The following is a 57,461-nucleotide window of genomic DNA, read 5'->3' as shown; positions in this document are numbered from 1 at the left end:
TTCGACAACATCCCCGACGAGGCCGACTTCCAGAACTTCCTGGTTACCTACCAGAGCCCCCGCCACCAGGCCCGCCTGGTGATGCCTCGCCTGGCCATTGAGGACGGCGACATTACCGGGCAGCTCACCGCCAACATCGACTCGGTGGAGAACCGCGTGGGGGTACAGGGCCACATCGACGCCGGTGACTACGAGGTGGACGCCAACATTTTCGGGCTGGACAAGCGCCCCGTGGTGCTGCCCTACGTGCAAAGCCGCTACGGGGCCCGGGTGCAGTTCGATTCGGTGCGCGTGAGTCTGTCGGATAAGGATTTTGGCGGCGACGACGATCTGACGGTGAAGGGCACGGCCGCGGCGGCCAACTTCATCGTGAATCACCCCAAGCTTTCCGACAGTGACGTGCGCTTCCCGCGCGGCGGCATTGATTTCGTGCTGAAGCTGGGGCAGGCCTCGTTTGCGCTGGAGAAGGGCACGCGGGTGCTGCTCAACAAGATGGAGCTGTTTCCGGAGCTGAGCGTGCGCCGCCTGCCGGTGCCGGAGCGCGTGATTGGCAAGGATATCAACGGCCTCACCAACCGCAACCAGCTGCTGGCCGGGCTGCAGGTAAAGCTGAACGTGGAATCCAGCGAAACCAAGGCCAACGACTTCTTCGCCTCCCTGCCCGAGGGCATGTTTGAGACGCTGGAAGGCACCCAGGCCGAGGGCACGGTGCAGTACCACCTCATGGCCGACCTCGACATGAACCAGCTCGACAGCCTGAAATTCGACTCGGGACTGCGGGCTACCAAGTTCCGCATCACCCGCTTCGGCCGCGAAAACCTGAACAAGCTGAACGAGGAGTTCCGGCATACGGCCTACAACGACAAGGGCGACACCGTGAAAACCTTTCTGGTGGGCCCCTCCAACCCTGAGTACACGCCTTACAATGAGGTGTCAGACTACCTGAAGTACGCCATCATGACGGCCGAGGACCCGCGCTTTATGACGCACCGGGGATTCATGGAAAAGGCTTTTGTGAAGTCGGCCATCCAGAACCTGAAAGAGCGGCGCTTCGCCCGGGGCGGTAGCACTATCAGTATGCAGCTGGTGAAGAACGTGTTCCTGACCCGCAAGAAAACCCTGGTGCGCAAGGCCGAGGAAGCCCTGATTGTGTGGATTATCGAAAATACCCGCCTGGCTACCAAGGAGCGGATGCTGGAGGTGTACCTGAACATTATTGAGTGGGGCCCGAAGATTTACGGGGTGCACGAGGCCGCCGAATTTTACTTTGCCAAGGAGCCGCGCAACCTGAATCTGTCGGAAAGTTTGTTTCTGGCCAGCATCATTCCCCGGCCCAAATACTACCGCAACGGCTTCAACCAGTACGGCGAGATGCGCGTGAGCGGGCGGTACTTTCACCGGCTCATTGCCCAGCTGATGGCCCGTAAAGGATATATTTCGCAAAGCGAGTACGAAAACGTGGGTACGTACGTGAATTTCCAAGGCCCAGCCAGGCAGTACATCGTGCGCGCTACCCGCGACACGGTGCGTACCATTATAGCGGCCGACTCCTCCCAGTACGAGCCCCTGAACCTGATTGACTTGCTCGGCGGCGACACTGCCCCCGACGCCGGCGTAAATACCAACCAGCAGGAGCCCCCCGCTACCCCGCCGCCGGGGAATTAGCCCGTCCTTGCGAGGAGGCACGACGAAGCAATCCTTCCTTTGCGCAGCGCGCACCCCTGATCTACTCAAAAGCCCCTGATGCCAGCACGGACGTCAGGGGCTTTTTGCTTATCTGGGTTTCGGGCGCTGACAAGGACGGATTGCTTCGTCGTGCCTCCTCGCAAGGACAACTCCTATTCGTGTCCTGTCACTTCCTCCTTCTTCGGAAACAGCAACGACAGCCCGATGGAGCCGGCCAGGATCAGGCCGACGATGCCCAGGGAGATGCCCATAGGAATGTGCAGCAGCTCGGTGGCCAATAGCTTACCGCCGATGAAGATGAGGATGAGCGAGAGGCCGTAGTGCAGGTAGTGAAAGAGGCGCATGAGGCTTTCCAGCGCGAAATACAACGCCCGCAGCCCCAGCAGGGCAAACACGTTACTAGTGTACACAATAAACGTGTCGCGGGAGACGGCCAGGATGGCGGGAATGGAGTCGGCTGCAAATACCACGTCGGTAGTTTCTACCATTACCAGCACCACCAGCAGGGGCGTGGCGAAGAGTGTCCCGTTCTGGCGCACAAAAAACTTGCCCTCGTGCAGGCGGTTGGTTATGGGCAGATGGCGGCTCAGAAACTTAACCACCGGATTACTGTCGGGGTCTATTTCCGGCTCGCCGCCGCTGGTGGCCATCTTCACGCCGGTATACACCAGAAATGCACCCAGCACGTACAGCAGAAAGTGAAACTTGGCCAGCAGGGCCGCGCCCGCCAGAATAAAGCCCGCCCGCAGCACCAGGGCCCCAATAATACCCCAAAACAGAATTTTGTGCTGGTATTGTGGTGGTACCTTGAAATAGCTGAAGATGAGCAGAAACACGAACAGATTGTCCACGCTCAACGACTTTTCGATGAGGTAGCCAGTGAGGAACTCCAGAGCCGCCTGCTTGCCCATCCAATGGTACACAGCGTAGTTGAAGCTTAAGGACAACGCAATCCAGAAAGCGCTCCAGCCCAGGGCTTCCCGCATACGCACCACGTGGGCCTTGCGGTTGAACACCAGCAGATCGAGCAGCAGCAGGGCCAGTACGCCCACATTAAAGCAGACCCAAAAAAGCGGAGATATAGCCATTGGCCGTAAGATACGTGCCTGGCTTCATTTTGGGCTATGCCCAGGGGCGGGAAAATACCAATGGATGGCCCGCACGAAATAGCCCGCGGCTCCTGGGGACAGAAGGCACGGGCTATTTGGGTAGGGGCACACCATCAGTGCGCTTCAGGCGCGGGCAGGGCTGGTATTGCCGTATCGGTGGCGGCCGGGCTCCGGCGCTCAAACCGCCGGAACCAACTGTCAATCTTCATTTGCAGCACCCCAAAAAAGGCTTCCTGCACAATGCCCTTGCTCATTTTGGAGGCACCCCGGGTACGGTCGGTGAAGATGATGGGTACCTCCTTGATGCGGAAGCCATACTTGTACGCCAGCCATTTCATCTCAATCTGGAAAGCGTAGCCCACGAACCGGATGCGGTTTTGCAGAATGGTGCGCAGTACCCGGGCCGTGTAGCATTTAAAGCCCGCTGTAGCATCCCGAATGGGCATACCCGTTACAATGCGCACGTAAGCCGAGGCGAAATACGACATCAGTACCCGGTCCATGGGCCAGTTCACCACGTTTACGCCCTGGATGTAGCGCGAGCCAATGGCCAGATCATAGCTCTGGTGGGCGCAGGCATCGTAGAGACGAATCAGGTCGTCGGGGTTGTGGGAAAAGTCGGCATCCATTTCAAACACGTACTCGTAGCCCCGGTCCAGGGCCCAGTGGAAACCGTGAATGTAGGCAGTGCCGAGGCCGAGCTTGCCGGCGCGCTCTTCCAGAAACAATTGGTTGGGAAATTCCTGCATCAGGCCGCGCACAATGTCGGCGGTGCCATCCGGTGAGCCATCATCAATGATGAGTACATCGAACGGCTGAGGCAATGAGAAGACCTTGCGGATGATAAGCTCCGCATTTTCCTTCTCGTTGTAGGTCGGTATCAGGACAAGCCCGTCAGTCATTGCCGCAAAGGTAGAAGTTTGTTCGGTGTGCCGAAGCATGGGGCCACGCCGACATGGCTACCCTTACGCTGGTTAACAGATGCACAAAGTGCCCGCGGGGTTGCCGGTTACGGGCCGGGTCAGAATAACACCCTTGGGCAGGAATAGAGTTTACGAAAGTAACGTAAATAACGAGGCAGCTCTATATACTCCACGGCCTAGCGGCCGGCCAGGGTGGTAGCTAATTTTCGGGCCTGCCGTACGCAGTCGGGTACACCTACTCCTGCCCGCCAGTTGGCCGCCACGTGCAGGCCTTGCTCCGCCAGGGCATCAATAGCCCGGTGAGCCGCCGCTATGTGGGCATCGAACTGCGGGATGGATTTATCCCAGTAAAAGCGGTACTGCCATACCGGCGCGGCCCCTGCCCGAATGCCGTAGAGGCGACTTAGCTCAGCGTGCACCGCGGCTTTCTGGGCCGTTTCGGGCTGGCGGGCCTGTTCGGTATACTGGATACCGCCCACAAAGCTGGTAAACAGCACCTGCCCGGCCGGCGCCCGATCCGGAAAGATGGAACTGGTCCAAATGGTACCGGCTGCATAGGGAGCTTCGGCCTTCGGGTGTAGCGCCCCAAAGCCATTGAGCGGGTGCTGCACATCGGCACGGTGATACGCCGTGTAAATAGCGGCCATGGGAGGGTGTTGCACCTGGTGAAGGGCCGCCGCTACGGCCGGAAACTGACTCTGCAGCAGCGAGGCCGCCGCATAGGCCGGTAAGGCTACTACCACTTGGTGATACAAGCGGGGCGCCGGACCGCCCGAGGTTTCCAACTCCCAAAGACCATCAGCGGGGCGGCAGTGCAGGTGAGTAGCTGCCTGCCCGGTATGCGCCCGCCGCAATTGGGCCGCCAGCGTGTCGGTAAGCGTCTGCAGGCCCCCGGCCAGGGAAATAATCCGGCGGCGGCCGGCTGGGTTCTTGGTGTTCATCAGGCCACGGACTACCGAGCCATATTGCTGCTCCAGGGCGGCTAGCTGCGGAAACGTTTTGTGCAGCAGCAGTTGGGCCGGGTCGCCGGCGTAGATGCCCGAAATGAATGGGTTCAAGGCATAATCTACCACTTCCGGGCCAAAGCGCCGGTGGAAGAAGTGCGCCAGCGTTTCCTGCTCGTTTACCGGCTGGGCCGGCTTAAACAGCTCCCGTACCAGGTTCAGGCGTGTTTTCAGGCTGAAAAAAGAACTGGTGAGTAATGCCGGGGGCGAAGATGGCAGTTGCTGGTAGCGGCCCTGGCGCAGTACGTAGCGGTTCTGGCTGATGGCTGCGGCCTCCTGAATCTGGCTGGTAAGCCCCAGCCCATCCAGCAGTTCCCGCAGCTCCTCCGAAAGCTGCAGCGAGTTGGGGCCGGTTTCCACCAGGTACCCGTCGCGCTGCTCGGAGCGGATGTTGCCGCCGGGGCGGGGGCTGGCTTCGTACAGGTCGTAATCGACGCCGGCGCGCTGCAGGTACCAGGCCAGCGTGAGGCCCGAAATACCGCCGCCCAGGATAGCAATGGCCATGTGGTGAATAGATGACAGGTGAATGGGTGACAGGTGACAATGCTGAAGGACCCCACGCGCAAAAGTACACACGCCTGCCATAGCCTGCCGAACTACTTACTTTTGCCACCTGTCACCTGCCATTCTTCATCATGAACAAAGCCGTATTTCTGGACCGCGACGGAGTATTGAACAACGAGATAGGGGAGTACGTGTGGGAGCTGGACAAATTTGTGGTATCGGAGGGCGTGCCCGAAAGTCTGGCCCGGCTAAAGGCCGCCGGATTTTACCTGGTGGTGGTTACCAACCAGGCCGGTATAGCGAAAGGCCTGTACACTCCTGCCCACGTGCAGGCCTGCCACCAGAAGCTGCAAACGGCGGTAGGAGGCCTGATTGATGCGTTTTACTTTGCCCCGGGCCACCCAAACGTTTCCGAATCCTTGGCGCGCAAGCCCGGCTCCCTGATGCTGGAGAAGGCACTGGCCCGCTTCCGGCTGGATGCCAGCCGGTGCTGGATGGTGGGCGACCGGCTGCGGGATATGGAAGCGGGCCAGCGCGTTGGTATCCGGGGTATTTTGGTAGGACCGGAGCAGCAGAGCGACTATCAGCCCCACGTAGCCGATTTACGCGCCGCCACCACCCTGATTCTGGCTACGGAAACAGCTGGCTACCAGTAACGCAACAGGCGCCGCCTCTGCCAGAGAAGCCGCGCCTGTTTGCTGGCAATAAAGAAAGTGGCTACTGCTGCTGCCCGCCGGGAGCAATACTGGCCATAACCGGAGCGGCCATTCGGTTGGCTGGCTTGGAGGAAGAATACGCCGGACATTGATTACGGCAGGAAGAAGCTCCCCCTATCAGAAGGCACCCCCACAAGAAAATTTTTTTCATGGCAAAAGACAAAAAGAAGGGCTGGTTCGCGCATGTAAGTGCTTCAGAAACAACCACATTTTTTGTCTAACGATTCCAAGGTATTAAAATTGTTGTATTGAATAGGTAATTTATTATTGGATAAATGCAAACCGCCATTCCGGTAGCAGGAATGGCGGTTTGTAGAATCGGCCACAGCCGGTTTAGGTTGTGCTGCTACTGACGCTCAGCGGCTGTGCCATGCTGGGCCACAATGGTAGATGACACCCGGGCGGCATCTTTCGTGCTTGAATAAGCAGGGCACTGAGATTTTTTGTTGCAAGAGCTCAGCCCAAGGCCGGCCACACACGCCAGAAGTAGTACTTTTTTCATACAGAGTAAAATGTGAACGGGTCGGGCCCGGCTGTTTGGGGGTACGTGGGTAAAGGTACAGGAACTCCGGCCCACCTGCAACAGCCCACCGCCGCCTACTCATTCGGCACTTACAGCAGCAGGTGTACCCTGGAGCACAATTCCGGGGTACAAATTTTAGCGGTTACTGCCTTCTATGACTGATACCCCAGAATCCGCATCATGGAGTCGGCGGTTTGCTCTTCGGCAAATACCCGGTCGGTAAGGGTGCCATCTTCGGCGCGGTCCAGAATGACCATTTTGGGGGCCGGAATCAGGCAGTGCTTCACGCCGCCGTAGCCCGAAAGGCTTTCCTGGTAAGCGCCGGTGTGGAAGAAGCCCACGTACAGCGGCTTGGCATCGGTGGCGGGCTTGCGCTCCGGCAGAAACACCTGGTAAATGTGCTTCTCGGCGTTGTAGTAGTCCTGGGAGTCGCAGGTGAGGCCACCCAGCTGGATTTTCTTATAGCTGCGGTTCCAGTTGTTGAGGGCCAGCATAATAAAGCGCTGGTTCAGGGCCCAGGTATCGGGCAGGTTGGTGATGAAGGAGCCATCAATCATATACCACAGCTCCTTATCGTTCTGCAGCTTCTCATCCAGAATCGAGTAGATGGTTGCGCCCGACTCGCCCACCGTGAAAATGCCAAACTCGGTGAAAATGTCCGGCTCCGGCACACCTTCTTCCTCACAAATGCGCTTAATGGTGCGCAATACCTCGGCAATCATGTAGGGGTAGTCGTACTCCTTCTGAATGCTGGTCTGGATGGGCAGGCCGCCCCCGATATCAATGGTGGTGAGGGTGGGGCACACCTTGCGCAGCTCGCAGTACTTGTGCACAAACCGGCTCAGCTCCGACCAGTAGTAGCTGGTGTCCTTGATGCCGGTGTTGATGAAGTAGTGCAGCATCGTGAGCTCAAAGCGCGGGTCGTGCTTGATTTTCTGCTCGTAAAGCGGCATGGCATCGGTGTAGCGGATGCCGAGGCGGGAGGTATAGAACTGGAAGCGGGGCTCCTCGTCGGAGGCCAGGCGCATGCCCACGTTGCACTTTTCGCGCACGTTGTCGTGGTAGTAGTCCACCTCGTTCGGTGAGTCAAGGATAGGCATGCAATTCACGAACCCGTCGTTGATAAGGCGCGTGATTTCGTACTTGTACTCCTCGGTTTTAAAGCCGTTGCAGATGATGTAGGTGTCTTTCTGCACCCGGCCCTTAGCGTGCATGGCCCGGATGATGTTGGTATCAAACCACGACGAGGTTTCGATGTGGACGCCGTTTTTCAGCGCCTCCTCCACCACAAAGCTGAAGTGCGAGGCCTTAGTGCAGTAAGCGTAGGAGTACTTGCCCTGGTAGCCCGTTTGCTCAATGCCCACCCGGAACCACTCCTGTGCCCGCTGAATCTGGGAACTAATTTTGGGCAGGTAGGTGAGGCGCAGCGGGGTGCCATGCTTTTCCACCAGCGCCATCAGGTCGATGCCGTGGAAGCGCAGCTCATCATTCTCCACGTGAAACTCGTCGGTGGGGAAGTCAAACGTCTGGGAAATCAGGGAGTGGTAGGTATCCATTGAGTGGGGAGTTGTCAGTTGCCAGTTGTCAGGTATCAGTTGTCGGTTATTAGCAGAACAGTACTAACAACTGACAACTAGCAACTGACAACTTACTTTCCGAACTTAGTGCCCGCAAAGATACCCCCTCGCGGGGGTTTTGGTTGTGCTTTGTTCGTTGGTTGCGCCGGAAGGTCCGCGCGCGTCAAGCCTGAGAGGAATCCCACCCGCTCAATCGGCAAGCATCTAAACCACTTAACCCTTTTTCTGCCAATGTAATATGCGACGCATTAAGCTTCTGGAGGTCCGCTCCGAACTCGGAGCCGGCACCCGTGGCGCCAGCCTGGGCATTGATGCCCTCAAAGTAGCCTGCCTCAACAAGGGCTCCGACTACTTCCGCCGGTTCAACTCCGTGGCCATTCCGGACCTGAACCACGTGCTCTTCGAGAAAAATCATTTTCCGAAAGCCAAGCACATCGATTCTATTTACACGGTGCAAAAGGGCATTGCCAGCACCGTGGAGCAAACCCTGCGCTTCGGGGAGTTTCCGCTGGTACTGGCCGGCGACCATAGCAACGCCTCCGGTACCATTGCGGGCATCAAGGCGGCCTACCCGCACAAAACGCTGGGCGTGGTGTGGGTAGATGCCCACGCCGACATTCACTCGCCCTACACCACGCCCTCGGGCAACATGCACGGTATGCCGCTGGCCATCAGCCTGGGCGACGATAACCGCCCCTGCCAGCGCAACCACCCCGAGCCCGAAACCGAGTTTTTCTGGCAGAAGCTCAAAAACCTGGGCGAGCCGGGCCCCAAAGTGGCTCCTGAGCACCTGGTGTACGTGGTGGTGCGCGACACTGAGCACGAGGAAGATGCTATTATGGAGCGGCTGGGCATCAAAAACTACAAGCTGGACGAGGTGAAGGCCAAGGGCACCCGGCAGGTAGCCCGCGAGATATACGAGCGGCTCCGCTTCTGCGACCTGGTGTACGTGAGCTTCGACGTGGATTCCCTGGATTCGCGCTTCAGCAAAGGCACCGGCACCCCCGTGGAGGAGGGCCTGAACGTGGAGGAAGCCATCAGCCTGTGCCGCGCCCTGCTGGATAACGACCGGGTAGTATGCTTCGAGATGGTGGAAATTAACCCGACTCTCGACAACATGAATACCATGGCCACCAACGCCTTTGATATTCTGGAGGCCGCCACCGATGCCATCCAGAACCGCCTGCGGCTGGAGGAAGTGGTGAGCCGGTAAATGCTACTCCGGCCGGAATGAAGGCGTAATACCCGTTTATTGCGCCTTCGTTCTTGTTTCCTTCGCCATGAAATTGCTGCACTATCTGGCCCTGGCCCTGCCCGTTCTGCTGGCCGCCTGCACCGCCTCGCCTTCCTTTACCACTGCTCCGGCAGCCGGAAGCAAGGCCCCAGCCGCCGCTACCGCCCGTGATTCCGTAACGGGCACCGTTACCTGCCGCAACCGCATGGCCCTGCCGCCCACGGCTGTGGTGCGCGTGGTGCTGCAGGATGTGGCTTTGCAGGATGTGGCCGCCACAGTCATTGATTCAGTTACCATCCGACCCAACGGGCGGCAGGTACCGTTTGCCTTTGTGCTGCACTACAACCCGGCCGGTATTGGGGCGGGCAGTATGTACACTGTGCAGGCCCGCATTACCGACGGGGGCCGCTTGCTCTACCTGCACGATGAGGCCTACCCTGTAGTTACCGGCAACCACCCCAACCGGGTAGATATAGTAGTGCGGCCGGTACAATAGCCAGCTGCCACGCCAACTCTTCCACAAACAGCCTCCCAACGCACGTTGGTGAGGCTGTTTTCTATTATTCCTGGGCCGGCAGCACCAGCACCGGCACCGGGCTACGGCGGATGATGTCGGCCGTGACGCTGTGGTGAAACAGCTGCCCCAGAAAACTGCGGCGGCGCGCAATGAGCACCAGTAGATCATACTTTTCGGCTACCTCCAGAATACCCTCGGTAGCTGTGGCGGCGGCTACCGTGCGGGTGTGCACTGTGGTCAGGTCGGCAGTGAGGCCGGTACGCGCTACGGAATCCAGCGCGCCAGTGTCGTCGGTGGCTTCGGAGGTTACGTGCAGCAGCGTCAGCTCGGCGTGCAGGGCGTTGAGCAGGTGGCGGGCGGTGCCGGCAAACTGCCCCAGGGTAAACTCCCCGGCATCGGTGGCCAGCAGCACGCGGCGGGGCAGGGCCGGGTTGTGCACCGTGTGCGGCACTACCAGCATGGGGTAGGGGGCGGTGCGCAGAATATCCAGGGCAGTAATGGTAACCAGCTCATCGGGCGTACCCTGCGTATCGGAGCGGCCCAGGATAACCAGCGCGGGGTGGTGGCGGCTCACGGCATCGGCCACGGCAAAGGCCACGCGCCCGTGCCCCACCTCCGCCACCACCGGCACCGACAGGTCGCGGGCCAGGCTGCTCAGGGCCAGGTGAATAGCTTCGCGGCTGAGGTTGGAGAGCTGCCCGGTAAACATTTCGGGGTCCAGCACCGAGTCGCGGCGCACGTGCAGCAGCACTAGGCGGGCATCCAGCGGAGCGGCCAGGTTGGTGGCGTAGTTCAGCGCCGCGTTGGCCGCCTGAAAAAAATCGGTGAGGATGAGCAGGGAGGTAGCCATGGCCAAGCGGTAGGTGAAGTGGCCAAGGTCGGAAATAGCCGGCCGCGGGGCAAGGCACTGAGGCCGAAGCAAAACGGATAACTAGGCACCCGGCACCCCGCCCCAACGCGGCCTGCCAGCCACAGGGGCCGGTAGGCGGGCCGCCGCACTTTTTCGGGCGGCTTCCGGCGCAGGTTTTTACCTTTGCAGCCCCGGCCGCCGCTCAGGCATACCGGGCAAGTTTCTATGGTACCGGTTTTTGAACTTCGGCAACGACGACTTCTGGCGTAAGTAGCGGCCCCGGCCCGGGGGGCTGCTTACGCCCGTTGGCCTACCCGATAGTTTCTCTACATCCTGCCTGGGAGCCGGCGCGTCCGGTTGCCTTCCAGCCCTTCGCTTTTCTCGTGCAACAACTCGAACAAACCCTCAAGGCGGCTCTCGGAGCCGCTATTCAACAGGTATTCGGCACTGAGGTGCCCGCCGCCCAACTCGCCCTGCAGCCCACGCGCAAGGAGTTTGCCGGCCAGTTTACGCTCGTTACGTTCCCCTTCACCAAAACCCTGGGCAAGGGCCCCGAGCAAATTGGCCAGGCCGTAGGGGAGTGGCTGGTGGCCAACTCCCCGCTGGTAGCCGGCTACAACGTGGTGAAGGGCTTCCTGAACCTGGAAATTGCCGATGCCGAGTGGCTAAAGGCGTTTGAGCAGCTCCGCCAGCAGCCAGCCGGCACGCCCGTCACTACAGAAGGTCCGCGCAATGTGGTGGTGGAGTATTCCTCACCCAACACCAACAAGCCCCTGCACCTGGGCCACCTGCGCAACAACTTCCTTGGCTACTCGGTGGCCGAGATTCTGCAGGCCACCGGCGCCACCGTTACCAAGGCCAACCTGGTCAACGACCGGGGCATCCACATCTGCAAATCCATGCTGGCCTACCAGCAGTACGGCCAGGGCGAAACCCCGCAGAGCGCCGGCATCAAAGGCGACCACCTGGCGGGCAAATACTACGTGCTGTTTGAGAAGCACTACCGCGAGCAGGTGCGTCAGCTGGAAGCCGAAGGTGTACTGCCCGACGTGGCCAAGCGCCAGGCCCCTCTGATGCTGGAAGCCCAGGACATGCTACGGGCCTGGGAAGCCGGCGACGAGCAGGTAGTAAGCCTCTGGAAGCAGATGAACGGCTGGGTGTACGAGGGTTTCGACGCTACCTACCAGAACATAGGCGTCGATTTCAACAAGTATTACTACGAGTCGGGTACCTACCTGCTGGGCAAGGAGCGGGTGGAGGAAGGCCTGCAGAAGGGCGTGTTCTTCCGGAAAGAAGACGGCTCGGTGTGGGTGGACCTGAAGGAAGAAGGCCTCGACGAGAAGCTGCTGCTGCGCGCCGATGGTACCAGTGTATACATTACCCAGGACCTGGGCACGGCCGAGCTGAAGTATCAGGATTTCGGCTACGATTTGAGCGTGTACGTCATTGCCGACGAGCAAAACTACCACATGCAGGTGCTGCGGGCGGTGCTCCAGAAGCTGGGCAAGCCTTATGCCGACGCCATCTACCACCTCAGCTACGGCATGGTGGATTTGCCCTCGGGCAAGATGAAAAGCCGGGAGGGTACCGTGGTAGACGCCGATGAGCTGGTGCGCGAAGTGGTGGAAGCCGCCCAGGCCGCCACCCTCGAAAAAGGTAAAACCGAAGGCCTCACCGAGCAGGAGCTGCAGCAGCTCTACCACATGCTGGGCCTGGGGGCGCTCAAGTACTACCTGCTGAAAGTGGACCCCAAGAAGCGGATGCTTTTCAACCCTGAGGAATCGGTGAAGCTGGAAGGCGACACGGGGCCATTCATTCAGTACTCCCACGCCCGTATTGCCACCATTCTGCGCAAGGCCGCTGAAATGGGCATCAGCCAGGAGGCCGACCTGAGCACGTTGACGGAACTACCCGCTGCCGCCCGCGAAATGGTGCAGGAGCTTGGCCGCTACGCCAGCGTGGTACAGGAAGCCGCCCGCACGTTTTCGCCCGCCGTGGTGGCCCAGTACGCCTACGACGTGGCCCGCGCCTACAACCGCTTCTACACCGACATCAAAATCTTTACCGAGCCCAACGAAACCAGCCGCTCATTCTACGTGGCGCTGTCGGCCCAAACCGGCCGCACCATTAAGGCCAGCATGGGCCTGCTGGGCATTCAGGTGCCCGAGCGGATGTAGTGTAAACCGCGTGGGGTGCGCGCGTCCCCTCAGACCGTCATGCTGAGCGCAGGCGGAGCCGCAGCCGAAGTATCTCTACCGCTTCGTTGTGGTAGTACTCCAAGTAAAGCGGTAGAGATGCTGCGGCTGCGCTCAGCAGGACGCGCACAAGTTTGTTTGTAGTGCAGCAGCAGCGTCGGCAATTGGCGTTGCTGCTGTTTTTTTCTTTTGTCACTTATGACGGATGAGGCCCGGCCGAGTCCAATTTGCGTATGAAGAGCGTAGCCGTATACTGCGGTGCCAACAGCGGCACCAACGAATCATTTACCCTACAAGCCCGGGTCATGGGCCAGACTCTGGCTGAGCGGGGCATCACGCTGGTGTACGGCGGGGGGCGGGTAGGCCTGATGGGCGCCATAGCCGACAGTGCGCTGGCCCACGGCGGTCAGGTTATCGGGGTCATTCCCGATTTTCTGGTGGCTAAGGAAGTGGAGCACCGGGGCGTTACGGAGCTGCACATTGTGAAGAGTATGCACGAGCGGAAGCTGATGATGGCCGACCTTGCCGAGGGCTTCGTGGCCATGCCCGGGGGCTACGGCACCCTGGAGGAGCTGTTCGAAGTACTCACCTGGGGGCAGTTAGGCCTGCACCAAAAGCCCATTGGCGTACTCAACGTGGCCGGCTACTACGACCATCTGCTCCGCGCCCTCGACCACATGGCCGACGAAGCGCTGCTCCGCCGCGAAAACCGCAACCAGCTCCTCAGCCACCCCACCCCCCACGGCCTCCTTGATGCTATGCTGGCTTACCAGCCCATTGCCCTGGAAAAATGGCTTACCCCACGCACCACGTAAAGGTGAAATTGTGAAGTGGTGAAATTGTGAAAGGACGTTCTACTTGCACCTTACGGGCAGTTAGAACGTCCTTTCACAATTTCACCACTTCACAATTTCACCATCTCACATCTGATACACTACGGCATTGCAGTTCATGCCGGCGCCTACCGAGGCAAACACAATGATGTCGCCGGGCTGCAGGTCGTTGTCGGGCAGCTGGCCTTTCAGCAGCAGGTCCAGCAGAGTGGGGAGGGTGGCTACCGAGGAGTTGCCCAGCCAGGAAATGGTCATGGGCATTACGTTGGCCGGTACCGCATCGAGGTTGTACAGGGCGTACAGGCGCTTTAGAATGGCCTCATCCATTTTGCCGTTGGCCTGATGGATGAGCAGCTTGCGCATGGCCGTAATGGGCAGCCCTGCTTTATCAAGCGTATCCTTGATGGCCTGGGGCACAGTTTTCAGCGCGTACTCGTACAGCTTGCGGCCTTCCATCTTCAGAAACAGCTCCGTGCCCGTGTATGCCGGGTTAAACGACTTAGCCATGCGCAGCAAGTGGGCCGCCTGAAGGGTATCGGAGCGGGTGCCGTGGGCCAGAATGCCCACCGGAGCATCGGTTTCCCGGGCTTCGAGCAGCATAGCGCCGGCCCCGTCGGCGTAAATCATGCTGTCCCGGTCGTGGGGGTCGCACACGCGCGAGAGGGTTTCGGCCCCGATAACCAGCACGCGCCGGGCATCACCGGAGCGCAGGTAGTAGTCGGCCTGAATAACACCCTGCAGCCAGCCGGGGCAGCCAAAAGGCAGGTCGTAGGCAACACAGTGTGGGTTTTCGATGCCGAGCTTGTGCTTGACGCGGGCAGCCAGCGTGGGCACGAAGTCGGAGCGGCGGTTTTCAAAGGATACGTCGCCGAAGTTGTGGGCCACCAGAATGCAGTCCAGCGTTTCGGGGTCGGTTTGGCTGGACTGCAGCGCATCCTGGGCGGCCAGAAAAGCCAGGTCGGAGGCTACTTGATTATCGGCGGCGTAGCGCCGTTCCTGGATATCGGTAATGCTGGCAAACTGCTGCACAATATCGGCCCCTAGCTTGGTAAGCGGGTTGCCGGCAGCGTCATAAAACGACGAAGTAATGAAAGCGTCGTTTTTGATTACTTGTGAGGGGAGGTAACTGCCCGTTCCGGTAATGACCGAATGGAGAGTCTTACGCATGAGCAGAGTAAACGTGGAATGCGGACACGGTTAAGGTCAAATGTACAGATTTTTGGCATTGGCGGCCGCTCCAAACCCGCTGGCAGTGCGTATGGTCCTGCCTTTCCTCCTGCAGCCAGGGTACCAAACATTGCGCAGGGTTACTGGTTCTCAACTGATTTTTTCCCTCATTCCACTCCCATGAAAGCCTTTGTTGCATTGGGCGCGCTGGTTGCTACCGGCTTTGCTACCTTCCCGTCTCACCTTATTACCCCGGATATGTCCACCACTACAGAAACCACCGCTGCTACCGGCACCGTGTACGATTTCACCGTACAAAGTATTGATGGGAAGGCAGTAAAGCTCAGCCAGTATAAAGGCAAAAAGCTCCTTATTGTGAATACGGCCTCCGAATGCGGCTACACCCCGCAGTACAAAGAGCTGGAGGAGCTGTACAAAAAACACGGCGACAAAGTGACGGTGCTGGGCTTCCCGGCCAACAACTTCGGGGGGCAGGAGCCGGGTACCAACGAACAGATATCCTTGTTCTGCGAAAAGAACTATGGCGTCACGTTCCCGCTGTTTGGCAAAGTTTCCGTGAAAGGCGACGATGCCGTCCCGCTTTACAAGTACCTATCGGACAAGGCGAAAAACGGCCGGGTAGGTGAAGCGCCCAACTGGAATTTCTGCAAGTATCTGGTAGATGAAACCGGCCATGTGGTGGCGTTTTATCCCTCAAAGGTGAAGCCGATGAGTGAGGAGCTGGTGGCGGCCATCCTGAAGTAAGTGTTGAGCCCCTTGAACGGGTACCCTGGCGCTGCCCGAAGGTTGTCGTAACCCTGGTACCCCCGAAGCACCGCTTTGGGGTACCCCTTCGGCTAGCCGGCATTACCTTCGTGCTTCTACCAACTCCCTCCCCGCATGGTTCGCACCGTTATTTTCGACATGGATGGCGTTATCGTTGACACGGAACCCGTGCACCGTTACGCCTACTACCGGCATTTCGAGGAGCTGGGCATAGAGGTGCCGGATGCGGAGTATGCCACTTTTACGGGGCGCTCCACCAAAAACGTATACCAGCACCTGAAGGACAAGCACGGGCTGGAGCCTGCCGTGGATGAGCTGGTGCTGATGAAGCGGGAGTTCTTTAACCGGGCCTTCGATGAAAAGCCGGACCTGGAGCTGCTCGACGGGGTGCGTACCCTGATTGAGGACCTGCACCGCCACCACCTGCAGCTCATTCTGGCATCCTCGGCCTCCAGGTCTACCATCGACCGGGTAATGCGGCGGTTTGCGCTGGGTTCTTACTTCTCTCATTTGGTGAGCGGGGAGGATTTTCCGCGCTCCAAGCCCGATCCAGCCATTTTTGAGCACGCGGCCAGCTTATCGGAAGCTCCCAAAAGTCAGTGCGTGGTTATTGAAGATTCCAGCAACGGGGTATCGGCGGCTAAGGCGGCCGGCATCTATTGCATCGGCTATAACAGTGAGCATTCCCCCCTGCAGGACCTGAGCCACGCCGATCTGGTGGTGGCACATTTCCGGGAGCTGACGGCCGAGCGCATAGCTACCCTGGAAATGGGACCAGCGCGAACTGTATAATACCGGGCCCGGCCCCGGTGGTAGCAGGAAAGTAGCGCGAACTTTGTAGCTCCCGTCTCTGCGCCACTTCCACAAGATAGGGGCCGAAGCACACCGTTCGCCCCACTGCTCCGGGCGTCGCCTTAACGGCATAATTTTACTTGTATGGCACCTACTTCTCCCACCGCTCCCGCGTCCGTCAGCCCCGCCAACGCCTGGATTTCGGCTTTCCGGCCGCGCACCTTGCCCCTGGCCCTGGCCAGTATCATGGCCGGGGGCTTTCTGGCGGCCAGCAACGGGCAGTTTCGGGGCAGTGTGGTGGGGCTGGCGGCCCTTACCACCATTCTGCTGCAAATCCTGAGTAACCTGGCCAATGACTACGGCGACTCCCAGAACGGGGCGGACAGCGTGCACCGGGAAGGGCCGCAGCGGGCCGTGCAGAGCGGCGCCATCAGCCCGGCCCAGATGAAGCGGGGTATGCTGGTGTTCGGAGTGCTTGCGTTGCTAAGCGGCTTGTTGCTGCTGTGGGTGGCCTTGGGCACGGCCGGCGCCTGGATTTTCGGGGCCTTCTTCGTGCTGGGCTTGTCGGCTATTTGGGCGGCCGTCAACTACACGGCCGGCTCCCGGCCCTACGGCTACGCCGGCCTCGGCGACGTGTCGGTGTTTCTTTTTTTCGGGCTGGTGGGCGTATGCGGTACGTATTTCCTGCAGGCCGGCACGCTGCCGCTGCCGGTACTGCTGCCCGCCGCGGCCCTGGGCTGCTTTGCCACGGCCGTGCTCAACGTGAACAACATCCGCGACATCCGCTCTGATGCGCTGGCCGGCAAAATTACCATTCCGGTGCGCCTGGGTCCGCAGCGGGCCCGCGTGTACCACGGAGTGCTGCTGGCCGCCGGACTGGTGTGCGCCGTGCTCTACGTGCTGCTCACTTACCGCTCGCCCTGGCAGTGGCTGTTTCTGCTGAGTGCCCCGCTGCTGGTGCGCAATGCTTTGGCCGTGTGGCAGCGTCAGGGAAGTATGCAGCTCGACCCGCTGCTCAAGCACATGGCCCTCACCACGCTGGTGTTCACGCTGCTGTTCGGGCTGGGGCAGGTGCTGTAGCCGTTGACGGTATCCGGTAAATTTTCCGGGCGCCGCCGTGTGCAATACCGGCTAATCGGGCATCGTTGAAAGTGTTCAACCTTAGCCCGGTAGCGGCCCGGTAGTGCGCCGCCATATGGTATGAAAATCGGTATACTTGTTTCCTGTGCGTGGCTGGGGCTGCAAGCTTGTCAGGCCCAGCCCACGGCTCCAGCGGCCCAGGTCGGAGAGTTTGGTACATTGCCTACCAGTGGCCTGCTGTATTCGCCGCGCACAATGAGCCGGCTGCACCGTATTGTCGACTCTTTGAACCTTCGTTACAAAGTGTGCGAGATGCGGCGGGCATACCGGAGCCAGTGGCAGGGCCAGGCCAGCTACCTGCGGCTGGAAAAAGGCAATCTGGATGCAGCGGCGCAGCTACTGAAAACCGGCGTTACGCCCGAGCAATTCCGCAAGAGTTTTCCGGCCGCCACCGTGGAGGCAGACCTGCTGGTAGTGGCCGCTGAGGAGCAGCAGGAGCACAACGGCCGTAAGCTGACTTCCACCGAATTCAGCAACCTGCCTTTACGTAACCAGGGCGAATACTCCCTTACCATTGATGGGCCCGTAGCGGCGGATAAGCTTGCGGCAGGCAAATGGATGGTACACCAGGAGAAAAAGGGCTATGGGGGGCCTTACCTGGAGGCTTTCTACTTCCCTCAGGGGCTCAGCCAAGCCCCTTTGCCCCGCGCCTACGCCACACTGGTACAGTACGCCGACTGCCTGGTAGACACTACGGCGCAGATTTACCTGGAAACGGCCCGGCGCACTGGCGTCCGGCTCCCGACCAAGGAGAGCAACAGCCAGGTTCAGTTGCTGCGCTACGTGCACGAGCAAACCCGCCGCCCAGACGATGCCTACCACGATAACCTGTCGGAGGAAGAGCAGCAAGCCCGGTGGCAGGCGTTTCGGCAGTGGGATTCCCTGCGCCTGCAGAAAGTTGATGCCTTGGCAGGTACTCCCCGTTTTCGGGCGCTGCTGCAACAGGCGGCTACTGATGATGCCAGCCTGGGTAACTCCACTGATGAGCTGGAGGAATACGTGGCCCGGTACTATTCACCGGCCCGGGCGTTGCAGCTCAAACGCAGCCGCCGCGTAATAGGCGGCTGCAGTCAGGACAACAGCCCCCGTCTGCACGCCCTGGGCATTGCCCAACTCTCGGCCGAGGCCGTGCACTGGGAAACATTCCTGCGGGCTCACCTCGATATCATGAACGACCGGTTTGAGCGCATGTCGGACGGGAGCTATGCCTGGGAAAAGCGGCAAACCTACCTGCGGGAGCTGGAGGAGCTGGATATCAACGTAACGGACCTGCTGGTCGGAATCAGCCTGCGGATGCAGAACCCCAGCCAGAATCATTACTACGGCAGCATTTCCCGGGTGGGGCGGGCGCTGGCCGAAACCAAACAGCCCCGGCAGCTGGAGCAGCGTCTGCTGGCCCTGGTCGCCGACCCAGATCTGGATACCTACAACCGCTTGCTGGCGTACTATCTCTTTCTGAATTACAATAGGCATCTCCCCGACGCCGCCCAGCAGGCCCGCAACATAACCGACCTGAATACTACTGTTCAGAAGTTACCGGCCTACCTGGTGGCTCGCGCAACCATATCCCCTCAAAAGTAGCGGCCGCCTAGGCAATAGCCCCGCAAAGGGTATAGAAGCTATTTAGAAGGTCGAAAGCACGTCATGCTGAGCTTGCCGAAGCATCTCTACTGCAATGGTAATTCAACGAAGCGGTAGAGATGCTTCGGCAAGCTCAGCATGACGTGCTTTCGACTTCCTGAACAGCTTCATAGACAAAAAAGCCCCCACTACACTACGTAGCGGGGGCTTCTTGCTTAATAAGTGCTACTTACTCGGCGCTTGGGGCGGCAGGAGCAGCGGCCGGGGTCGGTTCCGTGGTGCTGCCTTCGGGCCGGGGCCCCCGACCCGAGCGGTTGCGGCCACCCCGCTTGCGGCGGCGCTGGCCCTCTGGCTTATCGCCTTCGGCCCGAGGCCCGGCGGCTTCACCCTCCGGACGCGGAGCGCGGGGCTCCCGGGGCGGACGGGCTTCGCCTTCGGGGCGCGGGGCGCGGGGCTCCCGGCGGGGGCGGTTTTCGCTACCCTCGGGACGGTCTTCGCGCGGGGGGCGCTGGTAAGGCTGGGCTGGGGCCTGGCCGGCATCCAGGGCGGCCAGGGCAGCGGCGGCACGGGCAATGCGGGCCTGCTGGTCGGCGTCGGGTTTGCCGTCGCCGCGGTTAGGCCGTGGGCCGCGGCCACCTTCCGGGCGGGCCCCACCTTCGGGGCGCGGGCCCCGGTCACGACCTGCACCGGAGCCGCCGGAACGGCCGCCGCGCTCGGGGCGGCCGCCAATTTTGCCGCGCAAGCCACTGAAGCGCTTAGGGTCGAACTCGGGTGCCTCGCCCAGGCCCAGCGCTTCGGTGATGTTCTGCTTGTCAATCTCCCGCTCAATCAGCTTCTCAATCTTCACTACCCGGTCCTGGTCCTGGTCGGAAATAAAGGTGATGGCCGTGCCTTTGGTAGCAGCCCGGGCCGTGCGCCCAATGCGGTGCACGTAGTCCTCGGCGGCGCGCGGAATGTCGTAGTTCACCACGTGGCTCAGGGAGTCGATATCAATACCCCGGCTGAGCACGTCGGTGGCCACCAGAATGGGGAACTGTTTGTTCTTGAAGGCCCGCATGATTTCCTCGCGCTCCTCCTGGGTACGGTCCGACGAAATGCCCCGGGCCTCAATACCCAGCTTGTTGATGGCCCGCACAATGCCGCCCACGGCTGCTTTCTGGCTGGTAAACAGGACCATGCTTTGCACATCCTGGGTTTTGATGATATGCTCCAACAGGTAAATCTTCTGGCGGTCAAACGCCATGTAGAACTGCTGGTCGATGCCGGCGGCGGGTTTGGAAACAGCCAGGCGGATTTCCTCGGGCTGGTTCAGAATCTGCTTTGAAAAGTCGCGGATTTTGTTGGGCATGGTGGCCGAGAACAGCAGCGTCTGGCGTTGCTTGGGTAGCTGCCGCACAATGTTGAGGATGTCATCGGAGAAGCCCATGTCCATCATCTTATCGGCCTCATCCAGCACCAGGTACTTCAGGTCCTCAAATTTCACGTAGCCCATCTGCATGTGGGCAATGAGGCGGCCGGGGGTGGCAATAATAATGTCGGCCCCGGAAGTGAGGGCGCGCTTCTGCTGCTCCCAGCCCTCCGACTTGCCGCCCCCGTAGATGGCAATGGAACTGGCTTCCACGAAGTAACCGAAGCCGGTTACCTGCTCGTCAATCTGGGTGGCCAGCTCGCGGGTGGGCACCAGAACGAGGGTGGAGGTGGTACCGTGCTTGGCGTGGGAAATCTTGTCGATGAGAGGCAGCAGGTACGCCGCCGTTTTGCCCGTACCGGTCTGGGCGCAGGCAATCAAATCTTTGCCTTCCAGAATGCGCGGAATAGCTTGTTCCTGAATAGGGGTGGCATTCAGGTAATTCATGGCATCGATGCCCGCCAGCAGGTCATCGTGCAGGTTAAACTCGTGAAACGTCAAGGTACAGCTTACTTTTTAGGATGATGAATGGCTGACCCTGCTTTTCGGTCAGCAAACCGCTGGTTTGAATAGCAACAAAGATAGACGGATTTATGTGCCGGGGAGGTCGGGTGGCCGTTGCGGGTTGTTCATTGACCGTTTGCAGTTGCGGGCACTGTACTGACAACCAGCAACCAGCAACGAGCAACTAACAACGAGCTTCCAGAATTTCCAGCTGCCAGCGTAGCTCTTCGGCCCGGACGGGGTAGGGCTGGCCGTGGCGCAGCGTCTGGTACACGGCCTCAAACAGGCCCAGGTAACTGCCGGCAGGGGCAGGCCAGCGGGTAACCAGGGTCTGGCCAAGCTCCGGAACCAGCGTGAGCGTGCCGGCCTCGGTTGCCGGCTCCCGGCCAAATTCGGGGGCAGTAGGTGGCAGGCCCTGGTCGAGCTGGGTTTCCTGCACATCGGCGCGGCTTTTCTGAAAGGAGCCCCGCGTGCCGTGCAGCACATACGCCGGTACCGGCGCGGCCGTAAGCAAACTGCTCGTCACGAATACGTTGAGGCCGCTACCGTACTGCAAGTGAACGTGAAAGTAGTCGTCTACGCGGGAGCCGGGGCGGTGGCTGGCCCGCGTGACGCGGCTGTGCTCCGGCCGCCCGAACAGGCTCAGGGCTTGGTCCAGCACGTGAGGGCCTAGGTCGAAGCTCAGGCCGCTGCCGGGCACGGCGGGGTCCTCCTTAAAGGTTTTGGTATTGAGGGCGGCCTTATACCGGTCGAAACGGAACTGCACCTCCGTAAGCTGCCCGAGCTGTCCGCTTTCCACTACCTGTCGTACCAGCTGGAAATCGGAGTCCCAGCGCCGGTTCTGGTAGGCCAGCACCTGCCGGTTCTGGGCGGCAGCCAGGGCCAGCAGCTCGTCCAGCTCAGCTACCGTGGTGGCTACGGGCTTTTCGATAAGCACATGCTTGCCGGCCTGCAACGCCTGCCGGGCCAGGGCAACGTGCGTATCATTGGGCGTATTGATAACCACCAGCTCCAGCTGCGGGTCGGCCAGCAGCCCGGCCACGCTGTCGTAACTGCTGATTGCGGGGTACTGCCCGGCGGCTTGTTTGCGGCTGCGTTCCACCACCGCGTTCAGCCGGAATCCGGAGTGAGCATGCAGAAAAGGCGCGTGAAAAAGGCGGCCCGACATGCCATATGCCAGCAGGCCGGTTTGGATAGGAGATGACATGAGCGGTTTTCGTTTATCGTTGTGCGTTTTCCGTTACCTGTGTGCGGGTATTCGTTGATGGGTTCTCGCTAACCGGATGGCAGCATTGCCTGGCCCGGCCGGTAACCGGCCGCCAAACAACAAAAAACGAACAACCAAAAACGAATAACGAATATGCTCGACCGTTTTTCTGCTCAGGCCGACCTCTACGCCCGCTACCGCATCGACTACCCCGCCGAGCTGTACCAGTGGCTGCTGCCCCAGGTGCCCGGCCGCTCCACCGCCTGGGACTGTGCTACCGGCAACGGGCAGGTAGCGGCCGTGCTGGCCGGACATTTTGCCCAGGTAACCGCCACCGACATCAGCTCGGCTCAGCTGGCGCAGGCTCCGCAGCGGCCCAACATCACGTACCAGCTTAGCCCCGCCGAACACACCCCGTTTGCCGCCGCCAGCTTCGACCTGATTACGGTAGCTCAGGCCCTGCACTGGTTTGCCATAGATGCTTTCAACACCGAAGCGCGGCGGGTGCTGCGGCCCGGCGGTATACTGGCCGAATGGGGCTACGGCCTGCTCCGCATCAGCCCCGAAATAGACGAGGTAGTGCGGCGCTTCCACGATGAAACCATGCGCCCGTACTGGGATGATAACCGCTGGCACGTGACGGAGGAGTACGCCCGTCTGCCGTTTCTGGTTGGTGCAGGCGGGCAAACGGCGCGTTTCGAGGTGCGGCGGCAATGGTCAGCGGAGTGGCTGCTGAACTACCTGCGCACCTGGTCCAGCGTGGTAAAATTCCAGCAGCAACACCACCACGACCCGGTAGGGGTACTTGCGGCTGAAGTAACCCGCCTCTGGGGGGCCGGAGCGCGGGAGGTAGTGTTTCCGGTGTTTGCCCGGGCAGGCCAGCTACTGTAGGCTACGGCGGCGACCTGGCCGGAGCCGCTCATTCGGCGGAAGGCATTTACTTCGCGGTGTGTTTGAACCCGATATTAATCCGCCCCCCGCGGCCCCCGGCCTGCCCCTGGCGGGCCTGCGGGTGCTGGAGCTGGCTTCCGTGCTGGCAGGCCCCCAGGTAGGACAGTTTCTGGCTGAGCTGGGGGCCGAGGTGCTCAAAATTGAGGCCCCGGCCGGCGACGTAACCCGTACCTGGCGCACCCCCGCTGAAGACCCCGCTACCACCATAACGGCCTATTTCAGCAGTGCCAACTGGGGTAAGCGCAGCCAGATACTGGACCTGACTACCTGCGCCGGCCAGGCTACGCTCCACCAGCTGGCCGCTACTACCGATGTGGTGCTGGCTTCCTACAAGCCCGGCGACGCCCAAAAGCTCCGGGCCGATTATGCTACCCTGGCGGCTCTCAACCCACGGCTTATTTATGGTCACATTACGGGCTACGGGCCTGCGGAAACCCGCGCCGGCTACGATGCCGTGCTCCAGGCCGAGGCCGGCTTTATGCACCTCAACGCCGCCGGCCCCGGCCAGGCTCCCCAAAAAATGCCGGTAGCTCTTATCGACCTGCTCACGGCTCATCAGCTGAAAGAGGGCTTGCTGACGGCTCTGTTCCGGCGGGAGCGGACGGGCCAGGGCGCGCTGGTGGAGGTAAGTCTGCTGGATAGCGCGCTGGCTTCGTTGGCCAACCAGGCCGCTACCTTTCTTGTTACGGGGCAGGAGCCGCAGCCGCTGGGCTCGGGGCACCCCAGTATTGTGCCCTACGGTACCGTGTACACCGCCCAGGACGGCGTACGGCTGCTACTGGCCGTGGGCGCCGACCGGCAGTTTCGGCAGCTGTGCCAGGTGCTGGAGCGGCCTCAATGGGCGCAGGATGCACGCTTTCAGCGCAACCCCGACCGGGTAAAGCACCGCGCTGCGCTGGAGGCGCTGCTGCAACAGCGCATTGCCGAGGTGAGCGGCGCGGCGCTGCTGGCGGAGCTGGAGCGCTTGGCGGTGCCGGCCGGGGCGGTTCGTACCGTAGCAGAGGCCCTTATGCACCCATTGGCGCAGGCCATGCTGCTGCCCGCTGCACCCATTGGTTTTCCGCACCCGGGCCTTCGCACGGTGGCTTTCCGGAGTTCAGCCTGGCCAGTGGCCGCCAGTGTGCTGCCTCCACCGGCCTTACCACCAGGGTAAGGCCCACAGGTTAGCCGGCGGGGCCGGGCCGTAATCCGGAAAGTGTGGATGTTGGTCGAATGTCGGGCAACCGAAACTTATAGCCGGTTAGTTTGCGTAGGTACCAGATTCCGGGCTGTGCTGAAGTGCGGCCTTTTTCCGAATCTGGGCGCTGTTGCTTACCCAACATTGCTCTTTACTCCTATGGACGAAATGCCGCACACCACGCCTGCCAACCCACCCCAAACCGACGATGGTACGCCCGGTGCCCCACACACCCCGGCGGCCACGCCCACCACGGCCAGCCCCCCCAATACCGACCACCAGCACCCTAATGCGCCCGGCGACCCGGCCCCGTCGCCGGAAGACCGCCTGGACCTGATTTCTGATGGACTGAAGCAGAAATCCTCGGCTAAGCAGGCCATCTACCGCAATACGCTGGCCACGTTCGACATGCTACGGAAAGTGTCGCAGGAGTTGGTGGTGGAGCTCAGCCGCCGCATTACGCCCGTCGATTCTACAGTTATTATCGAGTACCGGCCGATAAATGATATGGAGTTCCACATCCGCTTCAGCGGCGACCTGCTGGTGTTTGTGCTGCACTCCAACATCGTCACCTTCCCCGACGACTATGGCCCCATGGCCACCCGCTACGTGGAGGCTGACTTCCGCCGGCGCTTTTTCGGGCATATTATGGCCTACAACTTCATGGCCGACAGCATTAAGTACCAGCGCATGAACGACCCGGGCTACTTGGTTGGCCGCCTGCTCATCAACATCGACCAGCATTACTTTCTGGAAGGCGTGCAGCAGCTGGAATTGCCCGATAACGACATGTCGGATAACCCCGTGACGGAGGACAGTCTCAAGCTATTCGTGGAAAGCGCCATGATTGCCGCCGTCAATAACGACCTGATTGCCCCTCCCTTGAGCGACATTCAGAAAATTTCGGTGAAGCAAAAGCTGGAGAATCAGCAGGTGAGCCGGGGCAGTAAAGTCGGATTCAGCTTCTACCATGAGCAGCGCCACCAGTCCATCGACGGCCTGCCGTATTGAAAGGTGAAATTGTGAAATGGTGAGTTTGACGTTCTGTCATTGCGAGGACGAAGCAATCCTTCCTTTTCAAGGCGCAAATCCCCGAAGAAGCAGAAAGCCCCTGACGTCTACTGGCGTCAGGGGCTTTTGAATAGGTCGGGGTCGGATGCTTAAAAAAGGACGGATTGCTTCGTCGTGCCTCCTCGCAATGACAGTTTTCTACCGCTTCTGGTAGCCCACCTTTTCCCGCACATTGTTGAGCACTTGCGAGCCGTAGGCCTGGGCCTTGCGGGCGCCTTCGGCCAGCTTGCGGTCCAGCTCAGGCAGGTTGTTCATGTAGTAGGTGAACTGCTCCCGCTCGGTGGCAAAGCGGCTACGGATAACCTCAAACAGGGCCTGCTTGGCGTGGCCGTAGCCGTAGCCGCCGCGCAGGTAGTTCTGACGCATTTCGGCGGTTTGCTCGGGCGTGGCCAGCAGGGAGAACAGCTTGAAGGTGGTGTCGGTATCGGGGTTTTTGGGGGCCTCCAGCGGGGTGCTATCCGACACGATGAGCTTGATGTTCTTGAGCAGGGCCTTATCGTCGAGGAAGATGTCGATAATGTTGCCGTAGCTCTTGCTCATCTTCTGCCCGTCGAGGCCGGGGATGGTCTGGATCTGCTCATCCACGCGCGACTGGGGCAGCACGAAGGTTTCGCCGTAGCGGTTGTTGAAGGCCGAGGCAATATCCCGGGCAATTTCCAGGTGCTGCACCTGGTCTTTGCCTACGGGCACAATTTCCGCGTCGTAGAGCAGAATGTCGGCCGCCATTAGCACCGGATACGTGAACAGGCCCGCATTCACGTCGGAAAGCCGGTCACTCTTGTCCTTGAACGAGTGGGCGTTGGCCAGCATCGGGAAAGGCGTGAAGCAGCTCAGGTACCAGGCCAGCTCCGTTACCTGCGGCACGTCGGACTGGCGGTAAAACAGGTTTTTGTCGGTGTCGAAGCCGCAGGCCAGCCAGGCAGCAGCTACGGCGTAGGTGTTCTGGCGCAGCAGCTCGGCGTCGCGCACAGTGGTGAGGGAATGCAGATCGGCAATGAACAGCAGGCTTTCGTTGGCGCTGCTTTTGGAGAGTTCAATGGCGGGCAGAATAGCACCGAGCAGGTTGCCTAGGTGCGGGCGGCCGGTGCTCTGAATGCCGGTGAGGATGCGGGACATGTATGGTAAAGTTTCTGGTTTCTAGTTGCTGGTTGCTGGTTTTTCAACTGCTGCTCATTAGCCTCCAGTGTACCAACTGGAAACCAGCAACCAGCAACTCAATTTACACCGCCGTATCGGCGGCGGCTTCCTGCTGCAGTTCGTGGGTGGCTTCGTCGCCCAGGTACCGGTCGATGAGGAAATGGGCGAGGTAGAGCACGGGCGTGAGCAGGATGGCCGCGGCAAATTTATACCAGTAATTGGCGTTGGCCACACTCAGCACCTGGCCCAGCGTCCAGTTGCCGAACACATAGAACGCCACAAACAGCACCACAAACGAATCGACGAGCTGAGAAACCAGCGTGGAACCCGTGGCCCGCAGCCACACGTAGCGCCCTCCGGTAGCCCGGCGTAGCAGCTGAAACACCGTGGCATCGAGGAGCTGCCCGATACCAAACGCCGTGATAGACCCCACAATAATGCCCAGGCCCTGACGAAAAATGCTGCGGTAGGCAAAGTCCACGTCGAAGGGCCGACCCTGGGCGTCGGCTTTGTTGGCCTCGAGCCAGAAAGTGGCCGGGGGCAGCAGCGTGGTGGCGTAAATCACAAGGAAGGCAAACAGAATCAGGCCCACCGTGAGGTAGCTCACCCGCAGCACGCCTTCCTTGCCAAAGTACTCGTTGATAACGTCGGTGGTGACGAATACCACGGGCCAGATGAGCACGCCCGCCGTGAGGTTGCCGGGCAGCCCCATCAGCGCATCCACCGAGAAAATCTTGACCCCGATAATTTCGGCCAGCAGCGCATTCACAATGAAAATGCCACTGAGCACCAAATACAGCTGCTGCTTTTTGTGGGATAAAGGTTGGGGCATAGAAGGGGAAGAAAGAAATCAACGGTTGATTTCGGGTACTAAAATGAACGTCATGCAGAGGCGCAGCCGAAGCATCTCGCGTGCTGACGTTGAGTCACTACTTCTGCATCAGCACGCGAGATGCTTCGCTGCGCTCTGCATGACGTGCTGCTTACTCAGCCAAGCTCACTGTGAGGCCTTCTACGGCCAGCTCCGTCCACTCAAACTGGGTTTTTGCCTCGGCCAGCAGCGGCTGCAGGTCGCGGTAGCGGCTGCTGAAGTGGCCAATGAGCAGGCGGTGTACCTGGGCGCGCCGGGCCAGGCGTCCGGCCTGGCGGGCGGTGGAGTGATGCGTGGCCGCGGCCCGGTCCCGCATGTCATCCAGAAAAGTAGCCTCATGGTACAGCAAATCCACGCCGAGTACCATATCAGCCAGAGCTTCGGTGTAAAGCGTGTCGGAGCAGAAAGCGTAGCTGCGGGTTCGTTTGGGTTCAGCTGTTACCTCGGTGTTGCGCAACAGCACCTGGCCGTAGTCGTCCAATATATCGTCGCCGTAGGTCAGGGCAGAGAGCTGGGCGGGCGTGAGGCCATCGGGCAGACGTTCGGCCAGCAGGCGGCGGCGTTTGGGTTTTTCCCGGAACAGGTAGCCGCAGCACGGAATGCGGTGGCGCATGGGCAGCGTATGCACCGTCAGGTTCTTATCCTCAAAAATCTGAAGGTGCTGGGTGGTGTCAACGGGCGTGAACTCCAGCTCGAAGCTGAGGTGAGTGTAAGAGTGCCGGAACTGCGTAGTTAACACCTCATCGAGACCGGGCGGGCCAAACAGGCGCAGTGGCTCGGTGCGGCCATTCAGGTGCATGGTACCCAGCAGGCCGAACAACCCAAAAAAATGGTCGCCGTGCAGGTGACTGATAAAGATAGTATGGATGCGCTGATGCCGGATTTTTTGTTCCATCAGCCGACGCTGGGTGCCCTCGCCGCAATCAATGAGATACTGCGTGCCGCCCACCGTAAGTACCTGCGCCGTATGGTGGCGGTCCATGAACGGGGTGGCGGAGGCACTGCCCAGAATTTTCAGCTCAAACTCCATAGGTAGAAAAGCCTATAAGCTATAAGCTGCAAGCTGCAAGCCTTTGTTCTGAGGAACCAACCCGGCAGAACAAAAAGCTTGCAGCTTGCAGCTTATAGCTTGTAGCTTATAGCTTGTAGCTAAGATTACTCCTTGCTGGTCAGGTCACGCTCGATGGCGTGGAGAAAAATCCGGTCGATGCCTTCTTCCACGGTGGGCAGAATGTGCAGTACCGATTCCAGCTTGGAAATGGTTACCAGCTTCATTACGTGGTCCTGTAAACCCGTTAGCACCAGCAGGCCGCCGGTGGAGTTGCACAGGCGGTTGGCAATCAGGATGGAGCTCAGTCCCGACGAATCGGTGTATTTCACGTTGCTCAGGTCCAGAATCAGGTTGTTGATGCCTTCGGCATTCAGCTTCACAAATTCCGATTTCAGATCAGGCGCCACAGTGGTGTCGAGCTTCTTCTCGTCAATCGTAATAATCGTGTAGGTCTCTTTTTTATCGATGGAGTACTTCATACCGCAGGTTATTCGGTGTTTACGGGAGTTGCGAAGGTAACAAAAAAACTTGTGGGAGGTGAGGAGTTGATGAACGGCCGAAAAACGGCGCAAACTGCAAATTACAGCTTTTTTTTACCAGCTAACCCAAAACTGAGGGTACTCCACGTACTCTGCCAGTCGGCGGCGAGGCCCCCGGGGGCGACCTCCATGCGCACGGCACTGGCAAGGTACTCACCCGGCTCCGATAAACGAAACAGCACCCGACCATTTTGGTTACTGCGGAGCTTGCTGAGGAGGGCACCGGGCCGGCTGCCCCGGTGCCAAAGCACTACTTGCTGGCCGGCCAGGGGGCGACCCGCCCGCAGTACGCGCACGGTAAAGGCTGCGCCCGGAGCCAGGGTATAGGGGTTCTGTTCCGGCACCAGTTCCAGCGGCAGGTTCAGCACCCGGGCCCAGGTGCGGGCCGTGTCGGTGGGTAGTGCGGCACCTACCTGCACCAGGGTTTTGGCACAGCGGCGGTATGCCTCGCGCGCAGGCTTGTCGGGGCTGCCACGCTGCTGGCGCAGCGCCTGCACATAGCCCAGATCCTGCTGCTGCAAATAGGCCGTGAAGTCCGGCGCCGATAGGGTAACGAAGGCGTTATCGGTGGTAAGGGCTACCAGATGGGTGCCGGGCTGCTGCAGGGTTAGCGTGCTTTGGAGCGTATCGGCGGAAGCGGCGGTAACCAGTATATCGGTAGGAGGCTGGCCCGGGGCGTATTGCCAGAAACCCGTAATGCGGCTTCGCTTCCCAGTCCAGGTTTCGCCCCGGAAACCGGTGCCGGTCAGGCGCCGGATATGGACGCGCGTACCGGGTGCCACCCAAAACCGCACTGGCTCCAGCCAAAGCTCGTTAGCCGGGGCGGCCAGGGCCAGCAGTAAGCCCAGCGCGGTTAGTACGCCGCCAGTGAAACGGTGGGAACCAAGGAAATAGGGCATAAGCTGAAACATGAATCTGTTTAGAAAATCGAAAGTCCGTCATGCTGAGCTTGTCGAAGCATCTCTACCGCTTCGTTGAACGACCCTAACGAAGCGGTAGAGATGCTTCGACAAGCTCAGCATGACGGTCTGAGGCGTTCTGCCAGACTTTCTAAACAGCTTCCATAGCAGAAAGCTGCCCAAATACGTGAAAAATGAAAAAAGGCACTACCGGGCAGGCATGGCGGCCGGCTTCCGGTAGAGCTGCCGCGGGCATGAATTGGTGGATCTGGCTGGTAGCCTGTCCGGCTGAATAAAATTTTGATCAGGCGTAACAATACCGGAAAACAGGCAGTTAAGATCTTGTTTTGTTTAAAGTTTCACCCAAAAAACTTACACAAATGCTTAGCTTCTTCCTTCCTTTCCGCCCCTTGCTCCGGGTACTCTCGGTAGCAGCCGTAGCCAGCACACTGCTCACCGGCTGCAACGACGATGATGACGACGATACCACCCCGGCCACATCCAGTAACATTGTGCAGACGGCTCAGGGTAATCCCAGCTTCTCCACGCTGGTTGCAGCCGTAACGAAGGCCGATCTGGCTACCACGCTGTCGGGAACGGGCCCCTTCACGGTGTTTGCGCCTACCAATGATGCTTTTGCCAAGCTAAGCGCGCCCTATAATACGGCCGCCAACATTACGGCCATTACTGATGCCAATCAGATTGCCACGCTGAGAGGAATTCTGCTTTATCACGTGGTGGCGGCCAATATCAAGGCAGCTGATATACCAAACGGGGCCAGCAACCGCACCACCGCCCGCCCGGCCAGCACAGTAAGCGGGACTACGCTCAACGATAATACCATCTACTTGAGCAAGAACAGCAGTGGCGTATTCATCAACGGCAACAGCAAGGTGGTTACGGCCGACGTGGCGGCCAGCAACGGTACCATTCACGCCATCGACAACGTGCTGATGCCGCCCTCCCAAACCATTGCCCAACTGGTGGTAGCCAGCGCCAACCGCAGCTCCAACCCCGAGTTTACGCTGTTACTACAAGCCCTGCAGCGCCCCGCAGCCAGTGCCATTCTGGCGGCGGCTAACAACCAAACGGCCAACGTAACGGTGTTTGCCCCCACCGACGCCGCATTCCGGACGCTGCTGAACGGCCAACCCCTCAGCTCGGTATCCGACAACGACCTGGTAGCTATTTTGTCGCGGCACGTCATCAGTACGGGCCGGGTGTTTTCCACTGATCTGGCTGCCGGCACGGTGAATACACTGAGCGGCAGCATTACGGTAGCCGCCGCCGGCAGCGGCTTCACGGTGCGCGGCGGCACGGGCACGGCCGCCAATATTACCACGGCCAATATTTTGGCTACCAACGGCGTAGTGCACGTAATTGACCAGGTGCTCCGGCCCTGATGGTAGTTGTTAGTTATCAGTTGCTCGTTGTCAGTTGTTAGTTAGGCAATTGGGCCGAAACCAAAAGGTCCGCCTCTTGAGGCGGACCTTTTGGTTTTCAGTTCTTGGCCATCCGTTCTTTTAGAGCCGAATTTCAACGAGCAACTAACAACCAGCAACCAATAACGAGTAACTAACAGCTCAGCTCCGCTCCAACGCCAGTTCATAAGCCCGGTCGTAGTGGACGCGCAGGTTTTTCCAGTCGAACAGCTCGGCAGAGCTTTCCACGTTGTTGCGTTGCATGATTCGTTCCCGACGGTTGAGCTGCACAAAGTTCCAGAGCATATCGGTCAGCTCCTCGGCGGCTTCGTCGAAGCTTTTTTCCTGGCGCTGCACCACAAATATGCCCTTGTCCTCGTGGTTGGGCACGGTTTGCATCACGTAGTCGCCGAAGCCGGAGAGGTCGGAGGTAATGGCCGGAACGCCCCGGGCCACGCACTCCAGCGGGGTGTAGCCCCAGGGCTCGTAGTAGCTCGGGAAAATGCCCAAGTGGCAGCCGCGCACAAACTGCCCATACTCCATACCGAACAGGGGCGAGGTGGGGGCCACAAAATCGGGGTGGTACACGATTTTCACCCGGTCGTGTTGGTTGTTCACGAGGTTGGAGCGGCGCAGGAAATTCAGGATGTCGTCCTGGGCGTCGTCCACGAGGTTGTGGGTGATGACGGGGGGCAGGTTGGAGGTTTTCCAGGTCTGGAGCAGGCGGCGGTAGCGCAGCTTCCAGTAGTCGTCCACCATGCTGCCCAGGTCGGGCAGGCGGTGGTCGGTGCTGGCGGCGGCGGCGTAGAACAGCCGCTCGCCCACCTGCTGCTCAATAGCCTCGCAGGTAGCCTGTACTTCTTCCAGCACGGCCCGGCTCTGCAGCACCTGCGGGTTGATGCTGTGAAAAGGCCGCTTGGTGATGAAGAACATGACCACGTTGCCTTCCAGCCCGCTTTGCTGGAGGCGGTAGTTAAGGCGAGCCAGGGCTTCCAGCGTCAGGTCGAAGCCCTTGTTGTGGTACTCGTAGCGGCCCGAGGTGAACAGGTAGAGCGTCTTGTCCAGGTCGAAGGAATACGACTGGAAAAAGTGCGCCATTACAAACTCATGAATCTTGCTCTTGTACTGCTGGTGCAGGTTCTGGAACTCGTGCAGGGCCACAAACCGCTCAATGTTGAGGCCGTTAGGCAGTACCGCATCCGGAATCCGGTCCAGCAGGTAAATACACTCCCGCACCGTCAGCTCACTCACGGTGGTAAACACGTGGGAGCCATGGGCGGCGGCCCGCTCCATCGTCACGGCCGGCTCGATGTTGAAGTGCCGGGCCTCGGCCTGCCAGTCCACCTGCATGAGGTGGTCGTAGAAGTTGGGGTCGTTCATGGCCAGGTAGCGGCCCAACAGGGTGGCGTGGGTGGTGAACACCACGTGCACCGGCACCTGCTCGCGGCGCAGGGCCGGAATGGCTACGCCCGTCATCCACTCGTGAAAGTGGGTGATAACGCGCTGGGGCGGTACCACTTCGGCGGCCAGAATCTGCAGGAACACTTTTGCCAGCTCTCCAAACGCCACTACCTGGTGTAGCAGGTCGTCGTTATCGGGCAGGGGAATGTGGTGGTGGTGCCAGAGGTCGGATTTGATCTGACCCAGGCTAGGGTAGACCTGAAAAGGGTTGATAAGCACCACCCGGGGCCGGCCCGTTACCAGCCAGATGCCCATGCACACGTCGTAGCCACGCTTGCGCATCTCCAGCACGGCCCCGGCAAACGGATCGGAGAGCTTGGCCAGCTGATAATCGTCGTAAGGCTCAAACTCGCCCTGGGCCTGGTGGGCAAAATACGGGCCCAGCAAACAGTACCGCTCGTCCCATACCTGCACGGTAGCGGGTACTTTGCTGCGGATTACGGTATAAATTCCGCCAACCTGATTGCAGACCTCCCAGGCAACTTCTACCAGCAGGGCATCGGGGGCAACGGGCTCGGGGGTGGGTACGGGAACTTGCATGAACGGACAACTACGGATGGGAGTACCGGCAAGATATACGGCCTACCGGAGTTTCCGACAGATACAGCAGACTGTTTTTCTGCGCAACGGAATTGGGTGCAACATCCCATCGGTTGGCCGTATCTTGGGGGTGGGCGCCCCGGAGGCGAGCAGGTGCACCAGATCTTACATATTACTTAACTGGTATGCGGATTTTTGCTGTTCTGGCTTTTGCGCCCGTTGTGCCACTAAGTTATATGTGGGATTGTAGCGGACCGGCGCCGGCGTATGAAGAGTACGAAATCCTGAAGACGGAGCCGACTGTGGATGCCAATCTGCGGGTTGGGCTGCCGCGCTGGATTTTGCAGAAAGTCCCGCTCGGCTCGGTAGCAGGCCTCAACGGGAAGCGGTACGCGCAGCTCAAAACGTTCGGTTTGCCGGATACGGTGCTGTACCGGCCAGGGCGCCATGTGCTCATCGAGGGGCATATAGTGGATTATGCCCAGCAAACACCTTTCCGGACTCGCTTCGAATGGCTGAGTATGGCCCCCCGGCCGGTTGGCTACGTGCCCTACCCTGAGCTAATGGTTTTTCGGTATCAGCTCCCCTGATGTGGCACCGCTGCGCACGCCAAGGGCCCGAACAAAAGTCCGGGCCCGGGCGGATGGGCGTAAACGCGCAGGGTGTTACTGCGGATCCTGGGAAATAATCAGCACGGAATACGGGGCCAGCCCGAAGGTACCGTGGTAAGGCTGGTCGTCGTACACGCCCTCTTCGGCCTGGGTATCCACACTCTCAAAATTGCCGAATTCCTGGTCGTAGCCTTCCCAGTCGGAGTTGAAGCGCACACGCCAGCGGCCACTACGGGGCAAGCCAATAGTATAGCTTGGCTGGGCGCGGTCGGCGAAGTTGCAGAGCACAATGGTGGTGTCGCCGGGGCCACCCTGGTCGCGGCGGATATAGGCCAGAATTTTGTCCTCGTTGTTGAGGTGGTGGACCTCTACGTACTGGCCCAACAGGCCGCGGGTGTTCCCATCCAGATTGCGCCGCAGCCGAATCAGGTCGTGGTACAGGCGCACCAAACCAGCATGTTCCTCGGCGCGGCTCCAGTCCAGGGGCTGGTCGTCGGAGAAGGAGCCATCGGCCAGCATGGTCTGGCCCTGAAAAATCATGGGAATGCCGGGCACGGTGAATACCAGCGCCGCACCCAGGGTAGAGCGTTTTTTGGGGTACCAGGATACAGCCTCGCCCGGCATAATTTCCTCAGGTACGCGGGCTTTGCCGTTGGCTACCTCATCGTGGCTCTCGGTGTACACCACCCGCTGAAACGCGTCGCCGTTGTAGCGGGCTTCCACAGCTTCGGCTACGGCAAACATATTGCGGTCAGCATCGTGGGGCGTTACCAGGGCGTCGCGCACGGGGTACACGAAACGTGCATCCCACTGCGTGGAGAAACCCTGGCCTTCTTCCTCCGGGCTTTTGGTGATATACTCATTGCCCATCAAATCCTCGGCAATGGTAATTTTCCAGGGCATCCGCTCCCGTATTTCTTCGTTAATCCACTTCATCAGACTCCAGCCGTCGGGCAGGTCGCGGGAGGGGTCGTTGGTCCCATCTACGTTGCGGATGTGAGCAATGGCGTCGCAGCGCAGGCCATCCACGCGGTAATCTTCCAGCCACATCAGGGCATTGTCGCGGATGTAGCGGCGTACGGCCTCACGGCCATAGTCGGGGCGGTTGTGGCCCCAGGGCGTTTCGGCCCGCCAGTCGTTGTAGAAGTAGATACCACCGCCGTCGTTTTCCTGCCAGCCATCAAACTGCCACAGGTCCAGGTCGCCGGGTCCGAAGTGGTTATACACCACATCCAGAATTACGGCTATGCCCCGGCGGTGGGCCTGTTTAATGAATTCTTTGAAGGCCGTGGGGCCGCCGTAGTCAATTTCGATGGCGAAGGGGTGAGCCGGGTTGTAACCCCAGCTGAGCGCCCCGGGAAACTCCGTGGCTGGCATAATTTCCACGGCGTTGATGCCCAGTTCCACTAAGTGGCCAAGCTTCTCAATGGCATCGTAAAACGTACCGGGCCGCTCGGGGTCGGGGGCATGGAAAGTGCCAACGTGCAGCTCGTACACCACCAGCTCGTTCCAGGCTGGCATCTGAAAGGCATCCTCCCCCCAGTCGAAATCCGGGTTGTGCACCACGGAGTTACCGGCCGAGTGGGTTACCTCGCGGGTGTAGGGGTCGTTTTTGAGCAACTCGCCGGTAGGAGTGGTCAGCTGAAATTTATATTCGGTGCCAGGGCCCAGGTCGGCAAAATCGGCGGCCCAATAGCCATCGGCTTCGTGGGTGAGGGGGTGGGTAGTGGCGTCCCAGTCGTTGAAAGGGCCCACTACAGAAACTGCCGTAGCGGCCGGGGCCCACACCCGAAACGTAGTGCCTTGCTCATGCGGAATGGCACCCATGCCGCTTTGTAAAGTATCAATAGCTGGGGAGGAAGTAGGTAGTTCAGGCATTGGTTTGTGTAGGAAAATCAGCACGAAAGGTCAACAGTCAATGCCCTCTTTACTACAACTAAAGCATTAAGGTTGTGCTATGTATAGTGGTTTGGCAATATGCCAGATGTTGGTATACGGCGCAAAAAGCTGTTTTTATATGCTCCATAGATTACCTGCTGAAGGTAAAGGCACATGCTTCGGTTATGCAAATGCACCATGTGCCTATTGAAAAAGCTGCATTTTTACCGTGCTGGCAGTACCAGTATACCTGCCCCAGCCGGAACCGTCACCCACATCCAGCTGTTTATTCATCACCCACCGATAATATCCTCAGTCGAGTGCCCCGACCAAAACCTGTAGTATACGGCCTGTATTCCTGGACGCCCGAGTATGGGCTTCGGTATGTTCACCCTGCCAACCGGCGCACCTTTGAGTGGCTGGAGCCGCTGGGTAAAGTGTTTGAAAAGATTGACGAAACCGACGACTGGATTCTGTTGCGCTACGACGAGCAGCAGTTTAAGGTAAGCCGGGAGCTGTTCAAGGAGCTGTACGTGCGGCCTCCCTTCAGCTTCGGCGACCTGGTGGTGGAAACCGACCCCGCCGACGACCGGCCCGCCCACGAGGGCCTGATTTCGGACGTGTTCTATGACGAAGCCGCCGACACTTTTCGGTTTCAGCTGGTAGAGAAGAAGCGGAAAATCAAGCGCGTGTTCGAGGCTGGAGAACTGGAATTGCAGAATAATTAAAGTTAGAAGCCAGTTCCCCTCCTTGGAAAGGAGGGGAACTGGCTTCTAACTTTAATTCACTTTACTCCTTTACTCTCTACACGCCTATGGCAATGCCAACCACTACGGCCACGGCTCCCAGGGCCAGCAGTAGCAGATACAGGGGCAGCACAAACTTCCACCACTCATCGAAGCGCACCCCGCAGGCGGCTACAATGGCCATCAGGGCACCATTGGTGGGCGTAATCAGCTCGCAGAGGCCGGCTCCGTACTGGTAGGCCAGCACCGTCACCTGTCGCGAGAGGCCAATAAGGTCGGAGAGAGGAACCAGCAGGGGCATGGTGAGAACGGCCTGTCCGCTTACCGAGGGCACCGGCAGATGCAAAGCCGTATGCACGCCCAACATGCCCAGAGCGGCAGTCCAGGCCGGTAGCCCCGCCAGCGGAGCCGACAGGCCATTAACGATGGTATCGACCACCTGGCCCTGCTCCAGCACCACAAAAATGGCGCGGGCAAACCCGATGAGCAGCGCCGAAAAGGCAATGTCGCGGAAGCCGGCAATGAAGCCCTCGGCTGTGCCCGTAAGGCCCAAGCCGCCCACCAGGCCGGCTACCACGCCCAGGGTGAAAAACAGGGCGGCCATCTGCTCAAACTCCCAGCCCAGCTTTAGCACTCCGTAGGCAAAGAAGGCAAAACCCCCGAACAGCAACAGCAGTACCAAGCCGTGGTTGCGGCCAGAGGGGCCCGTGGCGGCCGGGTCGGCGGCTTCGGCCGTTTCGGGCGCTAGGCGGTGGCGCAGGGCGTAGCGTACAGTGCCCCCAATCCAGATGACGAGAGCCAGCGCCAGAAACACCAGCCGGAACCCGCCGCCCGACAACAGCGGCAGTTGCGCCAGCTTCTGGGCAATGCCCACCTGAAACGGGTTGAGGGGCGAAAACGCCGCGCCCACCGCCGCCGAGCCAATGCTGACGGCCGCCGCCGTGAGGGTGGGGTAGCCGATGCGCCGCATCAGAATGAGCAGTACCGGCACCAAGGGCACAATTTCCTCCTGCATGTTTTCCAGCGCCCCCATTGTGGCAAACAGCACCGAAATAATAGGAATGACTACCGCCTCCCGCCCCCGAAACTTGTGCAGCAGCCAGTCCACGCCCTGGCGCAACGCCCCGGTGAGGTCCACCACCGTAAACGCCCCGCCGGCCAAAAACACCAGGAAAATCACCGAAGCAGCATCGACCAGCCCTTTGGGAATATCCACCAGGGCCTGCAAGGGGCTGACGGGCGTGGCCGCTACCCGGTGGTAGGAGCCGGCCACTACTACCTCGCGGCCGGTGGCGGCATCGGGGTGGCGCTCAAACACGCCGGCCGGCAGCACGTAGCTCAACAAACAGGCCAGCAGAATAAACCCTACCAGCAAAACCAGCGGGTGCGGAAAGCGAATCGTATTCATCCCGCGAAGGTAGGGCGTGCGGGGAGTTATGAGGGAATGGAGTGATAGGGCAACGAAGCTAATAAGAACGTCATTCCGAGCGCAGCCGAGGAATGACGTTCTTATTGCCCTTCATCTTCGTTAATACTCTATTCCCTTAACCCTCCCTTTTTCCCGGAACCCAACGGCCGTATCTTCGGGTTCTGGGGCGGAGAATATGAAGTACACGGAGTTCAAACAGCTGCACATGTACCGGCAGGCCGAACACCTGCTCCGGTACGGGCACCTGCTGGCCGAGCGGCGGCAGGACAGCTTCCGGCTGCGGCTGTTTGCCCTGGGTGACTTCTACGCCGAGGAGTGGCGGGAGTATGATGCCGAGCGGATCCTGTTCATCCACCTGTTTCAGCACCCCGCCGGCCTGCACGACTACCTGGAGCACATCCGGCTGCCCGAGGAATTATAGGGGCCTGTCGGGTGGCTGCTATATTGAGGCCATGAAGCCTTCCCGCCTCCTGCCGCTGCTGCTGGCCCTGCTGAAATTTGTTAGTAGTATGCTGCTGGCCAGCCCGGCCTACGAGCTGCACCGCGACGAATACCTCTACCTGAACTACGGCCAGCACCTGGCCTGGGGTTACCTGGAGGTGCCCCCGCTCACGGCCCTGCAAAGCTGGCTGACGCTGGCGCTGGGAGGGGGCTGGTTCTGGGTGAAATTCTGGCCGGTGCTATGGGGCAGCCTCACGGTGTATGTGGTGGCCCGGGCCGCGCAGCGGCTGGGCGGCGGCAGCTGGGCCGTAGCGCTGGCCGGCCTGTGTTATCTGGTAGGAGCCTACGCCCGCCTCAATTTCCTCTTTCAGCCCAACTCCTTCGAGGTGCTGGCCTTTACGGCGGTGTGTTACCTGCTCATCCGCTACCAGCAGGATGCCCGGCCGCGCTGGTGGCTGGGCATTGGTGCCCTGCTGGGGCTGGCGCTGCTGAATAAGTATTCGGCCCTGTTTTTCATAGCGGCCCTGGGCCTGGCCGTGCTGCTCACGCCACTGCGGCGGGCCCTGGCTACCCGGGACTTCTGGCTGGGAGCCACGCTGGCGCTGCTGCTGTGGCTGCCCAACCTGCTGTGGCAGCTGCAACACGGCATTCCGTTCCGGCACCACATGGAGCTGCTGCACGATACCCAGCTGGTAAACGTGTCGGCGGCCGATTTTTGGCAGGACCAGCTACTGATGAACCTGCCGGGCCTGTGGGTGTGGGCGGCCGGGCTGGTGGCCCTGCTGGTTGGCTCCCTGCGCCCGTACCGGGCCGTGGGGCTGGTGTTTTGCGGCGGGCTGCTACTGCTTACGCTGCTGCACGGCAAAAACTATTATACGCTGGGCTACTACCCCATTTTGCTGGCGGCGGGGGCCGTGTGGTGGGAGCAGCGCTGGGCGGAGCGGCCCAAAGCGGCCCGAATACTACGGCCGGCCCTGTTGCTGCTGCCGCTGCTGCTGGCCCTACCCGTGCTGCCGCTGCTGTTTACGCTGGAGCCCCCGGCCCGTATGCAGGCGCTGGGGCCCCGCTACCAAAGCACCGGCGCGTTTCGGTGGGAGGATGGCCGCAACCACACCTTGCCCCAGGATTTTGCCGACATGCTGGGCTGGCGGGAGCTGGCCGATAAAACCTGGGCCGCCTATCAGACACTACCAGCGGCCACCCGGGCCCATACCCTTGTGCTGGCGGCCAACTACGGACAGGCCGGGGCCATCAACTACTACAACCGTCACCGCTCAATGCCCGTGGCCCACAGCTTCAACGGCAGTTACCTATTCTGGCAAAACCAGATGCCTGCCCAGCCCTGGCTGTACGTGCTGCTTATTGACGACGAGCCCGACAACCTGACAGCGCATTTTCGCTCGTTCTGCCGGGTGGGGGAGGTGCGCAACCCCTACGCCCGCGAGCGGGGCACGGCCATTCTGCTCGGCACCGGGCCCGACAGCGCCCTGGTGCAACGTATTGGCCAGGAGCGGCGGCAGGGGCTGGCGGAATGGGGCGAGTTCTAAAAAATGGGGCGAGCAGGCTACCGTGGCGGTTTCATGCACAGTGCAGCGTGAGCGGCAGCCCGGCGCTTCCGGCTGCCCGTTGGCCGGCGGAGCGGTATACCCGGCTATGAACTTACCGCCTGGCGCTACAAGCCCGATTTACAGCTCTTAAAACCGCTGCAGCTTACCCGTCAGGCCCCGCTATGCTGACGATAAAACAGAAGCCCCGGCGGGACGACCAATTGGTAGTAAAAACTGCTCCAATACCATGTTCAAACACGTTCAAAGCCCCGGTGGGGCAACACTTGGTTTAAAAGTGTCGTCCCGTCGGGGCTTTGGGGGAGTTTTTTATTACCGATACCGTGGTGCCCCACCGAAGCGTAGCTGGCTAGCTCGTGCCTTGGGGTTGCTAGCGTTTTACCACTGTCGTTTCGGGCCGTTCTACGTCTACAATCTCCTGCTTATCCAGCATGATTTTAAGGTCGTAGCGAGTAAGCTCCAGGGGGTCGGCGGCGTAGTTTTCGGGCTTGTTCAGATCCTGAACTTTCGTCTCGTTGTCGATTTCGTAGTTGTTGGCCAGCAGCTTCACCGCGTTGCCGGCCACATCCTGCACTTTCCACAGCGAGTAGTGCCCATTATCGGTCCGGACGTGGTACAGGTCGCCCTTGTGGGGGGTGGTGATGAACGTCTGATTGGCCCGCCGGTTGTTGCTGCTGGCTACCAGGCCCCACAGGATCAGGGCCACTACTAGCAGCAGCCCCACAAAATGCCACAGCGGAGTTTTGGCGCGTTGCTTGAGTTCCTGAAACGTCTGACGCAGGCCAGTATCCATTTCCTTGGGCTTGAGCACCTGCCGGCAATGGCCACACTCAGAGGCTCCCACTTTCCCAATAGAAAACAGCGGAATCCAGTACACGTGCACGTAGCGGCCGAAAACACTCATGCGCATTCCGGAGGGAGCAGAGCAGGCCAGGCACTCCCCGGCAACGGATTCGGTAAGCAGGTGAGAGGAACGGTAGCCGTAGATAATCATGCGGATCAGGCCGGAACAGAAGGTGCTGGGCTCGGCCTGCCAGCGCCGGTGTGCTCCAGAAGCCGGGCAACCTGCCGCATTAGGGCCGAGGCTTAATATTCGGAATTTTTGTCCGAAATCGGTAAGCAAATGCCCTGTATTTGTACAATTTTCAGTGGGCCAGACTTCCAGAGCCATTACTCCGGCTGCGGCACCCCAAAGCGCCGGCCGAAGAAGTCGTTGGGGTTCCAAGTGGGGCGCTCGGGGCTCTGAGCTACCAGATACCCAATCAGAAAGTTCAGCTGCACGTACTGTCGGCCAGCCTCGAAGTCGAAGGTGCCCGTGAGGTCGTCCTGGGGTTTGTGGTAGGTGAGGGCCCGCCACTTCTGCACCTGCTCGGCCAGGTTGTTGCGGCCATCGGGGGTGCGGTTGCCGTATTTGATGTGCAGGGCCGGAATACCCTGGGCCACGAAGCTGTACTGGTCGGAGCGGATAAAGCGGTTCTGCTCGGGCTCGGGGTCTTCTTCCACCGTCAGGCCCAGGTGGCGGGCCGCCGCGGCCACGGGCCGGGCCAGTGTGGAGTGCTGGGCCCCCAGTGCCACCACCGACAGCAGCGGCGCAATGATGGTGGGCATATCCGTATTTACATCGGCAACCAGGCTGGTCTTGGGTACCGTGGGCCGGGCCGCAAAATAGGCCGAGCCCAGCAGGCCCAGCTCCTCGCCGGTTTGCAGTACCAGCAGAATGCTGCGTCGGGGCTTCTGCCTGAGGTGCGCGTATAGCCGGGCAATTTCCAGCACCGAGGCTACGCCTGAGGCATTGTCGTGGGCCCCGTTGTAGATGGAGTCGCCCTGCACGGGGGTGCCCACGCCCAGGTGGTCGAGGTGGGCTGAGTGCACCACGTACTCGTTGCGCAGCACCGGGTCGGAGCCCGGAATTTTACCCACCACGTTGTAGGAGTCAACATCTTGGTAAACCGACTCCCAGGTGGCGCTGAGCGTGCCACGCAGGGCTACCGGTGCCGGCGTACCCTGCCGCAGGCTGCTCAGTACCCGGGCGGTATCGGTGGCGGCATTGGCCAGCAGCACTTGCAGGCCGGCGGCAGAGAGGGTGCCCGTTAGCTCTACGCCCGAGCCGCTGATGAAGCCCCGGGCAGCGGCTACCCGCCCATCGGGGCCCAGCACGCTGGTGGTAGAAAGCGGGCGGACCGTAGCGGCGGTGGCCGCCGTTACGGGAGCCGGACGGGTGCTGGCAAACAGTACACCTACCGCCCCGCGCCGGGCGGCCGTTTGTACCAGTAGGGTCTGGTCCTGGCTGGCGGCGGCTACAGTGCTGGGGAAGCGGCGCGGAGCTCCGCGCACAATCACCACTACTTTGCCCTTTACATCCAGGTTCTGGTAGTCGTCGTAGCCTTGATCAGGGGCCGAAATGCCGTAGCCGGCAAAGGCCAGGCCGGCCGGGGCCAGGCGGGCCCGGGGCAACTCAGGGTGAGGCAGCAAATGCACTTCGGCCGGGGCCAGCACCAGCGCCCCACCCCCAGGCTCATAAGTAACCGTGGCGCCCGGCCGCACCGTGGCACGGCGCAGGCGTACGCGCTGCGTAAATGAGCCCTCTTCGCCGGCAGGCTGCACCCCAAAGCGGCGCAGCTGCCCGGTTACGTACTCAACGGCAAGCTGGTAGCCGGGGGTGCCGGGCTTGCGGCCGCGCAGCTTATCGTCGGCCAGATACTGAATGTGCGCCTTTAGGTCGTCGGGGCGAACCTGACGAAGAGCCCTATCTGTTTTTTTGCTGATTGCCTGCGCCGAAACCGCCAGGGCGGCCAGCTGTAGTACGGTAGCCAGCAGCAGTGAGATGGAACGTTTCATTGCCCCAAAGTACGACGAAGAGCTCAGCCAGATACCGAACCTACTAGGCTAGCTGCTCCAGATCCTGCAGCAGCGTCTCGATGCGGGAAGCGTGTTTGTCCAACTGCTCCAGGCCAGCCCTCGATTCTTCCAGCTGGCCCTGCTGGTACTGTTGTACCAACGATTTGCCGGTAAGCAGCATCCGCTGCAGCTCCTGCTCCAGGCGCTGGTAGGGCAAGGAAGCCCCGTACTTGGGCTGCACGGTGGTGCGGAGCCACACGCCCAAGGGGTTGTCGGCCAGCGAGAACAAGGTAGGGTCCGGTTCCCGCACGCCGTACAGCACTGAGCGCAGCCGCGACTTAAACAGCACCTGCTTAATGCGGGCCTGCTGAAAATCCAAACTACTTAGCTCCATACCGTATACCGTTCAGCCCGAAAGCTAGCTATAAAATAATGCCAGGGCATATCAGGCAGAAGCATCGGGGTTTTCGAGGATTTGCCGGGCCTGAACCAGGGCGGTAACATCGTAGGCAAATACTGTTATGCCGGCTTTCTCGCCGTTTTCGCGCAGCTGCTGATAAGTGAAGTTAAAATACCGGGTTTCCAGCTCGCCGCCCGGCTCTTTGGCAATGGCAACCGGTATTTCGTTGCCCACAAATACCTCACCAGTGGTATATACATTGTCCAGTAGCGCAACAAAGCCCTGGTCAACCACTTCGGGCAATGCTTCCCGCACAGTTAATCCCAGCAATTGTCGGCCGGCAAACATGTTTTGGTACTGCGTATTCACGAACTCAAAGCGGTGTTCGGCCCCCCGCAAAACGCAAATCAGGGCCGGTGTGTACATGAACAGGTTATAGAACGTTTCGCGCTGTTGCTCTACCTGCTGAAACGCCTGATAGGCCTGATCCGACAGCAACGCCTGCTGCTCATTTTGCTCCAGCAGCTCCTCTACCATCTGTTTCTGATCATGAATATCCATGCCGCAGCCCACCCACATCAGAAGTGAGCCATCGGGAGCGAGGCGGGGCTGGGCGCGTACCAGTACCCAGCGGTAGTGCCCGTCGGCCCGGCGCAGGCGGTACTCTACCTGATAGGTCTGGCCGCTGGCCACGCAGTCTTCCCAGGTGGTGCGCACCCGGCTCTGGTCGTCGGGATGCAGGCTGCCCAACCACTGAAAGCCCGTCTGTTGTTCCAGGGTTTGACCCGTAAACTGCAGCCAGCGGGAGTTGAAGAAGTCCCGGCTGCCATCAGGGAGGGCCGTCCAGATCATCACCGGCAAGGATTCCAGGATAAAGCGCATGCGCTCATGCTGCTCATCCAGGGCCTGCTGCATCTGCCGGCTGCGCTGCTCGGCGAGGTAGCGCTCCGTCACGTTCTGGGTGCGCTGCAAAATGAATTCCAGGTCTCCGTTGGCACTCAATACGGGGTAGTGGGTAGCTTCCCAGTACAATTCCTCCAGCTCCACTCCCTGCGCCGTATGTTTTTCCAGGTCGTAGCGGATAAGGGGCATGGTATGCGGCTCCCGGTGCCGGCGCACATGCTCGTGCGACTCCCGGATAATACGGGCCGATTCCTCGTCGGTGGCCGGGTACGCCTCAAAGAATGGCTTGCCCACGGCCTCTTCCCGGCTTTTCAACGATACGGCTACGTGGCTGTCCGTATTATCCACAATGGTGGCTTCCGCATTAGGGGCAATCAGCAGAAAATTGTCGGGCAGGGCGTGGAAAAGCCGTTGATAATCGACCGGAAAGGTAGGGGTAGGCATAGGGCGTAGAAAACAGAAAAAGCAGGAGGCTATTAGTGAGCCAACTCAAAAATACTCGACAAAACGGAAGTCATTACTCCGCTACCCCGTCCGTTGAGTGGGCGTCGGAAAATCAGGTAGCAGCAAGATGAGAGCAGGCAGGGGGGACAGGTAGTTACCTAAGTTAACCTGACATGTACGAAACTTGGGCTGATCAAGCTGAAAAATTGGAATAGGAAAAAGCATGAATCTCGACGGACGCGGGGCCAGCTGGCCGGCGGATGAGTGGGCAATGCATTGCTGGATACATGTGTTATGCGGAGGAGTGCAGGAGCCGCAGGCAAGGCGGAATCCGCAAGCTAAAGCCGGCGAAAATCCACATCAGGCCCGCACCATATGGATGTGCGGAATACCGTCTTCCAGATAACCTTCGCCCACCTGCCGAAAGCCGAAGTCCTCGTAAAATGCCTGCAGGTAGAGCTGCGCTCCTATCTGGATGGGCTGGGGGCCAAACAGCTCGCCAACGGCAGCAATAGACTGCTGCAGCAACGCCCGGCCCAAACCGTAGCGCCGGTAACGGGGGCTTACTACTACCCGGCCAATACTGGCCTCGGGGTAGGTAATACCCGCCCCAAACAGCCGGGTGTATGCCGCCAGTTCTCCGTCCGGCGCATACCCCAGCAGGTGATGTGCCGCCTGGTCCTGCCCATCCAGGTCCTGAAACGGGCAGGCCTGCTCCACCACAAATACCTCGGCCCGCAGCTGCAGCAAGGCGTAGAGCTCGGGTAGGGTGAGGGCCGGAAAGGGCTTCAGAATCCAGATAAGCGTCATTGGTGTCACAGGCTGAGCAGGGTGCGGTGGTACAGTGGGCAAGTGCATGAGGGGGGGGCACGAAGGTACAACGTCTGCTTCGGCCTGCGCTACGGCGGGCAATGCAGGTGTGGGGTAGGTGTCGTATTCTTGCCATGTCTTGCTGCTCACCCCCAAAAGCTTTTCTGATATGCGCTTGTCCCGGCCGTTTGGCGTGTATGTGCTGCTGCTGGCCACCACGCTGGGGCTGGGGCTGGCCTCACGACGCTTTGCGGGGTGGCTGCCCCTGGTGGTGGCCCGCTACGCTGGCGACACGCTTTGGGCGTTGCTGGTGTTCTGGCTAACGGGCCTGGTGCGGCCCCGCTGGAGCAGCTGGCAAGCCGGAGCCGCTGCGTTTGGCCTGGCCGTGAGCATCGAAATCAGCCAGCTGTGGCACCCGACCTGGCTGCAGGCCATCCGGGCCACCACCCTGGGGGCATTGGCACTGGGCCACGGCTTCCTGTGGAGCGACTTGCTGTGCTACGCCGCCGGAGTACTGACCGGAATGGCAGGTGAGCTGGCCGCCCATGCCTGGTTCCGCAGCCGGGCAGCCGGGAATACTCAACTCCGGTAACTGGGCCCGGCCCGCCCGGTGGGGCAGCAATGGTTCAGGTTTTTTAATGGATATTTGCGTACTGTTCAGCTGCCTGATTCCCACTGACTGGCAGCGGTGAGCTGAAGTGCTGTGCCCAACCTGCTTTCTATTGTTTGTCTGAAGTTTGACCGGTGGCGGTGCCTGCTGGCGTGCCTGCTGTTACTGCCCGTGCTGACGCTGGCTCAGGGCCGCAAGCCGCTGTGGCATTCTACCCTCGATAGCCTGCAGGCTCTGGAGCGCCAGCCCCAATCGGACAGCAGCCGCATTCAGCTGTTGTGCCGCATCAGCGACCAGCTGTGGGCTTCCGATACGGAGGCGGCGGCCCGCTACTCCCGGCGGGCCCTGGCGCTGGCCCGGCGCACCCATAACCGCCGGGGCGAGGGGGCTGCTCTCAACCGCTTGGGCGCGGCCCTGCGCGAGAGTAACCTGGCCCGGGCCCTGGAGCTGTTCCAGACTTCCCTGCGCCTGGCCGAACAGGTGCAGGATACCACTTTGCAGGCCCAGAATCTGCGCAGCATCGGCATTATTTACGTGTACCTGCGCGACCGGCAGCTGGGCCTATCCTACTATTTTCAGGGCCTGCGGCTGGATAGCCTGCTCCGGGACGAGCGGCGCATTGTGGTAGACCTGAGCAACATCGGGCTGGCTTACGACCTGTACAATCAGACGGATTCAGCGGCCTATTTCCAGGAGCGGGCCTATGCCCTGGCGCAGCGCCTGCACTCCTCTACCAACTACATCCTGTACGGGCTGGGCAATGTAGCCCGCAAGCAAGCCCGCTTCCCGGAGGCATTGGGCTACTACCGCCGCAGCATAGCGGAGTCGAAGCGGCGGCGGCACCTGCGCAGCCTCAACTTCTCCTACCTGGGCATGGCCGCCCTGTATCAGCAGCTCAACCAGCCCGACTCCAGCATCTACTACGCCCGGCTGGGGGCGCAGGCCGCCCGGGCCAACGGCTTTCTGCGGGGCGTGCTCAATGCCAGCGTGGTACTTACCCAGGAGTTTGAGCAGCGCGGCCAGCTGGATAGCGCCTTCCGCTACCAGAAGCTGCTGGTAGCCATGAAGGATACGCTGTTCGGGCAGGAGAAAGTGATGCGCCTGCAGAATGTAGACTACCTGGACCGCCAGCAGCAGCAGCAAGCCGCCGCCGAGCAGCAGGCCCTGCGGGGCCGCTACCAAACCTACGGCCTGCTGGCCGGGGTAGGCGGCCTGTTGCTGCTACTGGGCCTGCTGGTGCGCCACGACCGGCAGCAACAGCACACCAACGCCGCCCTGCAAACCTCCCTGGCGGAGCTGAAAGAGGCCCAGCTGATGCTGGTGCAGCGCGAGAAAATGGCGTTTCTGGGGGAGCTGACGGCCGGTGTGGCCCACGAGCTGCAAAACCCGCTGAGCTTCGTGAAGCGCTTTGCCGATGTGAGTACCACGCTGGTAGACGAAATTAACGGGGCCCAGCAGCTGGCCCGCGACGGGCGGCTGGAGCGGGAAATCTTGGATGGCCTCAAGCAGAACCTGCAAAACATCAGCCAGCACGGACAGCGGGCCACGGCCATCATCAAAGGTATGCTGGAACACGCCCGCACCGGCCAGCAGCCCCGGCAGCTCGTGAGTCTCAACCACCTGGCCCAGGAAAACCTGCTGCTGGCCTACGAGGCAGTGCAGCAGCAGCTGCCCGGCTTCGTGGCCGAGCTGCGCACCGCCTTTGACGCCGAACTGCCCGAGGTGGCCGTGGTGGCGCAGGATTTGGGTCGGGTGCTGCTTAATCTTTGCACCAACGCACTCCATGCCCTGCACCAGCGCCAGCTTACGGCGGGAGCCGGATATCAGGCCGTGCTGGAGGTAGGCAGCCGCCACCTGCCCGAAGGACGGTTGCAGCTCTGGGTGCGCGACAACGGCGCCGGTATGAGCCCGGAGGTGCAGCAGCATATTTTTGAGCCCTTTTTCACCACCAAGCCCGTGGGCGAAGGCACCGGCCTGGGCCTCTCTCTGGCTCACGATATTGTGGTGAATGGCCACCAGGGCAGCTTGCAGGTAGAGTCGGGGGTGGGCGAGGGAACCACCTTCTGGCTCACGCTACCTGCCGGCACCGCGTAATGCTTACACCTACGTTTACTATATTCTACGATGCAATTAACCCGAATTACCGACTCCATCTTCACTATTGAAGACTTTCTAACCCGCAAAGAGTGTCTGGATTACCTCGTGCTAAGCGAAAATATCGGGTACGAGCTGGCTACAGTGAATACTGCCAGCGGAAGCCGGGTGCATATAGGGGTTCGGAATAACAACCGGGCATTCTATAAAAACGAAGACATGGCCCACGCACTATGGGCGAAGGCACAGCCGTTTTTGCCGGCGCAGCTTGGTAACAGCCAGGCGGTGGGACTAAACGAGCTGTTTCGGTTTTACCGTTACCAGCGGGGCCACCAGTTTAAGGGCCACTTCGATGAAAGCTATATTCGGAACGAGACCGAAGCGAGTTATTACACGTTCATGATTTACCTCAACGATAATTTCCAGGGTGGTGACACCACCTTTCAAAAGTTGCAGATACAACCTAAGCAAGGAATGGCGCTGGTGTTTCTGCACAACCTGTACCATGCTGGTAGCGAGGTAACGCAAGGCGTAAAGTACGTGCTGCGAACCGATGTAATGTACCGCATTCAGGAGGCCTAGTGCTTGCCAGACTAAAAGGTGCAACGCTGGTTGTGGCTGCTCTGCTGCTCCTGCTCAATGCCTGCGAGCCGACGACTTCCTCCAAACCGGCCGCCGCGGCCCGCTTCCTGACCTACACCGCCGACCCCGGCCGCCAGACTGTGGCTATGTACTGGCAAGATGAGGCTGGCCAGCCCCTGCGCAGTTTGGGCCGCCTGCGTACCTGGCTGCAGGACCGGGGGCAGCAACTGGTATTTGCCTGCAACGGCGGCATGTACAAAGCCGGTAACATGCCCGTGGGCTTGTTGGTGGAAGCGGGGCGGGTGCGCACCCCGCTGGATACCGGTAGTGGCCCCGGCAACTTCTACCTGCGGCCCAACGGCGTGTTCTACCTCACCGCCCAGCGCCGGGCGGGCGTCTGTGCTACTCCCGATTTTTCGCGCGTCCGGCAGGTGCAGTACGCTACCCAATCGGGGCCGCTACTGGTGCTGGAGGGGCAGCTGCATCCGGCGTTTCGGAAGCAGTCCGGCAACCGGCACATCCGCAACGGAGTAGGCGTACGGCCCGATGGGCGGGTGGTGTGGGTGATGTCGCGGCAGAAAGTCACGTTTTACGAGCTGGCCCAGTATTTCCGGCAGCTGGGGTGCCGCAATGCTCTGTACCTAGATGGCTTTGTATCCCGCACCTACCTGCCCGCCCAAGGCTGGCAGCAGACAGATGGGGACTTTGGGGTAATGATGGCCGTGACGGAACCCGGGAAGTGAGTGGCCGGCCTGGAACACACGCTTCATCCCCCTGATCCGACGCTTCGGTAACGGCAAGTTTCATGGGCTTCGGCGGCGGCTCACTTTTGGGTCTCACTTCGCTGCTACCGCCATGAAACCACTGCTCCTCTGCCTGCTGCTGCTCACCGCTGCCCTCGGCCTGCGGGCTCAATCAACCACCCTCAGCGGCACCGTGCGCGACGCGGCGGGCCAGCCCCTGCCGGGTGTGAACGTGTTTCTCAAAACCACCTTCGACGGGGCCAGTACCGATTCGGTGGGTCGGTTCCGGTTTGAAACCCAGGCCGCCGGCAGCTACGTGCTGCAGGCCAGCCTACTGGGCTTCATCAGCACCGAGCGGGCCGTGGAGCTGGCTGGCCGGCCCCTGGCGCTGGCCCTCACGCTGAAAAGCACGCCCCACGCCCTCGGCTCGGTGATTGTGACGGCTGGGGCCTTCGAGGCCAGCGACGAGCACCGCAGCGCCGCCCTCACCACCCGCGACGTGCAAACCACCGCCGGTGCCCTGGCCGACGTGGCGGCGGCCTTCAACACGCTGCCCGGTACCACGCGGGTGGGCGAGGACGGCATGCTGTTCGTGCGGGGCGGGGCGGCCTCAGAAACCAAGGTGTACCTCGATGGGCTGCCCGTGCAGAACCCCTACAACGCTACCGTGGCGGCGGTGCCGGCCCGGGGCCGGTTTTCGCCCAGCCTGTTCAAAGGCACCGTGTTCAGCACCGGCGGCTACTCGGCCCTGTACGGGCAGGCGCTGTCGGGTGTGCTGCTGCTGAACTCCACCGACCTGGCCCACGAAACCCAGACCGGACTTTCGGCCACTTCGGTGTTTCTTGGGGCCTCGCGCACCAAGCGCTGGGAGCAGACTTCCCTGGCCCTCACCGCCGACTACACCAATCTGACGCCCTACACCGGCCTGCTGCCTCAGAACGTGCGCTGGGACCGGGCTCCGCGCGGGCTGGCTACCTCGGTGGCCCTGCACCACCGCACCGGGCCGGCGGGCATGCTGAAAGTGTACGGTACCTGGACTAGTCAGCAGTTCCGCATCGGGCAGCCCAGCCCCGAGCCGGCCGGTACCCAGACGGTGGATTTGCGCAACGGCAACGGCTACCTCAACACCACCTTCCGCAGCCCCTTGCGCCGCGGTTGGAGCCTGCAAACGGGCCTGGCCCTGAGCCGCGACCAGCAGCAGCTGCGCCCCGACGCGGTGCGCCTGCATACGGTGGAGCAGGCCGTGGTGGGCCGGGTGGTGCTCATCAACGATTCGGCGGCGGCCCGCTGGAACGTGAAAGTGGGGGCCGAGGTGCTGGGCCAGCAGCTGCGGCAGCAAGTGCAGCCCAACGTGGCCGAAGCCACCGTGTACACGCCGCAGTTCAGTGAAAAGCGGGCCGCCGGCTTCGTGGAGTCCGATTTTCAGCTCTCCGACCGGCTGGCGGGCCGCCTGGGCGGGCGCACCGAGTACTCGGCCCTGCTGGGCCGCTGGAACGCCGCCCCGCGCCTGGCCCTGGCCTTCCAGACCTCCGATAACAGCTCCCTGTCGGGGGCCTACGGGCACTTCTACCAAACCCCCGACAACGCCCTGCTGCTGGTGCAGCCCCGGCTGCGCTTCGAGCAGGCGGCCCACTCGGTGCTTACCTACCAGTACACCCACGACCGGCAGCTGCTGCAAGTGGAGGCCTACCACAAAACCTACCGCCACCTCACCCGCTTCGATGGCCGCGCCCCGCGCAACCCCTTCAGCTACACCTCTGACGGCAGCGGCTACGCCCGGGGCCTGGATGTGCTGTGGCGCGACCGGAAAACCATCAAAAAGCTGGAGTACTATCTGAGCTATGGCTTCCTCGACACACGGCGCCAGTACCGCCACGACCCCGTGGCGGCCGTGCCCACCTTCGCGGCCCGGCACAACGTATCGGTAGTGGGCAAATACTGGGTGAACCGCCTGCACACGCTGCTCGGGGCTACGGCCAGCTACGGCAGCCCCCGCCGCTACCACGACCTGAACCACCCCGAGGCCGGCTACAACCAGGGCCGCCTGCCCAGCTACCAGGAGCTGAGCCTGAACGCCAGCTACATCACCCGCCTGTTTGGGCAATACACGGTGGTGCACGCCGCCGTAAACAACGTGCTGGGCCGCCCCAATGTGTTCGGCTACCGCTACGCCAGCCAGCCCGACGCCAGCGGCCAGCTCAACCGCGTAGCCATCGGACCCACCGCGCCCCGCATGGTATTCCTGGGTGTGTTCGTCTCCATCAACAAGAAACACCCCGGCAACGTGAACGAGCGGCCGGAGTAGTTTTGGGTGGGTGGAACTGTCATCCTGAGCCCCGCGAAGGACCTTATTACGATAGAACGTTCTGGCGTTGGTTCCCGCTGAGGTTCGCGGAGGATTGCGCGGAGGTTCGCTGAGCCGTTCTGGCGGGAGAAGGTCCTTCGCTTCGTTGATGCTGGATAGAGGATGACAGAGGTAACAACGCCATCTGCCTGGGTGACAAGGCCCCTTGTCACCCAGGCAGATGGCGTTGTCACTCGTGCAGAAGCCGTTGTCACTCGTGCAGCAACCGTTGTCACTCGTGCAGAAGCCGTTGTCACTTGAGCAGGAGCCGTTGTCACCAGTACAGAAGCCGTTGTCACCCGCACAACGTCGGGTGACATATGCATAACGCCCTCTGACATCCTCACAATGCCTGCTGATGTCCTCACAATGCCCCGTTCACCCGCACAATGCCCCGTTCACTACTGCTTACTGCCACGCAAAATCAGCAACTAGAAACCAGCAACAAGCAACCAGCAACTAGAAACCAGAAACTACCCAAAAACCAACGCTTCATCCGGTAAATCCGACGCTTCGGTAACGGCGAATTTCGGGGGTGGGGGCCGGGGTGCACCTTTGAAGCATCAACCACCACAAACCCCCTTGCTGATATGAAAACTGCCCTGCTGACCTTCGCCTGCGTAACCGCCTCCCTCGCCTCCCTAGCTCAGAGCACTGCTCCCGCGGCCGCCCCAACATCCGCCGTTGCCGCCGCCCCGGCTGGCTCTTACGCCGCCCTGCTCGGAGCTACCATTCAGGAGCTGATGAATACCGGCGACGTGGCCAAGCTGAAGCTGGTGGATGCCAAGCTCGACCGCGCCGCCACCGTGGCTCCTCAGGACTGGCTGCCCCGCTACTACCAGGCCTACGCCCGCGTCATCACCTGCTTTGTGAGCCAGGAGGAGGGCGACGTGAAAGACGGCTACCTCGACCGCGCCGAAGCCGCCCTGGCCCAGGCCCGCAAGCTGGGCGGCGACGAATCGGAGCTGCTGGTGCTGCAGAGCTACCTCTACCAGGCCCGGCTGGGCGTGTCGCCGATGCTGCGCTCCATGAAGTATTCGGGTATGGTGAAAGAAACGCTGGCCCAGGCCAAGAAGCTCAACCCCGCCAACCCGCGCATCTACCTGGTAGAAGCCAACAACGTGTACTACACGCCCGCCATGTTCGGGGGCGGGGCCGAGGTGGCCAAGCCGCTCTATGAAGAAGCCAAAACGCGCTTTGCTGCCTTCAAGCCCGCCTCAGCCCTGGCCCCCAACTGGGGCGAGCGGCAGGTGTTGGGCCGCCTGAAAAAGTATGACACCACCACTGCCGCCGCCAAGTAAGCTTCCTGCCTGCCTAACACCGAAAAAAGGGTCGCTTCACCTCCGGGAGCACCCTTTTTTCGGTATTTTTCGCCTCCTTCACATTTCTGCCCATGCCCGTTAATCAGTATTCCGCCGTTTTGGGCAAACATTATCCCCGGCAGCAGCACTGGCTAAAAATGCTGGGCATCATGCTGGCCCTTTCTCTGGGGTTGAGCTTTCTGTTCTGCCCGGGTTGCGCCATTACCAGCGAGGATTTTCTGGTTACGTTCGGCTATAACTTCTGCTATACCACCGGGCTGTGGCTGGCCAATGGCCTGCCCTCCGAGCTGCTGAACCGCTACGTCGACTGGACGCAGAATCCGTTGCGGCGCTTTCTGACTACGGTGGCCGTATCGTTGGTGGCCTCTCTGTTGGTTATTTTTGTGGTTACCACGGCCTTTCGGGTGGGGTACTTTCATAAGCCGCTCTGGAGCATCCGCTGGCAGGCGTTTGCCGTGCCGCTGGGCATCACGCTTATTGTGTCGCTGTTTATGCACAGCCGCTCGTTTCTGCTGAGCTGGCGAGAGGTATCGGTGCAGGCCCAGCGGCTGGAAAAGGAAAACGCCCAGGCCCAGGCCGACACCCTTCGCCGGCAACTCGACCCGCATTTCCTGTTCAACTCGCTTAACGCCCTCACCTCACTGGTGGAAGGACATGACCCGGCCCGCGCCACCCGTTTCATCCGCCAGCTCAGCCAGGTATACCGCTACGTGCTCGACTCCCAGGATCAGGAGGTGGTGCCGCTGACCGAGGAAATGCGGTTCAGCGACGCCTACCTTTTTCTGCAAGGTACCCGCCTGGGCGAGGGTGTACAGGTGGAGCGCCACCTGACGGCCACGGCCCCGCTGGATACCTGGCTGGTGCCCCCGCTGGCCGTGCAGCTACTGTTGGAAAATGCCCTCAAGCACAATGCCACCTCCCAGCGCAACCCCTTGCGCATCAGTATTACCCTGGATGAAGCGGCCGCTACGCTCACCGTGCGCAACAGCCGCCAGCCCCGCCGCCTGGCCGAGAGCGAATCGACGGGACTGGGCCTGAAAAACCTGCAGGCCCGCTACGCTTTCCTCTCGCCCCGCCCCGTGGTAATCACCGAAACACCCACCGAGTTTGTCGTAACGCTGCCGCTGCTGGAGCTACAATAGCGCCCCGGTCCGGTGGGTGGTGCCTGAAAACACAACAGAACGTCATGCTCATCTGGCGTCCGCTTGTCGAAGCATCTCTATTTCTGGCTAACTGATTCGCATTGCAACGAAGCGGTAGAGATGCTTCGACTTCGCTCAGCATGACGTTCTGTTGTCCTCCGCAAACCTGCTTTTTTCATCCTACTTTCGCCTATGACCTCACCTGCTACCCCGCTACGTGCCCTGATTGTGGAAGACGAGCCGCTGGCCGCTACCCGGCTGGCTGGTTTGCTGAAAAAACACCCGCAGCCGGTAGCGGTAATCGGTACGGCCGAGTCGGTGGCAGAGGCCGTGGCGCTGCTGCAAAGCCTGCAAGCAGCCCCGCCCGACGTGCTGTTTCTGGATATTCACCTGGCCGACGGGCTGAGCTTCGAGCTGTTCGAGCGGCTGGAAATCCGCACGCCCGTCATCTTCACCACCGCCTACGATAAGTACGCGCTGCGGGCCTTCAAGGTGAATAGCGTGGACTATTTGCTCAAGCCCATCGACCCGGAGGAGCTGACGGCCGCCCTCGACAAGCTGCGCCGCCAGCAGCAGCAGGCTGCGCCCCAGTTCGATGCTGCGTTGCTCACGCGCATGTTGCAACAGGCCCAGCCCGCCCGCGAGTACAAGTCGCGCTTCGTGGTGCGGGTGGGCGAGCATCTGAAGGCCATTCCGGTGGAGCAGATTGCCTACTTCGCCAGCCTGGAAAAAGTGACGCTGCTGCACACCCGCGAGGGCCGCCGCTTCGTGGTCGATTACACCCTGGAGCAGCTCGAAGGCATGCTCGATCCGCTGGAGTTCTTCCGCCTCAACCGCGCCTACCTGGCCCACGCCGAGGCCATCCACGACATCATTCACTACACCAATTCCCGCCTGCAAACCATCCTCAAGCCCACCGCCCCCGACAACGACACCGTGCTGGTGAGCCGCGAAAAAGTGTCGGCTTTTAAGGCCTGGCTGGATCGGTGAGTAGAGCGAGAGGAAAATTGTGTGGGCTTGGCCACCCGCCGAGAATGGGGTACTGACCGGGCAATTCAAGAGGCAGCAGGTAAGCGGCGGCCCGCAAACTGGCGTTAGGATAATATGGGGAGTATTGGTAGTTACTCAGGAATGCGTATGATCTTTGCAGGTGCCCGGGTCCTCCAGGCCAGGTGCACCGTCCGCCCGCTCTGGTTCTACATTCCTTCCGTATGCCTGCCGAATTGCCCGCTACCTTAGCCGAAGCTCATGCCCTCATTCGCCACCTGGAGGAAGCTCTGGCCGCGGAAAAGCGGCTGGTGCAGATGTCGGCCCTCAACCCGAATCCGGTATACTGCCTGGCCCCCAACGGTACGTTGCTGTACGCCAACCCGGCGGCCCTACGCCTCCGCGACGAGCTGGGGGCTGCCGCCATGGATGAGCTGCGCGACCAGGCCCTAGGTTGGGTGGAGGAAGCCCTGGCCACCGGCAACGAGCAGAAACATGCCGTGAGCAGCCAAAACCGGCATTTTACGCTGTGCACCGTACCCAGCCCTGACCTTGAGTCGGCTACCCTATACATTGTGGAAGTAACCGAACGGGTACAGGCCGAAAATGAGCGGGCTGCTCAGCAAACCTTTACCGAGCAGGTGCTGAACTCGCTGCCCAGTATGGTATACGTGCGCGACTCCTTTGGCCGCTACACCTACGCTAATCAGGCTACTCAGGATACCCTGGCGCGGTTAGAAGCTACCAGGCCGGTGCCCGCCATTGCCGAGCAACAGGTGCTGAACATGGCCAGCTACGCCGCCACCGATGCCCAGGTGCTGCGTACCGGCCAAGAGCTAATGCTGGACCAGCAAGTGCTTCTGCCCTCGGGAGAGGTGCGGTGGGTACACACGGTAAAACGGCCTCTGACCTGGGCGAACGGCCTTCCGCATGTACTGGGTATCAGCACCGATGTAACCGAGCTGAAGCAGGCCCGCGAAGAAGCCGAAGCGGCGGCCCAGGCCCGGGCCAACTTCCTGGCCAACATGAGCCACGAAATTCGGACTCCCCTGAACGGGGTGCTGGGGATTGCCGGGCAGCTGGCAAAAACGGCCCTCAACCCGCGGCAACAGGAACTGGTCGGTATCATCCGTAGCTCAGGCAAGCACCTGTTGGAAGTTATCAACGACGTGCTGGATATGGCCAAAATCACCTCCGGCAAGCTGGAGCTGGCTCCTGAACCGTTCGATTTATGCGAGGCAATGTTTCAGGCCTCGCAGCCGCTGGCGCTGCAGGCCATTGAAAAGGGGCTTAGCGTGGGAGGCAACCGCCTGCGCGAAACCTGCCCGCACCCGGAGGTAATCGGCGACTCGTTCCGAATCAACCAGATCATGCTGAATCTGCTCAGCAATGCCATCAAATTCACTCCAGCTGGTGGCAGCATTCATGCCGGAGCCTACCAGGTAGCCGAAACGGAGGATTACCTCACCATTGAGTTTCGGGTAAGCGACACCGGCGTAGGCATTGCCCCCGACAAGCAGGAGCGCATCTTTGAGTCGTTCACGCAGGCTTACGCCGATACCACGCGCCAGTTTGGGGGCACGGGCCTGGGCCTGACCATCAGCCGGGCTCTGGTAGAACAGATGGGCGGGCAGCTGCGCCTGCAAAGTGAGCTGGGTAAGGGTAGCACATTCTCCTTCCAGCTTACCTTGCCCCGGGCCGGCCAGCTGCTGCCTGCGGCTGCGGAACATACCCCGGTGGCTACCCAACAGCTACAGGGCAAGCGGGTGCTGCTGGTAGAAGACAACGATATTAACCGGCTGGTAGCGCGCATGTTGCTGGAGGAGTGGGGCGTGGAGCTGGATGAAGCCGAAGATGGTCCGGCGGGTGTGGCCGCCGCTACCCGGCAGCGCTACGATGTAGTGCTGATGGATATTCAGCTGCCGGGTATGAGTGGGGTTGAAGCTACGGCGGCCATTCGGTCCTTACCCGATCCGCAACTTGCCCAAGTGCCCATTGTGGCCCTCACTGCCAATGCCTTCGAGGAAAGTGCCCAGCAGTATCTGGCTGCCGGCATGAACGCCTGCATTTCCAAGCCTTTTGAGGAGGAAGTGCTCTTCCAGACCCTGACTGCCCTGCTCGCTTAGCCCTCCAGCCAGCTCTTCACGGCCCCGGCCTTTTCCCGGCTCACAAAAATTTCTTCGCTGGGAGCAGGCTGC

At 60.7% G+C, this 57,461-nt stretch carries 49 protein-coding genes (2 of these 49 only partly in view); 27 read left to right on the top strand and 22 right to left on the bottom strand.

Features of this window, described 5'->3' with window-relative positions:
• Positions 1-1,665: the 3' portion of a biosynthetic peptidoglycan transglycosylase gene (locus EI290_RS13550; RefSeq protein WP_185816988.1), read on the top strand. 483 nt of this gene lie to the left of the window's left edge; the window shows 1,665 of its 2,148 coding nt (coding positions 484-2,148); the start codon falls outside the window, past its left edge; it ends in the stop codon at positions 1,663-1,665.
• Between the two features lie 173 nt (positions 1,666-1,838).
• Here EI290_RS13550 and EI290_RS13545 read toward each other — a convergent pair whose 3' ends face one another.
• The 3 genes from EI290_RS13545 to hemG form a co-directional block, all read right to left on the bottom strand.
• Positions 1,839-2,774: a TerC family protein gene (locus EI290_RS13545; RefSeq protein WP_125431204.1), complete on the bottom strand. Its 936-nt coding sequence runs from the start codon at positions 2,772-2,774 to the stop codon at positions 1,839-1,841.
• A gap of 134 nt (positions 2,775-2,908) precedes the next feature.
• Complete coding sequence (locus tag EI290_RS13540; RefSeq protein WP_125431201.1) at positions 2,909-3,697, bottom strand: polyprenol monophosphomannose synthase; 789 nt, start codon at positions 3,695-3,697, stop codon at positions 2,909-2,911.
• A gap of 197 nt (positions 3,698-3,894) precedes the next feature.
• Entirely contained in the window at positions 3,895-5,226 is a 1,332-nt protein-coding gene (gene hemG / locus EI290_RS13535) for a protoporphyrinogen oxidase (RefSeq protein WP_185816987.1), read from the bottom strand.
• A gap of 131 nt (positions 5,227-5,357) precedes the next feature.
• On the opposite strand from hemG, the gene EI290_RS13530 reads away from it, so the two are divergent.
• Positions 5,358-5,882 (top strand): D-glycero-alpha-D-manno-heptose-1,7-bisphosphate 7-phosphatase, encoded by a 525-nt coding sequence (locus tag EI290_RS13530; protein WP_125431195.1) that lies wholly within the window; start codon positions 5,358-5,360, stop codon positions 5,880-5,882.
• Positions 5,883-6,617: 735 nt separating this feature from the next.
• Here EI290_RS13530 and EI290_RS13525 read toward each other — a convergent pair.
• The gene (locus EI290_RS13525; RefSeq protein WP_125431192.1) at positions 6,618-8,021 is read right to left on the bottom strand and encodes a type III PLP-dependent enzyme domain-containing protein; all 1,404 of its coding nucleotides are present in this window, start codon (positions 8,019-8,021) and stop codon (positions 6,618-6,620) included.
• A 259-nt stretch (positions 8,022-8,280) separates the two neighbouring features.
• On the opposite strand from EI290_RS13525, the gene EI290_RS13520 reads away from it, so the two are divergent.
• Both EI290_RS13520 and EI290_RS13515 read left to right on the top strand, forming a co-directional pair.
• Entirely contained in the window at positions 8,281-9,255 is a 975-nt protein-coding gene (locus EI290_RS13520; protein ID WP_125431189.1) for an arginase, read from the top strand.
• Positions 9,256-9,322: 67 nt separating this feature from the next.
• Positions 9,323-9,772 (top strand): YbaY family lipoprotein, encoded by a 450-nt coding sequence (locus tag EI290_RS13515; RefSeq protein WP_125431186.1) that lies wholly within the window; start codon positions 9,323-9,325, stop codon positions 9,770-9,772.
• 64 nt (positions 9,773-9,836) lie between these two features.
• Here EI290_RS13515 and EI290_RS13510 read toward each other — a convergent pair whose 3' ends face one another.
• Positions 9,837-10,643, bottom strand: coding sequence for a universal stress protein (locus EI290_RS13510; protein WP_125431183.1), 807 nt, complete (start codon positions 10,641-10,643; stop codon positions 9,837-9,839).
• 383 nt (positions 10,644-11,026) lie between these two features.
• Between EI290_RS13510 and argS the strand changes: the two genes are divergently transcribed.
• Together argS and EI290_RS13500 are read left to right on the top strand one after the other, a co-directional pair.
• The gene (argS, locus tag EI290_RS13505) at positions 11,027-12,820 is read left to right on the top strand and encodes an arginine--tRNA ligase (RefSeq protein ID WP_125431180.1); all 1,794 of its coding nucleotides are present in this window, start codon (positions 11,027-11,029) and stop codon (positions 12,818-12,820) included.
• A gap of 251 nt (positions 12,821-13,071) precedes the next feature.
• Positions 13,072-13,653: an LOG family protein gene (locus EI290_RS13500; RefSeq protein ID WP_125431177.1), complete on the top strand. Its 582-nt coding sequence runs from the start codon at positions 13,072-13,074 to the stop codon at positions 13,651-13,653.
• 105 nt (positions 13,654-13,758) lie between these two features.
• On the opposite strand, the gene EI290_RS13495 is transcribed toward EI290_RS13500, so the two are convergent.
• Positions 13,759-14,838, bottom strand: a complete 1,080-nt coding sequence (locus tag EI290_RS13495; protein ID WP_125431174.1) for a 3-oxoacyl-ACP synthase III family protein — start codon at positions 14,836-14,838, stop codon at positions 13,759-13,761.
• A gap of 180 nt (positions 14,839-15,018) precedes the next feature.
• Between EI290_RS13495 and EI290_RS13490 the strand changes: the two genes are divergently transcribed.
• From EI290_RS13490 to EI290_RS13475, 4 genes are all read left to right on the top strand, one after another.
• A complete protein-coding gene (locus EI290_RS13490; RefSeq protein WP_317127473.1) occupies positions 15,019-15,603 on the top strand; it encodes a glutathione peroxidase in 585 nt (194 codons plus the stop codon).
• A 135-nt stretch (positions 15,604-15,738) separates the two neighbouring features.
• Entirely contained in the window at positions 15,739-16,416 is a 678-nt protein-coding gene (locus tag EI290_RS13485) for an HAD family hydrolase (protein WP_125431171.1), read from the top strand.
• Positions 16,417-16,560: 144 nt separating this feature from the next.
• Complete coding sequence (locus EI290_RS13480) at positions 16,561-17,496, top strand: 1,4-dihydroxy-2-naphthoate polyprenyltransferase (RefSeq protein ID WP_125431168.1); 936 nt, start codon at positions 16,561-16,563, stop codon at positions 17,494-17,496.
• Between the two features lie 120 nt (positions 17,497-17,616).
• A complete protein-coding gene (locus EI290_RS13475; RefSeq protein WP_148103639.1) occupies positions 17,617-19,137 on the top strand; it encodes a hypothetical protein in 1,521 nt (506 codons plus the stop codon).
• 229 nt (positions 19,138-19,366) lie between these two features.
• Here EI290_RS13475 and EI290_RS13470 read toward each other — a convergent pair whose 3' ends face one another.
• Positions 19,367-20,992: a DEAD/DEAH box helicase gene (locus tag EI290_RS13470; RefSeq protein WP_125431273.1), complete on the bottom strand. Its 1,626-nt coding sequence runs from the start codon at positions 20,990-20,992 to the stop codon at positions 19,367-19,369.
• A gap of 241 nt (positions 20,993-21,233) precedes the next feature.
• Positions 21,234-22,256 (bottom strand): Gfo/Idh/MocA family oxidoreductase, encoded by a 1,023-nt coding sequence (locus EI290_RS13465; RefSeq protein WP_125431162.1) that lies wholly within the window; start codon positions 22,254-22,256, stop codon positions 21,234-21,236.
• Positions 22,257-22,409: 153 nt separating this feature from the next.
• Here EI290_RS13465 and EI290_RS13460 point away from each other — a divergent pair, with 153 nt between their 5' ends.
• The 3 genes from EI290_RS13460 (at position 22,410) to EI290_RS13450 (ending at position 25,395) form a co-directional block, all read left to right on the top strand.
• Positions 22,410-23,147 carry a class I SAM-dependent methyltransferase gene (locus tag EI290_RS13460; RefSeq protein WP_125431159.1) on the top strand — a complete coding sequence of 246 codons (738 nt, stop codon included), beginning with the start codon at positions 22,410-22,412 and terminating at the stop codon, positions 23,145-23,147.
• A gap of 58 nt (positions 23,148-23,205) precedes the next feature.
• Positions 23,206-24,360 carry a CaiB/BaiF CoA transferase family protein gene (locus EI290_RS13455; protein ID WP_246008953.1) on the top strand — a complete coding sequence of 385 codons (1,155 nt, stop codon included), beginning with the start codon at positions 23,206-23,208 and terminating at the stop codon, positions 24,358-24,360.
• Positions 24,361-24,543: 183 nt separating this feature from the next.
• Complete coding sequence (locus EI290_RS13450; protein ID WP_246008952.1) at positions 24,544-25,395, top strand: hypothetical protein; 852 nt, start codon at positions 24,544-24,546, stop codon at positions 25,393-25,395.
• Between the two features lie 198 nt (positions 25,396-25,593).
• Here the strand turns inward: EI290_RS13450 and trpS are convergent, their stop codons facing one another.
• The 5 genes from trpS to EI290_RS13425 all read right to left on the bottom strand — a co-directional run bounded on the left by trpS (position 25,594) and on the right by EI290_RS13425 (position 29,952).
• Positions 25,594-26,571, bottom strand: a complete 978-nt coding sequence (gene trpS / locus EI290_RS13445) for a tryptophan--tRNA ligase (protein WP_125431155.1) — start codon at positions 26,569-26,571, stop codon at positions 25,594-25,596.
• Between the two features lie 103 nt (positions 26,572-26,674).
• A complete protein-coding gene (locus tag EI290_RS13440; RefSeq protein WP_125431152.1) occupies positions 26,675-27,424 on the bottom strand; it encodes a queuosine precursor transporter in 750 nt (249 codons plus the stop codon).
• A gap of 151 nt (positions 27,425-27,575) precedes the next feature.
• Positions 27,576-28,493 carry a ribonuclease Z gene (locus EI290_RS13435; protein ID WP_125431150.1) on the bottom strand — a complete coding sequence of 306 codons (918 nt, stop codon included), beginning with the start codon at positions 28,491-28,493 and terminating at the stop codon, positions 27,576-27,578.
• Between the two features lie 125 nt (positions 28,494-28,618).
• Positions 28,619-28,993 carry an STAS domain-containing protein gene (locus EI290_RS13430; RefSeq protein ID WP_125431147.1) on the bottom strand — a complete coding sequence of 125 codons (375 nt, stop codon included), beginning with the start codon at positions 28,991-28,993 and terminating at the stop codon, positions 28,619-28,621.
• Between the two features lie 101 nt (positions 28,994-29,094).
• Positions 29,095-29,952 carry a DUF4198 domain-containing protein gene (locus EI290_RS13425; RefSeq protein WP_185816986.1) on the bottom strand — a complete coding sequence of 286 codons (858 nt, stop codon included), beginning with the start codon at positions 29,950-29,952 and terminating at the stop codon, positions 29,095-29,097.
• Positions 29,953-30,332: 380 nt separating this feature from the next.
• Between EI290_RS13425 and EI290_RS13420 the strand changes: the two genes are divergently transcribed.
• Positions 30,333-31,355, top strand: a complete 1,023-nt coding sequence (locus EI290_RS13420) for a fasciclin domain-containing protein (RefSeq protein ID WP_125431142.1) — start codon at positions 30,333-30,335, stop codon at positions 31,353-31,355.
• 180 nt (positions 31,356-31,535) lie between these two features.
• Here EI290_RS13420 and EI290_RS13415 read toward each other — a convergent pair whose 3' ends face one another.
• A complete protein-coding gene (locus tag EI290_RS13415) occupies positions 31,536-33,374 on the bottom strand; it encodes a glycosyltransferase (RefSeq protein ID WP_125431138.1) in 1,839 nt (612 codons plus the stop codon).
• Positions 33,375-33,559: 185 nt separating this feature from the next.
• On the opposite strand from EI290_RS13415, the gene EI290_RS13410 reads away from it, so the two are divergent.
• The gene (locus EI290_RS13410; RefSeq protein WP_148103638.1) at positions 33,560-33,964 is read left to right on the top strand and encodes a hypothetical protein; all 405 of its coding nucleotides are present in this window, start codon (positions 33,560-33,562) and stop codon (positions 33,962-33,964) included.
• Positions 33,965-34,039: 75 nt separating this feature from the next.
• On the opposite strand, the gene EI290_RS13405 is transcribed toward EI290_RS13410, so the two are convergent.
• Complete coding sequence (locus EI290_RS13405; RefSeq protein ID WP_246008951.1) at positions 34,040-35,863, bottom strand: alpha-amylase family glycosyl hydrolase; 1,824 nt, start codon at positions 35,861-35,863, stop codon at positions 34,040-34,042.
• 320 nt (positions 35,864-36,183) lie between these two features.
• Between EI290_RS13405 and EI290_RS13400 the strand changes: the two genes are divergently transcribed.
• Positions 36,184-36,591: a DUF6960 family protein gene (locus EI290_RS13400; protein WP_125431132.1), complete on the top strand. Its 408-nt coding sequence runs from the start codon at positions 36,184-36,186 to the stop codon at positions 36,589-36,591.
• 76 nt (positions 36,592-36,667) lie between these two features.
• Here the strand turns inward: EI290_RS13400 and EI290_RS13395 are convergent, their stop codons facing one another.
• Complete coding sequence (locus EI290_RS13395) at positions 36,668-38,017, bottom strand: YfcC family protein (protein ID WP_125431129.1); 1,350 nt, start codon at positions 38,015-38,017, stop codon at positions 36,668-36,670.
• 196 nt (positions 38,018-38,213) lie between these two features.
• Here EI290_RS13395 and EI290_RS13390 point away from each other — a divergent pair, with 196 nt between their 5' ends.
• A complete protein-coding gene (locus EI290_RS13390) occupies positions 38,214-38,459 on the top strand; it encodes a hypothetical protein (protein ID WP_125431126.1) in 246 nt (81 codons plus the stop codon).
• A gap of 31 nt (positions 38,460-38,490) precedes the next feature.
• Complete coding sequence (locus EI290_RS13385; RefSeq protein ID WP_185816985.1) at positions 38,491-40,026, top strand: glycosyltransferase family 39 protein; 1,536 nt, start codon at positions 38,491-38,493, stop codon at positions 40,024-40,026.
• A 388-nt stretch (positions 40,027-40,414) separates the two neighbouring features.
• On the opposite strand, the gene EI290_RS13380 is transcribed toward EI290_RS13385, so the two are convergent.
• The 5 genes from EI290_RS13380 to EI290_RS13360 all read right to left on the bottom strand — a co-directional run bounded on the left by EI290_RS13380 (position 40,415) and on the right by EI290_RS13360 (position 45,439).
• Positions 40,415-41,038 (bottom strand): hypothetical protein, encoded by a 624-nt coding sequence (locus EI290_RS13380; protein WP_125431120.1) that lies wholly within the window; start codon positions 41,036-41,038, stop codon positions 40,415-40,417.
• Between the two features lie 176 nt (positions 41,039-41,214).
• Entirely contained in the window at positions 41,215-42,882 is a 1,668-nt protein-coding gene (locus EI290_RS13375) for a M28 family peptidase (RefSeq protein ID WP_125431117.1), read from the bottom strand.
• A gap of 43 nt (positions 42,883-42,925) precedes the next feature.
• On the bottom strand, positions 42,926-43,276 hold the full coding sequence (locus EI290_RS13370) for a hypothetical protein (protein ID WP_125431115.1): 351 nt from the start codon (positions 43,274-43,276) through the stop codon (positions 42,926-42,928).
• 51 nt (positions 43,277-43,327) lie between these two features.
• Positions 43,328-44,629 carry a PAS domain-containing protein gene (locus EI290_RS13365; RefSeq protein WP_125431112.1) on the bottom strand — a complete coding sequence of 434 codons (1,302 nt, stop codon included), beginning with the start codon at positions 44,627-44,629 and terminating at the stop codon, positions 43,328-43,330.
• Between the two features lie 360 nt (positions 44,630-44,989).
• Positions 44,990-45,439: a GNAT family N-acetyltransferase gene (locus tag EI290_RS13360; RefSeq protein ID WP_125431109.1), complete on the bottom strand. Its 450-nt coding sequence runs from the start codon at positions 45,437-45,439 to the stop codon at positions 44,990-44,992.
• Positions 45,440-45,608: 169 nt separating this feature from the next.
• Between EI290_RS13360 and EI290_RS13355 the strand changes: the two genes are divergently transcribed.
• The 9 genes from EI290_RS13355 (at position 45,609) to EI290_RS13315 (ending at position 57,389) form a co-directional block, all read left to right on the top strand.
• Positions 45,609-46,031 carry a ribosomal maturation YjgA family protein gene (locus tag EI290_RS13355; protein WP_125431106.1) on the top strand — a complete coding sequence of 141 codons (423 nt, stop codon included), beginning with the start codon at positions 45,609-45,611 and terminating at the stop codon, positions 46,029-46,031.
• Positions 46,032-46,142: 111 nt separating this feature from the next.
• Positions 46,143-48,143: a tetratricopeptide repeat-containing sensor histidine kinase gene (locus tag EI290_RS13350; protein WP_125431103.1), complete on the top strand. Its 2,001-nt coding sequence runs from the start codon at positions 46,143-46,145 to the stop codon at positions 48,141-48,143.
• A gap of 30 nt (positions 48,144-48,173) precedes the next feature.
• Entirely contained in the window at positions 48,174-48,725 is a 552-nt protein-coding gene (locus EI290_RS13345) for a 2OG-Fe(II) oxygenase (RefSeq protein ID WP_125431100.1), read from the top strand.
• Positions 48,725-49,468: a phosphodiester glycosidase family protein gene (locus tag EI290_RS13340; RefSeq protein WP_246008950.1), complete on the top strand. Its 744-nt coding sequence runs from the start codon at positions 48,725-48,727 to the stop codon at positions 49,466-49,468. Before EI290_RS13345 ends, EI290_RS13340 begins: the two co-directional genes overlap by 1 nt.
• Positions 49,469-49,580: 112 nt before the next feature.
• Positions 49,581-51,773 carry a TonB-dependent receptor gene (locus EI290_RS13335; protein ID WP_125431097.1) on the top strand — a complete coding sequence of 731 codons (2,193 nt, stop codon included), beginning with the start codon at positions 49,581-49,583 and terminating at the stop codon, positions 51,771-51,773.
• A 629-nt stretch (positions 51,774-52,402) separates the two neighbouring features.
• Complete coding sequence (locus EI290_RS13330) at positions 52,403-53,113, top strand: hypothetical protein (protein WP_125431094.1); 711 nt, start codon at positions 52,403-52,405, stop codon at positions 53,111-53,113.
• Positions 53,114-53,205: 92 nt separating this feature from the next.
• Positions 53,206-54,276 carry a sensor histidine kinase gene (locus EI290_RS13325; protein WP_125431091.1) on the top strand — a complete coding sequence of 357 codons (1,071 nt, stop codon included), beginning with the start codon at positions 53,206-53,208 and terminating at the stop codon, positions 54,274-54,276.
• Between the two features lie 192 nt (positions 54,277-54,468).
• Complete coding sequence (locus tag EI290_RS13320; protein WP_125431088.1) at positions 54,469-55,266, top strand: LytR/AlgR family response regulator transcription factor; 798 nt, start codon at positions 54,469-54,471, stop codon at positions 55,264-55,266.
• Between the two features lie 221 nt (positions 55,267-55,487).
• Entirely contained in the window at positions 55,488-57,389 is a 1,902-nt protein-coding gene (locus EI290_RS13315) for a PAS domain-containing hybrid sensor histidine kinase/response regulator (protein WP_125431085.1), read from the top strand.
• On the opposite strand, the gene EI290_RS13310 is transcribed toward EI290_RS13315, so the two are convergent.
• Positions 57,386-57,461: the end of a LytR/AlgR family response regulator transcription factor gene (locus EI290_RS13310; RefSeq protein WP_125431082.1), read on the bottom strand. Its footprint extends 704 nt past the window's final position; only the last 76 of its 780 coding nucleotides appear in the window; its start codon lies off the right edge, out of view; its stop codon occupies positions 57,386-57,388. The genes EI290_RS13315 and EI290_RS13310 overlap by 4 nt on opposite strands.

Origin of the sequence: Hymenobacter metallilatus (assembly GCF_003944705.1) — a bacterium.
Classification (GTDB): domain Bacteria; phylum Bacteroidota; class Bacteroidia; order Cytophagales; family Hymenobacteraceae; genus Hymenobacter; species Hymenobacter metallilatus.
The sequence above is the reverse complement of the archived record's forward strand: the minus strand, read 5'-3'. Positions and strand labels throughout refer to the sequence as shown.

What these genes read in the sequence shown, in the direction of transcription:
- EI290_RS13360 (WP_125431109.1), bottom strand. Translation starts at nt 45,439, where the DNA reads ATGACGCTTATCTGGATTCTGAAGCCCTTTCCGGCCCTCACCCTACCC.
- EI290_RS13540 (WP_125431201.1), bottom strand. Translation starts at nt 3,697, where the DNA reads ATGACTGACGGGCTTGTCCTGATACCGACCTACAACGAGAAGGAAAAT.
- EI290_RS13385 (WP_185816985.1), top strand. Translation starts at nt 38,491, where the DNA reads ATGAAGCCTTCCCGCCTCCTGCCGCTGCTGCTGGCCCTGCTGAAATTT.
- EI290_RS13345 (WP_125431100.1), top strand. Translation starts at nt 48,174, where the DNA reads ATGCAATTAACCCGAATTACCGACTCCATCTTCACTATTGAAGACTTT.
- EI290_RS13425 (WP_185816986.1), bottom strand. Translation starts at nt 29,952, where the DNA reads ATGCCCTATTTCCTTGGTTCCCACCGTTTCACTGGCGGCGTACTAACC.
- EI290_RS13490 (WP_317127473.1), top strand. Translation starts at nt 15,019, where the DNA reads ATGAAAGCCTTTGTTGCATTGGGCGCGCTGGTTGCTACCGGCTTTGCT.
- EI290_RS13320 (WP_125431088.1), top strand. Translation starts at nt 54,469, where the DNA reads ATGACCTCACCTGCTACCCCGCTACGTGCCCTGATTGTGGAAGACGAG.
- trpS (WP_125431155.1), bottom strand. Translation starts at nt 26,571, where the DNA reads ATGTCCCGCATCCTCACCGGCATTCAGAGCACCGGCCGCCCGCACCTA.
- EI290_RS13390 (WP_125431126.1), top strand. Translation starts at nt 38,214, where the DNA reads ATGAAGTACACGGAGTTCAAACAGCTGCACATGTACCGGCAGGCCGAA.
- EI290_RS13485 (WP_125431171.1), top strand. Translation starts at nt 15,739, where the DNA reads ATGGTTCGCACCGTTATTTTCGACATGGATGGCGTTATCGTTGACACG.
- EI290_RS13380 (WP_125431120.1), bottom strand. Translation starts at nt 41,038, where the DNA reads ATGATTATCTACGGCTACCGTTCCTCTCACCTGCTTACCGAATCCGTT.
- EI290_RS13475 (WP_148103639.1), top strand. Translation starts at nt 17,617, where the DNA reads ATGAAAATCGGTATACTTGTTTCCTGTGCGTGGCTGGGGCTGCAAGCT.
- EI290_RS13510 (WP_125431183.1), bottom strand. Translation starts at nt 10,643, where the DNA reads ATGGCTACCTCCCTGCTCATCCTCACCGATTTTTTTCAGGCGGCCAAC.
- EI290_RS13435 (WP_125431150.1), bottom strand. Translation starts at nt 28,493, where the DNA reads ATGGAGTTTGAGCTGAAAATTCTGGGCAGTGCCTCCGCCACCCCGTTC.
- EI290_RS13440 (WP_125431152.1), bottom strand. Translation starts at nt 27,424, where the DNA reads ATGCCCCAACCTTTATCCCACAAAAAGCAGCAGCTGTATTTGGTGCTC.
- EI290_RS13325 (WP_125431091.1), top strand. Translation starts at nt 53,206, where the DNA reads ATGCCCGTTAATCAGTATTCCGCCGTTTTGGGCAAACATTATCCCCGG.
- EI290_RS13500 (WP_125431177.1), top strand. Translation starts at nt 13,072, where the DNA reads ATGAAGAGCGTAGCCGTATACTGCGGTGCCAACAGCGGCACCAACGAA.
- EI290_RS13335 (WP_125431097.1), top strand. Translation starts at nt 49,581, where the DNA reads ATGAAACCACTGCTCCTCTGCCTGCTGCTGCTCACCGCTGCCCTCGGC.
- EI290_RS13420 (WP_125431142.1), top strand. Translation starts at nt 30,333, where the DNA reads ATGCTTAGCTTCTTCCTTCCTTTCCGCCCCTTGCTCCGGGTACTCTCG.
- EI290_RS13395 (WP_125431129.1), bottom strand. Translation starts at nt 38,017, where the DNA reads ATGAATACGATTCGCTTTCCGCACCCGCTGGTTTTGCTGGTAGGGTTT.
- hemG (WP_185816987.1), bottom strand. Translation starts at nt 5,226, where the DNA reads ATGGCCATTGCTATCCTGGGCGGCGGTATTTCGGGCCTCACGCTGGCC.
- EI290_RS13410 (WP_148103638.1), top strand. Translation starts at nt 33,560, where the DNA reads ATGCGGATTTTTGCTGTTCTGGCTTTTGCGCCCGTTGTGCCACTAAGT.
- EI290_RS13315 (WP_125431085.1), top strand. Translation starts at nt 55,488, where the DNA reads ATGCCTGCCGAATTGCCCGCTACCTTAGCCGAAGCTCATGCCCTCATT.
- EI290_RS13520 (WP_125431189.1), top strand. Translation starts at nt 8,281, where the DNA reads ATGCGACGCATTAAGCTTCTGGAGGTCCGCTCCGAACTCGGAGCCGGC.
- EI290_RS13470 (WP_125431273.1), bottom strand. Translation starts at nt 20,992, where the DNA reads ATGAATTACCTGAATGCCACCCCTATTCAGGAACAAGCTATTCCGCGC.
- EI290_RS13430 (WP_125431147.1), bottom strand. Translation starts at nt 28,993, where the DNA reads ATGAAGTACTCCATCGATAAAAAAGAGACCTACACGATTATTACGATT.
- EI290_RS13330 (WP_125431094.1), top strand. Translation starts at nt 52,403, where the DNA reads ATGAAAACTGCCCTGCTGACCTTCGCCTGCGTAACCGCCTCCCTCGCC.
- EI290_RS13415 (WP_125431138.1), bottom strand. Translation starts at nt 33,374, where the DNA reads ATGCAAGTTCCCGTACCCACCCCCGAGCCCGTTGCCCCCGATGCCCTG.
- EI290_RS13450 (WP_246008952.1), top strand. Translation starts at nt 24,544, where the DNA reads ATGGACGAAATGCCGCACACCACGCCTGCCAACCCACCCCAAACCGAC.
- EI290_RS13405 (WP_246008951.1), bottom strand. Translation starts at nt 35,863, where the DNA reads ATGCCTGAACTACCTACTTCCTCCCCAGCTATTGATACTTTACAAAGC.
- EI290_RS13525 (WP_125431192.1), bottom strand. Translation starts at nt 8,021, where the DNA reads ATGGATACCTACCACTCCCTGATTTCCCAGACGTTTGACTTCCCCACC.
- EI290_RS13530 (WP_125431195.1), top strand. Translation starts at nt 5,358, where the DNA reads ATGAACAAAGCCGTATTTCTGGACCGCGACGGAGTATTGAACAACGAG.
- EI290_RS13370 (WP_125431115.1), bottom strand. Translation starts at nt 43,276, where the DNA reads ATGGAGCTAAGTAGTTTGGATTTTCAGCAGGCCCGCATTAAGCAGGTG.
- EI290_RS13465 (WP_125431162.1), bottom strand. Translation starts at nt 22,256, where the DNA reads ATGTCATCTCCTATCCAAACCGGCCTGCTGGCATATGGCATGTCGGGC.
- EI290_RS13460 (WP_125431159.1), top strand. Translation starts at nt 22,410, where the DNA reads ATGCTCGACCGTTTTTCTGCTCAGGCCGACCTCTACGCCCGCTACCGC.
- EI290_RS13515 (WP_125431186.1), top strand. Translation starts at nt 9,323, where the DNA reads ATGAAATTGCTGCACTATCTGGCCCTGGCCCTGCCCGTTCTGCTGGCC.
- EI290_RS13480 (WP_125431168.1), top strand. Translation starts at nt 16,561, where the DNA reads ATGGCACCTACTTCTCCCACCGCTCCCGCGTCCGTCAGCCCCGCCAAC.
- EI290_RS13365 (WP_125431112.1), bottom strand. Translation starts at nt 44,629, where the DNA reads ATGCCTACCCCTACCTTTCCGGTCGATTATCAACGGCTTTTCCACGCC.
- EI290_RS13545 (WP_125431204.1), bottom strand. Translation starts at nt 2,774, where the DNA reads ATGGCTATATCTCCGCTTTTTTGGGTCTGCTTTAATGTGGGCGTACTG.
- EI290_RS13495 (WP_125431174.1), bottom strand. Translation starts at nt 14,838, where the DNA reads ATGCGTAAGACTCTCCATTCGGTCATTACCGGAACGGGCAGTTACCTC.
- EI290_RS13375 (WP_125431117.1), bottom strand. Translation starts at nt 42,882, where the DNA reads ATGAAACGTTCCATCTCACTGCTGCTGGCTACCGTACTACAGCTGGCC.
- EI290_RS13355 (WP_125431106.1), top strand. Translation starts at nt 45,609, where the DNA reads ATGCGCTTGTCCCGGCCGTTTGGCGTGTATGTGCTGCTGCTGGCCACC.